Consider the following 57671-nt stretch of genomic DNA (forward strand, 5'->3'; position numbering starts at 1 on the left):
TAAGTAAACCGCGTGCTGATTAGGCTCAATACCGAAGATTGCTTCGTCTAACTGAACTTTTCTTCCGGTTTCTTTTCCTGATGTATTTAATACTACTAGTTCCATTTCTTGATAATTACATAAGAATTTTTAGCTCCCGGAACAGCACCTTTTACTACTAAAAGATTTTGTTCTTGATCAATTTTCAACACCTGAAGGTTTTGTACAGTTACCTGTTTACCTCCCATTCTACCAGCCATTCTAAGTCCTTTGAAAACTCTAGATGGGTCAGATCCTGCACCGATAGAACCTGGAGCTCTTAATCTGTTGTGCTGACCATGGGTAGCTTGCATTACACCTCCAAAGTTGTGTCTTTTAACAACCCCTTGGAAACCTTTACCTTTAGAAGTACCTGTTACGTCTACAAATTCTCCTTCTTGGAACATTGTAACCGTTACATCTTCTCCTACTTTCACTTCGTGTTCAAATTCATTTCTGAATTCTACGATTTTCGCTTTCGGCGTAGCACCAGCCTTTTTGAAATGACCTGCTAACGCTTTAGAAACGTTCTTCTCACTCTTGTCATCGAAACCTAGTTGCACGGCAGTATATCCGTCAACTTCTTCGGTTCTGACCTGTAAAACCGCACATGGACCAGCTTGAATAACTGTACAAGGAATGTTTTTTCCTTCTTCGTTAAACAAAGATGTCATGCCGACTTTTTTACCAATAATACCTGACATTATTATTTATATATACTTAAATTGTTTATAATTTCCCCTCTATTTTAGATGGTTTGAGTAATATCTACGTTTGAAATAGGCATACTTCTTCCCTAAAATGAGTGTGCAAATTTACGATTATTTTTTGAATTAGCAAGTGTAGATTTCAAAAATATTTAATTTTTAATGAGTTAGCATTATTTTTCTATTATTCTAAACTCTAAAAATGAAATAAGACTGGTGAATTTTTCGCCATACTGTGTAAAAACAAACCTCCCAAACTTTATAGCTTGGGAGGTTTTATCATAGCAAAGTGCAATTATCACACTTTAATTTCTACATCAACACCTGAAGGAAGTTCTAATTTCATTAGAGCATCTACCGTTTTAGAAGAAGAAGAATAGATATCCATCAATCTCTTGTGAGCAGAAAGTTGGAACTGTTCTCTTGCTTTCTTGTTTACGTGTGGTGATCTAAGTACTGTAAAAATTCTTTTGTTTGTAGGTAATGGGATTGGCCCATTAACCACAGCACCAGTAGCTTTTACAGTTTTTACGATTTTCTCAGCAGACTTATCTACTAGGTTGTAATCGTAAGACTTTAATTTTATTCTGATTCTTTGTGACATTTTCTAAATTTTTAAAGATTAACCTCTTGCTTTAGCAATTACGTCTTCTGCAATGTTTTGTGGAGCTGGTTCGTATTTCTCGAATTCCATAGAAGAAGTAGCTCTACCAGAAGATAGTGTTCTAAGCGAAGTAACATATCCAAACATTTCAGATAGTGGAACGAAAGCTTTGATAACTTTAGCGTTATTTCTATCATCCATACCGTTTACAGTACCTCTTCTTCTGTTAAGGTCTCCTACGATATCTCCCATATATTCTTCAGGTGTAACCACCTCAAGTTTCATAATCGGCTCCATAATCACCGCTTTAGCAGCTCTTCCAGATTCTTTGAATCCCATTTTAGCAGCTAATTCGAAAGACAATTGGTCAGAGTCAACTGCGTGGAAAGATCCGTCTTTAAGAGTTACTTTCATCGCTTCAACTTCGAAACCAGCCAAAGGACCATTTTTCATAGATTCTTTGAAACCTTTTTCTACTGAAGGGATAAATTCTCTTGGAATGTTACCACCTTTGATCTCGTTGATGAATTCTAGACCAGTCTTACCTTCGTCTGCAGGACCAATTTCGAATACGATATCAGCGAATTTACCTCTACCACCAGATTGTTTTTTGTAAACTTCTCTGTGGCTAGCAACTTTGGTAAGTGCTTCTTTGTATTCTACTTGTGGCTGACCTTGGTTAACCTCTACTTTAAATTCTCTTCTTAAACGGTCAACAATGATATCTAAGTGAAGCTCACCCATACCAGAAATAATTGTTTGACCAGAAGCTTCGTCAGTTTTAACTTGGAAAGTAGGATCCTCTTCTGCTAATTTAGCTAGAGCATTTCCTAATTTATCTTGATCTGCTTTAGTTTTAGGTTCTACAGCAATACCAATTACTGGATCTGGGAAAATCATAGATTCTAGAACGATTGGATTCTTTTCATCAGACAATGTATCACCAGTTTTAATATCTTTGAAACCTACAGCTGCACCAATATCACCTGCTTCGATATATTCTACAGGATTTTGCTTGTTAGCGTGCATCTGATAGATTCTAGAAATTCTTTCTTTGTTTCCAGATCTTGTATTTAGAACATAAGAACCTGCATCTAGTCTACCTGAATAAGCTCTGAAGAATGCTAATCTACCTACGAATGGGTCAGTAGCGATTTTGAAAGCTAATGCAGCGAAAGGTTCTTTTACGTCTGGTTTTCTTACGATATCAGCATCAGTTCTAGGGTCAGTTCCTTTAATATCATCCTTATCTAATGGAGAAGGAAGATATTTACAAACTGCATCTAGCATAAACTGTACTCCTTTGTTTTTGAAAGAAGAACCACAAGTCATAGGAATAATAGACAAATCGATAGTAGCAGCTCTAAGTGCAGCGTTGATTTCGTCTTCAGAAATTGAATCTGGGTCTTCGAAGAATTTCTCCATCAAAGTCTCGTCATAATCTGCAACAGCTTCTACTAGTTTTTCTCTATATTCTAAAACTTCGTCTTTCATATCATCAGGAATTGGAACTACTTCAAAAGTTGCACCTTGTCCTGCATCGTCCCAAACGATAGCTCTATTTTTAATTAAGTCAACTACTCCTTTGAAATCTTCTTCTGCTCCGATTGGCAATACGATTGGCACAGCGTTAGAACCTAACATTTCTTTAACTTGTTTTACCACGTTAAGGAAGTCAGCACCTTGTCTGTCCATTTTATTTACAAATCCCATTCTAGCAACTTTGTAGTTATCAGCCAATCTCCAGTTGGTTTCAGACTGAGGCTCTACACCGTCTACAGCAGAGAATAAGAATACAAGACCATCTAATACTCTCAAAGATCTATTTACTTCTACTGTGAAGTCAACGTGCCCTGGGGTATCGATGATATTGAAGTGATAAGGTTTAGTTTCTGGCAAAGCCTTTCCTTGATCGGTAGGGAAGTTCCAGCTACAAGTTGTTGCAGCAGATGTAATTGTAATACCTCTTTCTGCTTCTTGTTCCATCCAGTCCATTGTAGCAGCACCTTCGTGCACCTCTCCAATTTTGTGAGTTTTACCTGTATAGAAAAGAATACGTTCTGTAGTGGTAGTTTTACCGGCATCAATATGCGCAGCAATACCAATATTTCTTGTGTATTTAAGATCTCTACTCATTTCTTAATTAAAATTTAAAGTGAGAGAAAGCTTTGTTAGCTTCTGCCATTTTGTGAGTATCTGTTTTCTTCTTGTAAGCAGCACCTTCTTCTCTAGAAGCAGCGATAACTTCTGCAGCTAATTTCTGAGCCATAGATTTATCATTTCTAGCAGTAGCATACTTAATTAACCATTTCATAGCCATAGAAATTTTTCTATCAGCTCTGATTGGCATTGGGATTTGGAAGTTAGCACCCCCTACCCTTCTAGAACGCACTTCTACGTGAGGCATTACATTTGTAAGGGCATCCTTCCAAATTTCTAAAGAAGATTTTTCATTATCTCCTTTTTTAGCTTCTACGATATCTAGTGCATCATAGAAAATCTTAAATGCGATTGACTTTTTACCGTCAAACATTAAGTTATTTACAAATCTTGTTACCAATTGATCATTAAACTTTGGATCTGGTAACAACGGTCTTTTTTTTGCTTTTGTTTTTCTCATTGTTCTGTTCCTTAAAATTTAATGATTACTTTTTCTTACCTTTTGCAGGGGCTGCAGCAGCTTGGCCTGGTTTTGGTCTTTTGGCACCGTATTTAGAACGTCTTTGCGTTCTTCCGTTTACTCCGGCAGTGTCTAAAGCACCACGAACAATGTGATATCTAACTCCCGGTAAATCTTTTACTCTTCCGCCACGTACTAATACTATCGAGTGCTCTTGGAGGTTGTGTCCTTCTCCCGGGATGTAGGCGTTAACTTCTTTTCCGTTTGAAAGTCTTACTCTGGCAACTTTTCTAAGTGCTGAGTTAGGTTTCTTAGGAGTAGTTGTATATACTCTTGTACATACGCCTCTTCTTTGTGGACATGAATCCAAAGCAGCCGATTTGCTCTTCTTAGCAAGTGTGGCTCTTCCTTTTCTAACTAATTGTTGAATAGTAGGCATTTGATTGCTTTATATTATTTAATATTTTAGGGTGCAAAAGTATGAATATTTTTTGAACTGACAAAATAACTTCCACATAAATAATGTGTTAATTTTCATATAATTATCATTACAAAGTTTAGACTTTATAAAAATTAAAAAAAATCCACACTGAAGCACATTTTAAAATTAATTTTTAGCCTATATCATAGAAATAGTTAATTACAATTTTAAGACTACAATTATTTATACATATTTTTATTAAATTTGTTTCATAAATACTATATGATATGAGAAACTCAAGCATAATTGGACTTAAAGAAACTGACTGTAAAAAAATCGCAGAAAAATTAAATATTTTACTTTCGAATTATTCTGTTTTTTATCAAAATACAAGAGGTGCGCATTGGAATATTAAAGGGAATCAGTTTTTCACACTACACCCAAAATTTGAAGAATTATACAATGGGTTAGTTTTAAAAATAGATGAAATTGCTGAAAGAATTCTTACACTAGGCTCTTCTCCGTCTCACAATTACTCTGAATACCTCAAACTCTCTTCCATCAAAGAAAGCAAAGAAGTATCTGACGCTAATAAATGCGTAGAAGGAATATTAGCTTCTTTTAGAGTTCTTATAGACCTACAAAGAGAACTTTTAGACTTAACAGAAAAAGCCGGAGACGAAGGAACCAACTCACAAATGAGCGATTATATTACAGAACAAGAAAAAGAAGTATGGATGTACAATGCTTATTTAGCATAAAAACTCTTCTCTAAAAAAATAAAAGCACTTCAAAACGGAGTGCTTTTATTTTTTCATTTTTTATAGAAGTTTATAATATATTTGCAAAGTCTTTAAATACGAATCTTGAAAAAAATTATAATATTCTTACTCTTTAGTGTAATTATCAAAGCACAATGGAGCATTTCTACCTCTGAGAGAAATGCACTAATCACCATCTACCAACAATCTAATGGACCACAATGGAGCCAACATTGGGACTTAGAAAAAGACCCTTACTATTGGCATGGAGTAAAAATATCAAACGGAATAGTTACAGAACTAAAGCTAAATGGCAATCTACTAGAAGGCAATTTTCCTAGCGCCATTCTATCTCTCACTAATCTTAAAAAATTAGACCTGAGCTCTAACAAACTTTCAGGAAACATCCCAAACCTGAGCTCTTTAAACAGTTTGACCTATTTAAACATTAGCGACAATCATTTTACGGGTGACATTTGGAACAGCTTTTCGTCACTTACCAATTTAGAAGAACTATATGTTGGAAACAACAACGGAACTATTTCTAATACTGATTTTTCAGGATTTACTAACCTAAAACACCTCGACATTTCAAAACTAAACCTTACCGAAATACCGTCTAGTCTAGCTACACTTCAAAAACTCTCTTCACTGAACTTAAGCAATAATACTATTGCAAATTTTACCAACATTGCCTCATTAGCTCAGTTACAAGAAATAAACCTATCTGGAAACTCAATTACAAAAGTTCCTGATGAAATTAATAATTTTATCAATCTCAAAACTTTAGACCTTAGCAATAATAAGATTACACAATTCTCTGCACTGAATTCGTTACACAATATAGAATGGCTATCTTTAGAAAACAACAACCTAATTAGCATCCCCGCAGAAATCATCACGTTAGAAAAACTAACCCACCTTAACCTTAGCAGAAATAATATTTCTGGCGGCACTGGAACACTTTCTTCTTTGATTAATCTAGAACAACTTTGGCTCAATCACAATAAATTAAAAGGAAATATCCCAGCCAACATTCTCTCTATGCCCAAATTAATGTGTTTATCTCTACAAAGTAATGAATTAGAAGGAAATATCCCTAACAACCTTCCTGAAATATGTAATATTTCTAACAATAGATTTTCTAAGAACAACTTAGAAAACTATTTACAGTTATATCCAGAAAATACAGATTTTATATACTCGCCGCAGAGATATGACGAAGCCAAAACTGTAAAAGCTGCATTAAACTCTTCAACAAGTCTAGACCAAGCTCTTTCCTCATCTGACGGTTTCCAATTCTCTTGGCTGAAAACTCTTGACAAGAACACTTCTGTTAACTCAGAGAACTTTACCATAAACTCTGTGAAAGAAACAGATTATGATATATATACTTGCGAAGCTCTTTTTATAAAAAATGACACCTTATATAATATATACTTTACAAATTACAGAGAACCTATCACGTTAGAAAACACAGAAACTCTAGGTACTGACAATCCTGAAAATAAAATTTTGGTCATTTATCCCAACCCAACAAAGGATTATATAAATATAAAAAACAATAATTACCGAATAGAAACATTTAATTTATATGACCTTGGCGGAAGAATTTTAAAAACATTCTCCGGAAAAGAAACAAAGTTAGACCTTAGCAACCTACCTTCTTCTACTTATATTTTAAACATAAAGACAACTGAAGGACACCAAAATTTTAAAATTATAAAGAAATAAAATCGTTTTTTTTCATTATCTCCCCAATATAATACTTGCCAAAAGCAAGTATTTTTTTTGAGCCAATTTAACATTTTTCACATTTTTAGTTAATTTTTCACAAACACCCCTTATTTTTTCAATTAAAATTCAAAAAAAATTATTTTTTTTCAACAAAACCCCATTTTTATTTTGGGGTTTTATTTTTTTTTCTAATTTTGCATTAGAATTTAAAAGTTGAATTGATATGAGAAAATGGATTTTACTAGCTTCGCTAGTTGTATTAGGCTTATTATGCCTATTTTCGGGAACACTCTTTCCAGAAACCCCAATTGACGAAAAAAGCATCCCTGAATTTAGCAGTGCAGACATTGCATGGATGTTAGTATCCTCTGCTATGGTATTAATCATGACACCAGGTCTTGGTTTCTTTTACGGAGGTATGGTTAGAAAGAAAAATGTAATTAGCACAATCTTGCAAAGTTTTATTGCAATGGGAGTTATTACAGTGGCATGGGTAGTAATTGGATTTGGACTTGCATTTGGTGATTCAATAGGCGGAATCATTGGCAACCCTACTAAGTTTTTATTCTTTAGCAATGTTGGCACTAAAAGTGCGTGGTCATTAGCACCTACAATTCCATTAGTCCTATTTGCTGTATTTCAAATGAAATTTGCCATCATTACACCAGCACTTATTTCTGGTGCATTTGCAGAGAGAATTAGATTTTGGGGATATTTATTATTTATAATTTTATTCTCCTTATTTATTTATTCACCACTGGCTCATGCAGTATGGCACCCAGACGGAATTCTATTCAAATATGGCGTTTTAGACTTCGCTGGAGGCACTGTAGTACACATGAGTGCAGGTTGGGCAGCATTAGCTGGTGCTTTATTCCTTAAAAAAAGAACTGAAATAATTCATGACCCAAGTAGAATTTCTTATGTAATCTTAGGAACTGCTTTACTTTGGTTTGGTTGGTTCGGATTTAATGCTGGATCGGCAGTGAGTTCAAGTTCATTAGCTGTACAAGCTTTTGCCAACACAACAGTAGCATCTGCAGCTGCAGCAATTGGCTGGGGATTCATAGAAAAAATAAAAGGAAGAAAACTTTCTGCAATGGGCGTAAGCATTGGCGCAGTAGTTGGTCTAGTTGCCATAACACCAGCTGCAGGATATGTCACAGTGCCACATTCTATACTTATTGGTATTATTGCTGTTGTAGTAAGTAGTTTTGTAGTTGACCTTAGAGGAAGAACCAATATTGATGACACACTAGATGTATTCCCTTGTCATGGCGTAGGAGGTATGGTAGGCATGATATTAACTGGCGTTTTCGCTACCCCAACTATTAATGCTGCAGTTGTAGAACCAGGATTATTTTATGGAGGTACTAGTTTATTCATCAAACATATTGTGGCACTAGTTGGCGTTTCTGTTTTCGCTTTCTTTGGTTCTTACTTATTATTATACATCACAAACCTTATCACTCCATTGAGAGTAAATGAAGAATACGAAAAAGAAGGTTTAGATAAAACACAACACGGAGAGTCTTTATAATCTCTCTTCACAAAAAAATTATAAAAAACGTTTCACCCTTAAAACATACATTTATGAAAAACTTTAAATCAATAAATAAGCTAGCTTATTTAGCTACTACACTATGTGCATCTTTATTATTCGGACAAGAAGAAGGAAGTTGGCTAAAAGGCTTTAAACTAAGCGGTTCTGCAGACACTTTTTACAAATACGATTTCGCAAAAAGTGATTTCAACACAAAAACCAGCTTTACTCAACCTACCAATTCTTTTGAAATAGGAATGTTTACCTTAAAACTAAATCATCATTTAGGTAAATTCTCCACCACAGCAGATATAGGAATCGGAAACAGAGCAGAGCAATTCAATTACACCTCTAAAAATACTGGATTACTCATTAAGCAATTATTTGTAGATTATGCTGCCACAGATAAATTGACCATCAGCGCAGGTTCTTGGACTACCCATGTTGGTTATGAATTACTAGATGCGCCTGATAATGATATCTACAGTATGTCTTATGCTTTTTCCTATGGTCCATTCTTCCACACAGGTATTAAAGCAAATTATTTAATTGGAAAATTTAATGTAATGGCAGGTTTTGCAGACCCTACAGATTTAAAATCCGCATTTCAAGATGTAGTAGTTTATGACAACACGGGAAACCCAGTTAACAAAAGCTACAACAACAAGTTTTTCATTTGGCAAATTGGCTATAGCGGAGAAAAACTATCCGCTTTCTTAAACGGTCAGCAAGGTAGCAACAATCCTCTTAGCTCTAATATTTCTCAATTTGACTTAACTGCTTCTTACAAATTTACAGACAAATTTAAACTCGGTGTCAATGCAACTACTTTCGCATTGAGTGATGACAGCTCTTCTGTAGATACAAAACATTGGTCTTCTTTGGTAGGTTATTTAAAATATAGCGTTAGTGATTCTTTCGCTTTGAACTATAGAGCAGAATATTTAGACAACAAAGACAATACTCTTGCTCTTGGTGCAGTGAACGGAAACACAGTCTTTGCCAATACGTTTTCTGCAACATTTACAAACGGTGATTTCCAATTAAAACCAGAAATAAGACTAGAAAGTTCAAACGAAGATATTTATTTCAAAAAAGATGGAAGCGCAACCGGAAGCTCTGCAAATTTCTTAATCGCAGCCATGTATAGATTTTAACTTTAACCAGACAATTTTATAAAGAGCTCAAGTTTTTTAACTTGGGCTTTTTTGTTTTGTTTAAATTCTTAATTTTGTTGTGAACACTAAAAAACATTGGGATGAAAAATTTTATTTCTCTTTTAACATTCATTTTTTTCAACTCATTTACTCTTGCCCAAGATTCTAAAACTTTTGACAAAAAACTTGCAGATTCTCTAAACGCAGATGAAAGAGGAATGAAAACCTATATGCTCGTCATCCTAAAAACCGGACCAAAAGACAAGGAAATAACAGACAAAGAAAAAAGAAATGAACTCTTCAAAGGACATTTCTCTAATATGGAAACCATGGAAAAAGCTGGCAAATTAAAACTTGCAGGTCCTTTTGCCTCTAAAAACACTTTACAATACAGAGGCATATTCCTTTTAGATGTGAAAACTGAAGACGAAGCTAAAGCCCTTCTTCAGAACGACCCAACTGTAAAAAACGGAATTTTTGAATACGAAATTCTGCCTTGGTATGGTTCTGCTGCCATTCCTATGCATCTCAAATATCACAAAAAAATATCTAAAGAATAAAGAAACGCCATGAAAACCATAGAAGAAGTAATTTCAAATCTAGACCAAATTATAGACTGGAGCATTAAAAACCAAAACCCTGCAGGCTATTTCGCAACTACTTATAGAACGATGACCGCAGCAGTTTTACAAGGAATCAAGAAAAAGAAATTTCAAGATGCAGAGAGAATGACTAATCTTGATGTAACTTTTGCTAAAAGATATATCGATGCATTTGAAGCTTATCAAAAAAATGAAAAATGCACCAATGCTTGGTATCAAGCTTTTGAAGCTTGTAAAAACAATAACTTACTTATTATACAGCATATATTTTTAGGAATGAATGCTCATATTAATTTAGATTTGGGTATTTCCGCCGCATCAGTTGTCCCAAAAGGGAAAATCAACCCTTTAAAAGCAGATTTTTATAAAATAAACGATGTAATTTCGTCTATTAACCAGAATGTACAAAATGCATTAAATCAAGTTTGCTATCCCATTCATTTAATTGATAAAATTTCTAACGGAAAAGACAATGCGATATTAGATTTCGCTATTTCTAGAGCTAGAGATACTTCTTGGGCAAGTGCAGTTGCTCTTTCTAGCACTCCTAATTTTCTACAAGACACATTAATTAATTTAATAGATAATGCCGCTGCTAAAATCTCTACCCAAATAGTAAACCCAAGAATTTCTAATTCAAAACTGTTGAAAGAATTGAAATCTTTTGAAAGCAATGATGTCTCAAAAAACATAGAAACATTAGCTTCGGTAAAACTTTAATTATGAAAAAATACGAAACCTACGAAGAGTACTGCCTAGATTTTTCAGAAGAAATTCAAATAAAAATGGAAGATTTAAAAAATTTCATTCAAAAAATTTTACCCGAAACTACCCTCGAAATAAAATATGGAATTCCTACATTTGTACAAAAAGGAAAAAATATCATTCATTTCGGAGCGTTTAAAAATCACTTCGGTTTTTATCCCGGCGCTGAAACTATAGAAATTTTCGAAGAAAAACTTCAAAATTATAAAACTTCGAAGGGAGCTATTCAATTTCCTATCACTCAAGATTTTCCTTGGGATTTAATCCAAGAAATTACAGAATTTAGAAAAAATAAAACTTAAAAAAATAAATACTTTGACCAGACTCAACTCCATATTAGATAACGATTTTTACAAAATCACGATGCAAAACGCCGTTGTGAAATTGTTCCCAAAACAAATCGTAAAATACCAGTTCATCAACCGAGGAAAACACCATTTCCCCGAAGGTTTTGCAGAAGAACTTAGAGCTTCTGTAAATGCAATGGCAGAGCTAAAACTCACCAAAGATGAGAAAAAATTTATGGCAAAAACTTGTCCGTACATTGATTTGCCGTATTTGGATTTTTTAGAAGGCTATCGATATGACCCTTCAGAAGTAATCATTTCTCAAAACGGAAACGATGTAGAAGTTACGGTAGAAGGTCTCTGGTATAGAACCATACTTTGGGAAGTTCCACTCTTGGCATTGATTTCAGAATTGCATTACGAAATGAATCATTTAGAAAGAAACTCTAATGAAATTGTGATTGAAAACACCTTCGAGAAAGCCGAAAAACTGAACACTTTGGGTGTAACTTATGCAGAATTTGGAACCAGAAGAAGGCATTCTTACAAAGTACACGATTTGGTAATTGGTTCATTGGCAAAAAAAGAGAACACCAAATTTATTGGCTCTTCTAACGTACATTTTGCGATGAAATATGGCGTAAAACCAATAGGAACACACGCACACGAATGGTTTATGTTTCACGCTGCGGAATATGGTTTCAAAATGGCCAACAAAATTGCATTGGAACACTGGGTAGATGTTTATAGAGGAGATTTGGGAGTAGCCCTTTCAGATACTTTTACCACAGATGTTTTCTTTAATCAATTTGATAAAAAATTCACAAAATTATTTGATGGTGTTCGTCACGACAGCGGAGATCCATTAGAGTTTGCAGACAAAACCATTGCTCATTACGAAGAAAATGGCATCAACCCTTTGTACAAATACATCATTTTTTCTGATGGATTAAATTTGGAAAAAGTAGAAGAAATCACCAACTATTGTAGCGAAAAAATAGGAATTTCTTTTGGAATTGGCACTAATCTAACCAATGATGTTGGCTTAAAACCTATGAATATCGTGATGAAATTAATTGGGGTAAAATCTGACAACGGAGAATGGATACCAACCGTGAAGTTATCTGATGAAAAAGGAAAATACACCGGCGACCCGAAAATGATAGAATTGGCAAAAGAATTTTTGAGAATAAAAGAATAAAAGCCTTTATTAAAATCTGATTTGTAAATACAAAATCTTAAATCTAAAATTTATCAATATCTTTGTTGTATGGAAATTCTATACGTAATTCTTACATTTATTTTTGGAGCGGTTCTCGCATATTTTATCGTGAAATCTTCTTCTATTTCAAGGAAAATTTACGATGAGCTTCAACAAAATTTCATTAAGAAAGAAGCTGATTTAATAAACTCTGAAACTAAAATTTCAGAGATTTCAGACTCCTTAAAACTAGAAAAAGAAACCAACTTAGCTCAAACCGAAATTTTAAATCAACTCAAAACAGAATTGGCAAAAATTTCTGCTGAAAATATTGCTCAAAATCAAAAAATCACTGAGCAATCTGAGCTTAACTTAAAGCAAAACACCGAAATAAGAGATTTACAACACGAAAAAAACAATCTCATCGCTTTAAAATCTGAGCTTTCGGCACAAAACGAAAGCCTTCAAAAGTTGTTAGATTCACAAAAACAAGAAATTGTAAAAATTCAGGAAGAAGCAAAACTGCAATTCGAGAATTTGGCTAATAAAATTTTAGAAGAAAAAGCGGAAAAATTCACCACACTTAATCAAAATAATTTAAAAACAATTCTTGAGCCATTTCAAGAAAAAATTTCTGAACTCAAAAACCGTGTAAACGAGGCGTACGAAAAAGAAAACAAAGAACGCTTTTCTCTTGCAGAAAAAGTAAAAGAATTAGCAGAACTGAATCAACAAATTTCGGAGGATGCCAAAAAATTAACAAGAGCTTTGAAAGGTGAAAGCAAAACCCAAGGAAACTGGGGAGAAATGATTTTGGAAAGCATTTTAGAAAAATCTGGCTTGGTAAAAGGCAGAGAATATTTCTTGGAACACCAATTAACAGACGAAAACAATAAAGTCATTTTCTCTGAATTTTCTGGTAAAAAAATGAGACCAGATGCCGTTATAAAATATCCAGACGAAAGAAATGTGATTATAGATTCCAAAGTTTCACTTACTGCCTTTACAGAATTGGTAGACGAAACAGATTCTGAAGTTTACACCATGAAACTCAATCAACATCTTAGCTCTGTTAAAAACCACATTCAACAATTGTCTCAAAAAGCCTACGATGATTACGGAAAATCCCTTGATTTTGTAATGATGTTCATCCCAAGCGAACCAGCTTATATCGCGGCAATGCAGGCCGACCAAAATCTATGGAATTACGCTTATGAACGCAGAATTTTGTTGCTCAACCCAAGTAATCTTATTACTTCTCTCAAATTAATTGCAGACCTTTGGAAACGTGAATACCAAAGTAGAAATGCTATGGAGATTGCTGAACGTGGTGCAAAATTGTATGATAAATTTGTAGGTTTTGTAGAAAATTTAGAAAAAATTGGCAAAAATATTGACAATGCAAAAAGTTCTTATAATGATGCCTTCAAACAACTTTCTACCGGTAATGACAATTTAATTGTTCAAACTCAAAAATTAAAAGCTCTTGGAATAAAAAATAAAAAACAATTACCTAACGGTCTAAGTGAAGAACCAACAAGTCAATTAGATTTTTCTGAGGAATAATACTGCCATCAAGATCTCATGAATTAATTTAGAATTTTTTTCAAATATCACATGATTATAGAAAGCCTTCAAAACGAGAAAATAAAAAACCTCAATCGATTAATTACCGACAACCGTTTTCGTAAGAAATCTGGCGTTTTTGTAGTAGAAGGAAAGCAAGAAAACGAACGTGCTTTACAATTTGGATTCGAAGTTGTAGAATTCTATATCTGTGAGAATATTTTTAATAGCAATAGTCCTGAAGGAAAAATCCATTTCGTGTCTTCACAAGTCTATGAAAAACTAGCTTACAGAGGAAGTTCTGAAGGAATTATTGGGATTTACAAAACCAAAGAATTTAATTTAAGTGAATTTTTACCCAAAGAAAACACTTCAGTAATTGTAGTAGAATCCGTAGAAAAACCAGGAAATTTGGGGGCAATTCTTCGTAGTTGTGAAGCCTTTGGGATTGATGCGCTCATTGTAACAGATTCTAAGGTCGATTTTTACAACCCCAATGTTTTGAGAAGCAGTGTTGGATGTTTTTTCGGAATGAATGTTTTCTCTGCAACCAACGAAGAAACACTCACATTTTTACAAAAAAATAATTTCAAGATTTACACTACTTTTATGGATGAAACCGCTGAAAACATCCAGAAAAAAGATTTCAAAGAAAAGTCTGCTCTGTTTTTCGGAACAGAACATTCAGGATTAAGTGATTTTTGGCTTGGGAAAGGAGAAAACATTCTAATCCCAATGGCTGGAACAATAGATTCTCTCAACCTGAGCAATGCTGTGGCAATAGCGTGTTATGAAATCCTAAGACAAAAATTGGAAAAATAAAAAAGCCTTTCGCAATGCGAAAGACTTCATTTTTTTCAAAATAATCTTTCAATTATTTTTTAACCGCTTCTTCTACTTTAGCAGCACCTTCTTTTACAGCACCAGCAGCATCTTTTACTGCGTCTTTTGTAGCTTCTTTTACTTCCCCTGCTTTTTCTTCAACTTTAGCTGCGGCAGAATCTAACTTCACCCCTGCAGAATCAAGAGCTACATTTGCGGAATCTACGTTTGCACTTACTGCAGAATCAACAGTATTTGCTGCAACTTTAGTTTCAGATTTGTTACATGCTACTAATGCTAGAGCAGCTACAGCTGCTACAAATAATGATTTTTTCATAATAAATAAATTTAAATTGGTTGTTTAAAAAATTTTTTGTTCAATATTAACAAGACAAATGTAATTCCAAAAAAATTAAATTGTCTGAAAAACAATTGTAAAAGCATTTGTAAATCTAATCAATCTATCTAAAAAAATTTACAACGAAAACTAATCATCAAATTCAATTTTATAAAGTATTTTTGCAAGATTATAAAAACAAAAAAAGTCACTCGCTGAGCGAATGACTATTTTTTTCTAAATAATTGTAAAATTATTTTTTAACTTCTGTAGCAGCAGCTTCTACTTTAGTAGCAGCAGAATCAACTTTAGCAGCAGCAGAGTCAACAGTAGCAGCAGCAGAGTCAACAGTAGCAGCAGCAGAATCTACAGTAGCAGCAGCAGAATCAACAGCAGCAGCAGCTTCAGTAGTTTCAGATTTTTTACAAGCAACAACAGCAAGAGCAGCGATAGCAGCTACAAATAATGATTTTTTCATAATAAATAAAATTTTAAATTGTTATTAAATAAAGTTTTTGTTCACTTTTGATGGGACAAAGGTATGGCAGTAAGAAAATTTGTGTAAGAAAATTAATTGTAATATATTTGTAAAATAGTTTTACAAAAAAACATTACTGAAAATCAAACAATTAAATTTTTTTTGAAAAATTGACAGATTTAGATTTATTACACTTTGAGCAGTTAAAACTAGAAGTGCAGGCTGAATATTTAAAAAATCACCATCCATCTTCTGATGAAATATCAAAATGGAAAGGCATTGATATCATCTACTTTCAAGAGGATTTAAGAAGAAAAGCTAAAGGCAACATTAGCGAAAAGTCTTTCTATACTTACTTTAAAAACTCAAACACCTCAAAATTACCTAGAATTGACATGCTGAATTTATTGGCAATATATGCCGATTATCAATCTTGGTATGATTTTAAGAAAAATCATTTATTTGCCAATGAGTTTATTTCTGAGGCAGAAAAACCAACAGAGATAAGCATTGCTAATGAGGACTCCACAGCAATTGAAGATTCACTGGAAGAATTTGAAGAAGAAAAAACAGAAGAAATCATCCCTGAAAATTCTAATTTACAAAATAACACTCCTGAAAACCAAATAAATAACAATACAGAAGAGCTGCCAAACAAGAAAAAAAACAATACAGTTTTCGACTACTATTTTAGGTTTCAAGAGTATATTTGGTTAGGAATATCGGTTGTTTTACTTGCCATGGTTTTGGTATTAATTTTCTGGCAAAGAATTTTTGCGACAGAATATACTTTTACATTTATAGATGCTGATAGAAATACAAAAATTTTAGATAACATTGAAATCAAAATCCTTAAGGAAAACGAAACACCTATACAATATAATTTAGAAGATGGTAAGGATTTTGTATACCCTACTCAAAGCAAAAGCTTAAAAATGGTAGTTAACTCTCCTTTTTATAAAAAAGACACCATCAGAAGAACATTAGACCCAGCTAGAACTAAAGAAGTGATAGAATTAGAACCTGATGTGTATTCTCAAACACTATTCTATTATTCAACCAACGACATTAATAAAAAAAGAGAAGAACTCGATAAAATAATTAGTAATAATGCTTTAATATATCAAGTATATGACAATTATGGAGTTGAAACGCTGAATAAGCAAACCTATATAGGATTAGTGACAACCCCGACTACATCTTTGAAGAACTTTAAGATGATAGAAACCAAGGTGAGCCCAGAAACAAGAAAAATTGTATTAATTAAATTTAAAATCCAACAAGATGAGAATAAATAAAAACCTTATTTTTTGGTTTTTCACTTTAGCAATCGGTTTTCTTTCTTGCAAAAAGGAAGAAACAATAAGTGACTTAGAAAAATTAAGAAAAGCAACCAATAGTTCTATTGTAGATAGCGCACAAGCTATCGCTAGTATTACCCAACAAAAATTACAAGAACTTTATGATATATCTGCATTATATACATCTGGTAACAAAAATACAGCTCTAGATTCCCTTAATTACAAACAAATACAAGGTTATTTTTTAACCAATGACTCTACGAACGTAAATTCTTTATTACAAGAATTAGATAGCTTAAATGTAAGGTACGTAAAGATCAAAAATGTAGAAATATCTTCTAAAATTGAAGGTGAAGACACCCTAGATTTTGCAGATTATACCGTAGAATATAAAAACAATACTCAAAAAACTATAGCTGAGTTTAATAAAAAATCTGAATATAAACTCATTAAGAAACCTGTGAAATTCAAAAATGAATTTAAATTCTATTTTGTAAAAATAGATGTATCAGAGAAAGACAGTATTTCGTCTGGTGTAACCAAATAATCTAATTTCACATCATTTTCAGAAACATCATCTATAATATCAATCGGTGGAAAGTAATTTACGCCGATTTTTTTTGCATCAGCATTAATTGTTCTAAAAAATTCATCATAAAAACCTTTTCCGTAGCCAACTCTATTTCCATTGTTGTCACAATAAAGAAGTGGCGTGATTACATAATCGAAACTGTTTTCTTCATTTATGATGGATACTGGCTCCAAAATTCCCCATGCGTTTTCTTGTAAAATGGTCTCTGATGTATATTTTATTGAAATAATTTTATTTTCATGAATTTTAGGAAGAAAAACATTCACTTTACATTTCCAAAAATATTCAATTAAGGAATTGGTTTCAATTTCATTAAATTTTTTGATTGGCATAAAAACATGAATAGACTGATTTTCTGATAGATTAAATTGTAAAATGAAATTTTTTAAGATTTTTTGAGATAAAAAATTAACCTCATCTTCAGACAAGGTTTTTCTTTTTTCTAAATATTTTTGCCTTAATTCTTTTTTAAGCATTTTAAATTTCTTTTACAGAAATAATCTTTACAGGACAAGCTTTTGCCGCCTTATCACAAGGCTCAAATGCCTCTGGAATAGGAGTTTTAATTGTAAAAAAACCTTTTTTATCCGTAGATTTCAATAATACCGATTTTCCATCTTTTTTAGACATACGGAAGAATTCGGGTGCAAATTCTGCACAATAATTACACCCAATACATTTATCTCTTTGTAAAGTAACTATTACCATATTAAAAATTGAAATATTGAGAACTTATGTAGTGTGTAATACTCATCTCAAAATTCATTTAAGATTGAACAATTTTATACAACTTATCACTTGGGCGAACTCTGAAATCTGTCTTAAAGGTAATCACATCAGCTTTCGTAGCTTTTTCAGAGATCCCAATTCCATCTACCATCATTTCAGAAACTTCCATTTCTTGTGAACCCGTTGTGGGACCTTGAATTAAAACTTTATCACCAATTGTTAAATCATAAGCTTCAATCAAAAACTCTGCAATATTAGATTTTGGGTAAAAATGTCTTCCCTTGCCTATATAAATTTTCTTTTGTGTAGCATTAGAACCAGAGTTTGGAGACCATTCACCCAATTCTTGACCAAGGTAGTAACCACTCCAAAAACCTCTATTGTATACCGTTTCTAATTGTTTCATCCATTCTGCTACTTTTTCTTGATTAAAAGTCCCTTCAGCAATACTATCAATAGCTTCTCTATAACATTTAGTCACCGTTGCTACATATTCTGGAGCTCTACCTCTTCCTTCAATTTTAAGAACTTTCACTCCTGCATCTGTAATTTGATCTAGAAAACCGATGGTACATAGATCTTTAGGAGACATCATATATTCATTATCCAGTTCTATTTCAAAGCCTGATTCTTGGTCTATTACAGTATATTTTTTTCTGCAATTTTGCTTACATGCACCTCTATTGGCAGATGAATTATGAGAATGAAGGCTTAAGTAGCATTTTCCAGAAACAGCCATACAAAGCGCACCGTGCCCAAAAATTTCAATCTCAACTAAATTTCCTGATGGCCCTTTAATTTGTTCTTTTTCTATTTGTTGACAAATTTTCTTAATTTGGCTTATAGATAATTCTCTACTCATTACCATAGTATCAGCAAAAAGAGCATAGAATTTCACAGTCTCGATATTGGTAATATTAATTTGAGTAGAAATATGAACTTCCATACCAATTTGTCTAGCATAGGCAATCACAGCTTGGTCCATAGCAATAACTGCAGTAAGTTCTGCTGCTTTGGCTTTATCTAAAAGAGTTTTTATGATAGAAAGATCGTGATCATATATAATGGTGTTAAGTGTAAGATACGTTCTTACTCCTTTTTCTTTACATCTTCTTGAAATTTCTGGCAAATCATCAATCGTAAAATTCATCGATGCTCTAGCGCGCATGTTCAACTGTTCTACTCCGAAATATACAGAATCTGCACCGTTGTCTAATGCTGCCTGCAAAGATGTAAAATCTCCAGCTGGCGCCATTAATTCTATTCTACCACTTTTTGTCATTCTAAATTTTTTGAATTTTTTGCAAAGATAGTTTTTTTAGAATTATTCTAAAAAGCTAAGAAATAGATAGACTCTATATTCATTAATAGCGAATTTTCTTTTTACTAAGAAAATATAATATGTAAAAGAAAGCTATAATTGAAAGAAAAACTAGCATAATAAGAAAATGGTTATCAGTTTTTATAATTCAAAAATAAACATCTGCCAAAATGTCTGCAATACGTAGTTTGTATGATTAATAAATTTGAGTTTTATTTAAAAATAATATAAAACTCGTTAAACTTTGTTAAAACTGTAACACTAATAATTTAGTGAACACTAATTTTGCATTAAATTTGTTGTAGTAAAACTATTAAAATTAAGAAATTGAAATTATGAACAGTTTGAAAAAATTATTACCTTTTGCTGTTGTAGGTATCTTATCGGGAGCAACAACTTTTGGTGCTATCAAATACTTTGACAAAGATGGAGGAAACAATAGCGATTTTTCTTATTTCCAAGAAGCAAAAAACAATTCGCAATTTGCCGCATTGGGCGCAGCTAATGGAGAAGACTTTATAAAAGCTGCCAAAGTAACAGTTCCCACAGTGGTAACTATTAAAAATTATCAAAACAAAACTTCATCTAATAGAATGTCTGAGCAAGACCTATTTGATCAGTTTTTTGGTCCTTTTGGTAACCCTTTTGGGGACAATTCTCAGAGACAAAGACAGCAACAACCTCAACAAAATCAACCAGCCAGACCTTCTGGATTAGGTAGTGGCGTAATCATTTCACCAGATGGCTATATTATTTCTAACAATCACGTGGTAGCTGGCGCTAACAAGCTAGAAGTGGTACTTAGTAATAAAAAAAGCTATATTGCTACCCTAGTTGGCACTGACCCAAGTACTGATATTGCTCTTTTAAAAATTGAAGAAAATGGCTTGCCATATTTAAATTTTGCTAACTCAGATTTGGTAGAAGTTGGCCAATGGGTGCTAGCAGTAGGAAATCCTTTAGGATTAAATTCTACCGTAACTGCAGGTATTGTTTCTGCAAAAGGAAGAAGTATTGATTTACTGAGTAGAAATTCTAGAACCCCTATAGAAAGTTTCATTCAAACCGATGCTGCCATCAATCCTGGTAATTCTGGAGGAGCTCTAGTAAATACAAATGGTGATTTAATCGGTATAAACTCTGCAATATCTTCTAACACTGGATATTACGAAGGATACGGCTTTGCAGTGCCTGCAAACTTAGCTAAGAAAGTGGTTGAGGATATTAAAAAATTTGGTTTAGTTCAGAGAGGCTTCTTAGGAGTAGGCTCATTAGATTTATCAGATGAAGACCAAGTTGCAGTTTACAACAGTCAAAACAAAACCAATCTTAAATCAGGAAGCGGTATATACATTAGAGAAATTTCAGAAAATTCTGGTGCTGAAGATGCAGGACTTAAAAAAGGAGACATCATTACAAAAATTGACAATTCTAAGATAGATTCTTTTGCTGATTTATCTGCAGCCATTGGAAGCAAAAGACCTGGTGATAAAGTATCTGTAACCTATTTAAGAGATGGTAGACAGCAAACTGCTAATGTAACATTAAAAGACCAAAAAGGAAATACATCTTTCAGAAGTAAAGCTGACCTAACCGTTACAGAAAAAATAGGTGGAGAATTCCAAGAATTAAGCGATAGATTTAAAATAGATTACGGATTAAACAGTGGCGTAATTGCAAGAAATATAGTAGATGGTGGTGAGCTTGCTAAAATCGGAATATACGATAACTACATTATTACTGAAATCAATGGAAAACCAGTAAACACACAAAAAGATGTAGAAAGAATCCTTAATAATTACAAGGGAAATGTACAAATTAAGTTTTTAGACGAATACGGCAGAAACTATTCCAAAGGTTTCAAAATGCCTTAAAACATAACAATCACTTTAATAAAATGCCTTCCAGATTTTGATTTCGGAAGGCATTTTTTTATTTATTTGGTTGGTAAATGTTGTTTTTTTCTTTCGTAAATAATCTCTACTACTTTGCCTCCAATCCATGAAAAAGGGAAATAAATAATAAAAATTAAAATTTTGTAAAAAGTAGGATGGTAAGGAAAAATAATAATGTCTAGCATGGCTATGAAAAGCATCATAAAGCCAATTAAAATAGCATAAGCTACCTTTGCATATTTGACAACTATAGCAGTTACAATTCCTCCTACTGTAGCTCCGATACCAGATGAAAAAAGCAAAGTCCAGAAAAAGCCTGAATCTCCCTTTACACTATACAAGACTTTTTCCCAATGCTCAAAAGGTGACAATCCGTTATAGCTTTCACTCCAAGATGAATCTATTCTTACACCAAGAGAAATAATGACTGCTGCTACACCCAGTCCCATTAAAACGCCTAATGTATTTCTTATAAAATTCATTTAGAATTGGTGTGCAATCATTGATATTTCTACACTTACATTCTTAGGAAGGCAAGACACTTGTACGGTTTCTCTAGCTGGATAATTATTAGCATCTAGATACGAGGCATACACTTCGTTCATTGCCGCAAAATCGTCCATACTTTTTAAGAAAATAGTTGCTTTTACTACATTAGAAAAAGACATACCAGCCTCTTCTAAAATAGCCTTTAAGTTTTTCATAACCTGATGTGTTTCTTTTTCGATTCCATCTTCTAAATTACCAGATATCGGATCAATAGGAATTTGCCCAGAAATATACAAAACTCCATTAATAAAGTTAGCCTGAGAATAAGGGCCAATAGCTGCAGGCGCATTGCTGGTAGAAATTATTTTCTTGCTCATTTTCTTCTTTTATTTCTAAATTAATTTCATCTACTAGAAATGTAATATAAGATTTCGCAAATATATATTTTTTATGTTAATCTAAAAAGTGGTAGTAGAAGATGGTGTAAAACTTCTTTCTTTGTACTTCACTGCATCTTTTAGGATATTTGCTTTAATACTGATAAAAAAGTCATAGACTTTGTACTGCCCAAAAGGAACCCAATTAAAACTAAAAGTGAAACTTCTCTGGTCTCTATTGAAGCCTAACCTAGTATAAGCTAACTTTTTCGAAACAAAATCATAATTGGTATTACCAGAAAGACTCCAATATGGTGTTAATTTCAAGGTACTATCTACACCTACTGATGCTATTTGCGTTCCAAATTTTGTAGCATTTCTAGAGTAACCATAGTTCACATTCAGGTTGAGAGTCCATGGTTGTTGAAATCTGGCATAATTGTCATCATCAAAACTATAGACTTCATTTCTAATTTCTCCTTTTGTTTTATATTTTTTTGAAAGGTCTTCTTTTTTGCAAAAAATCTCTTGACTTAAAGGAACTGAGAATCCTAAAGTAAAATTCTGAACACTAAAATGTCCGAAATTTTCTACTCTAGTCCCTACATTTTCTCCTGGCGCAAAAATAATTTGGTATGGGTCTATCGTCATACTAGAATTCACGCTTACTTTGTTTTGAAAGAATGAAGTTTGTGTACTAACATTGATTACAGACCATTTGAATTTTTCTGCAGCAAAGTTATACCCTCCAGAAATGTTAAGCGTTTCAAAAATTTTAATCTTTTTAACTCCAGTAGAATCAGATTTGCTCCTCACTTTCATTTCTAGGTTATTGCTAATATTAAAACCTATTGATTGTTGCAAACCTTGACTAGGACTACCAAACATTCCTCCATCAAAAATAGAATACGAGGTAAGAATCCCTCTTTCGTTGTAGTAATTTTTATAATATCCAAAACTACTTTTCCCGAAATCTGGGCTATAATTAAAACTTATGCTCGGCGTAACCATGTGTCTTATCGCTTGGATTTTAGAATTATTTCCAAATTTTAACATGCCATACAACACGGTTTGCAAACTAGCTGAAGCAGAGTAGGTAGAGTACCCCGAAATATTTTTATTTTGAATTGTCTCTACTTGATTATTGATAGGGTTATAATTTCTAGTAATGGTTTTGGTCGTAAAAACATTGTCTACATTTCCTGAAAGAGAAAAGGTAAAATATTTTGCAACAGTAGTATTTGTACTTAATGAGATATTATTCTTTGCGCCAGTTTGCATATTATCCCACATGGTTTTGGTAAACAAATCATCATTTTTAACTCCAGAAACATAGTTGCTAAATTGCAAACCTGTGTTGACATTAATATTCTCTAGAAGCCCAGTTCTTACACCGGTTTTAGGTTTAAATAAGTAAAACTGATTAATTGCTACATTTAACTGTGGCAATCTAATATCGGTAAGCCCTGTATTAAAGTTTTGAGAATAACTGCCCGTTCCAGTAATGGTAATCGGTAAATTCAGAAATCTTTTGGTAATACTTACTGTAGAGTTTTGTTGCGCATTGAGCACATTCTGATTAAAAATATTATTATTGTTGACCGTATTATTATAGAATTTATTACTCGTGATATTTACCGAAGCACTAAATGTGAAAAAAGGATTAGCTTTGGAATCCTGAGTATGTGTCCACGCAATACTATACAAACTACTTTTACTGTAATTATCTAGACCTTTAATTCCTCTTATGGTGTTGCCCATTTCAGCTCTGAAAGAGCCATTGTATCGGTATTTTTTTCTGTAATTAACCTCTGGTCTTATATTCCAACTTCCTTTGGTATAATAGTCTAAATAGGCTTTAAGGTCAAAATGTTCACCTAAGGGCTGATACCACCCCAAACCATTGAGGAAAAAGCCTACTTCTTGTCTTTCTCCGAAACTAGGGATTAGAATTCCCGCCATTCTTTTCTCTGTCATTGGCAAAATTGCAAAAGGCAAAATAAGCGGCGTAGGCACTTGCTCTATATACATTTGTATAGGGCCAGTAATGAGCTTAGAATTGTCTTTGTTTTTTACCAATTTGATATCTGGAGCCAGAAGATAATAATCTGCTATAGTGTCTTTTTTCTTTAGAAAATACTCATCTGTAGTATATTTACCTCTTTTTAAAAAGAAGACAGAATCACTTACTTTTTTAGTTTTTTCTGCTACAATTACACCTTCACTTTCCTCAGTTCTTGCATTATACGCAATTGCTTGTTTGGTTTTATAATTATAATTAAAGTCATTATATTCATACTTTTTGCCACCTTGCGTAGCTATAGCTGGTTCTATAACTTTTCCTAAAGAATCTATCTTTCCTCTGGCATAAATCATTCCTTTATCCCAATCTATTTGTATATAATCTGCATTAATCTTCATATCTTGGTATGAGACTTCTGCATTGGTATTAAGGTAAGTCATTTTTTTCTGAACATCACTACGCTCTCTGTCTGCTTTTGAGCGAACAACGTCATCCAATTCTTCTTTTTCAATTTTCACCGTATCGTTTTTTACAACAGTTACGGTTTTATCACTATTTTTCTTAGAATCTTCTAGCTTATTTTGTGCTAAAAAATTGTTAAAAATTAGGATAATTAAAATTTGTAGGGTATTTTTGAAAATGTTTTTAAACAAGGTTTCTATTAAATTAGGCCTCAAAATTAATAATTTTTGAAAAATGAAACTACAACATCTTCTAATTAATATAACTTTAACAGTATTTTTATTACTTTCTGCTCATTTTAATGCTCAAAAAAAGTTTACAGTAGTACTAGATGCTGGCCACGGAGGCAAAGACATAGGAGCAACAAGAAAATACTCTGATCTTGGCACCGTTATGGAAAAAGATGTTACGCTAGCCATTATTCTAAAATTAGGAAAACTCCTTGAAAAAAATAAAGACTTTAAAGTAATATATACAAGAAAAATAGATGAATTCCCCTCTTTGCTAGACAGAACCAACCTTGCTAATAGAAATCATGCAGATTTATTCATTTCTGTACACGTAAATTCTTCTAAAACATCAAGCACATCTGCCCAAGGAACAGAAACTTTTGTACAGGGTCCAGCCCAGAACAAAACCAATCTTGAAATTGCAAAAGCAGAAAATGATGTAATTTTTCTAGATGCAAAAGACAAGGAAGTATTTGCTTCTTATGACCCAGATTCTCCAGAATCTCTAATTGCACTAAAAATCCAACAAAGTAAATACCTAGAAGCTAGTTTATACATAGGAAATTACGTAGAAGACAATCTTGTAAAAAACGGTAAAAGACCATCTAGAGGTGTAAAACAACAAAACTTGCACGTTCTGAGAATGAATGCAATGCCCTCAATCCTAATAGAAACAGGTTTTGTAAACAATTATGAAGACGCCTCTTATATCACCTCTGAAGATGGGCAAAATGAAATTGCAGGATCAATTTATGATGCAATTGTCACTTACAAAAAAAAGATGGAAAGGAATCAAAAAAAAGAAGAAGAAAAACCTAAAGAGCTTCCTCTGAAAAATGATTTTAGAGTACTATTAATGAGCACTCCTAACAAATATATAGAAAACGACCCTGCCCTTAAAGGTCTTAAATATATACTTACAATTAAAGAAAATGGACTTTACAAATATTACTATAGTGTAACAAATTTTGCTTCTATTAAAGATGCCAATCTGAAAACAGCCAAAGATGCTGGCTTTAGAAATGCAACAGCTATTAGCTTTATCCCTAACCAAAAAATGAACACAGGATATTATAGAATAGAAGTATATACTGGAAAAGAAAAACTTCCTAAGTCATCTCCTATTCTAAAAACACTAGAAAATGTAGAAAGAGAAAAAGCAGATGGCACTTTTTATTATACTTATGGCAATGTAAGTTCTCTAGAAGCGGCTATAAAACTTCAAAAAGAATTAGAAGACAAAGGAATTAACAATACTGTTATTGAAAAAGTTTATAAATAGCACCAAAAAAAGTTTGTAATTTAAAAAAAAGTTTATACTTTTGCACCCTGAAAAAAATCACTGGCCTATTCGTCTAGTGGTTAGGACTCAAGATTTTCATTCTTGCAACAGGGGTTCGATTCCCCTATAGGCTACAAAAAATAAAAAAAGTAAAAAATAATTTTGCAAATTAAAAAAAAGTTTTTATCTTTGCACCCAAGTTTTTAGAAAGTTATGGCAAATCATAAATCAGCACTTAAAAGAATCAGACAATCTGAAAAAAGAAGATTGAGAAACAGATACTATCACAAAACTGCTAGAACAGCTGTGAAAGTACTTAGAAATGAAGAGAACAAAGCAGCTGCTACTGAGCAATTGCCTAAAGTAATCTCTTTATTAGACAAATTAGTAAAGAAAAACATTATTCACAAGAATAAGGCTGCTAACTTAAAAAGCAAGTTAACTAAGCACGTTAACAAGTTAGCGTAAGAATAATATTTGGCCCGTTCGTCTATCGGTTAGGACTCAAGATTTTCATTCTTGCAAGAGGGGTTCGATTCCCCTACGGGCTACAAAACCTTCGGATTATTCCGAAGGTTTTTTGTTTTTTCTTATCTTTGATACATAATTACAAATATAAAAATGAAAATATTAATCATCAATGGGCCTAATCTCAATTTATTAGGAACTCGTGAACCTGAAATTTATGGCAACACCAGCATGCAAGATGTCTTAGATCAATTAAAAGCTCAGTTCTCTGAACATGAATTGATGTATTATCAATCTAACTATGAGGGTGGTATAATAGATAGAATTCAAAATGATGATTACGACGCATTGGTGATTAATCCTGGCGCTTTTACACACTACTCTTTCGCGATTGCTGACGCGCTTAAAAACCTTAAAAAAAGAAAAATAGAGGTGCACATCAGTAATATCTATCAACGTGAAGAATTCAGGCAGAAATCAGTGACTGCGGCTTATACAAATGCTGTACTTTCTGGTTTCGGAATAGAAGGATATAGATTGGCCGTATTGAGTTTATAACTCTCTAAAAATATAAAATGTGAAAATCCTTTCATTATTTAGAATATTGAAAGGATTTTTTATATGTATCTTTTTTTTGTAAAAAACTCTTCTTTGCGCTCCGGCGTAGGTGGAGCTCTCCCGAAATGCTTTGGCAGTAGCCTTGGCTTTGGGAAGCGGGAACCGAAGACGGAAATAGCGCCCAAATAAAAATTTAAACGTTTTTATGTTATTTACATTAAAGAAATGTAAGTTCAAAAAAAATCCTCAACTTACGCTAAGGATTTTTTGGTTGTTTTGAATTGGATAAAAATTAGATTTGTGGACCTGCCGCTACTAATCTTTTACCTTCTTCTGTATCTGTATATTGCTCAAAGTTCGCAATGTATTTAGCAGCTAAAGATTTTGCTTTTTCTTCCCATTCTGCTGGGCTTGCATAGGTATCTCTAGGGTCTAAAATTCCTTCAGAAACTTTTGGTAATGAAGTAGGAATTTCTAAATTCATTACAGGAACTACTGTTTTAGGAGCGTTATCAATAGAACCATCTATGATTGCATCTATGATTGCTCTAGTGTCTTTAAGAGAAATTCTCTTACCTGTACCATTCCAACCGGTGTTTACTAAATATGCTTTAGCACCATGTTCTTTCATTTTACCGATTAATGTTTTAGAATACATTGTAGGGTGTAATGTAAGGAACGCCTCGCCAAATGCTGGAGAGAAAGATGGTGTAGGTTCTGTAATACCTCTCTCTGTACCTGCTAATTTAGAAGTGTAACCACAAAGGAAGTGGTATTGTGCTTGGTCATCATTCAACACAGAAACTGGAGGCAATACTCCGAATGCGTCTGCTGATAAATAAACGATTTTTTTAGCGTGACCTGCTTTAGAAGGAAGTACAATTTTGTTGATATGATAAATTGGGTAAGAAACTCTAGTATTTTCTGTAATAGAACCATCTTTGTAGTCTATCTCACCATATTCATTTACCACTACGTTTTCTAATAAAGCATCTCTTTTGATAGCTCTGAAGATGTCTGGTTCTTTTTCTTCTGTTAAATCAATTACTTTTGCATAGCAACCTCCTTCGTAGTTGAAAACTCCATTATCATCCCAACCGTGCTCATCATCACCAATTAGATATCTTTTTGGGTCTGCAGAAAGTGTAGTTTTACCAGTACCAGAAAGTCCGAAGAATAATGCTACATCACCAGCTTCTCCTACGTTTGCAGAGCAGTGCATAGAAGCCATTCCTTTAAGTGGTAAATAGTAGTTCATCATCGCAAACATACCTTTTTTCATTTCACCACCGTACCAAGTACCACCAATGATTTGAATTTTTTCAGTAAGGTTAAACATAACAAAGTTTTCAGAATTCAAACCTTGTTTTTCCCATTCTGGGTTAGTCGTTTTAGAACCGTTCATTACTACGAAATCTGGTTCACCGAAGTTCTCTAATTCGTGGATAGATGGTCTAATAAACATATTAGTCACGAAATGTGCTTGCCAAGCAACTTCCATCACAAATCTTACTTTAAGTCTTGTATCTGGATTAGTACCACAAAAAGCATCTACAACATATAGTCTTTTAGAAGTAGATAATTGTTCCAAAACTAGAGTTTTACAGCTCGCAAAAATTTCTGGTGTTGTTGGGAAATTTACTTTTCCATCCCAACAAATAGTGTCTTTAGTAACATCATCTAATACTATATATCTATCTTTAGGAGATCTTCCTGTAAATATACCCGTTTTAACCGCAACTGCACCAGATTCAGTAACCGCACCTTTTTCAAAACCTTTGTTTTTAGCAGACATTTCTGCCTGAAAAAGCTCTTCATAACTTGGATTGTACACTACTTCATGATAACCTGTGATTCCTAAATCATGTAGCTCTTGGATAATTTTTAAATTTTTCATAGTAAAAAAAATTTTATTAATGATTCTTATTTTTTTGCTTTACAAAATTACGCAATGTATGCTGTTTTAGCGATTTATAGGCAATGATATAAATCACTAATTCAATATTTCACAACACACTGTAAATCAATCAATTAAATCTTTCCACTCAAAAATATTGTGAAAATTCTTGGTTAAAAAATAGTTTTTATAATCCCCAAATTTTGAAGCTAAAACGAAATCGCCTCCCCACGCACCTAAACTTTTTACAAAACTAGGACAGTCTTCAAAGTATTTTTGTTTTACAGTTTCTACTTGTAAAAAATGGCTCAAATTCTCCTCGTGTAGGGTCATTAAGTCTGAAAATTCATTTAATTTTTCACAGTTTAAAACTTGTTTTGTAATTTCTGAAAACTGATTTTTTAAAGATATAGATTTTTCTCGAGACCTAAAAGCGTTTATTCCCTCTCTGCTATTTTGCTTTTGATTCAAATGAATCAATATAAGCTCGTCGGCAAATTTTGGTTGAAAGGTAATCTTTTCTATATATCTAGGATTATTTTGGTAAAGGATTGCAGATTTCTCTTGAGCTACAGCTATATCATATCCACTCCCTCCCAATGAAATTTCATTGAGCAAATAAGCATCAATCCCTGCAAAAACGGCTAGATTATTCATTAAAGTAGAGCTGCTCCCAAGTCCGAAATTTCCGGGAAACTGAAGATTGGTTTTTATTCTGTAAGTAGAATTACTTTGTAACCTTTGGTCTGATAAATTTTGAACATTTTGTAAAACCTGAAGAATAAACTGAGCATTATCTGGCAAATTAGTCTCTATAATTGTCCAACTATCATAATCAATAATGGCATGAAGCCAAGATATATTTTCGTGTAAAGCTTCCCAAAAAATAAGCGATTTATTATCTTCTATTTCTTCCCAATAAAAATCTTGTCCTAACTTAGTAGGAACTGCCAAAGCCAATGCTCCATCTAAGACAAAGTATTCTGAGGTAATTAATAATTTTCCGGGAGAGAAGACGTGATTTTCCAAAACTCTAATTTTTAACAAAAATAAAAAAAGTCACAACAAATTGTGACTTTATCCTTATATAGCAGAAGAAATTGTAACTTCTGAATTTATTTTCTTAATGAGGCCTTGCAAGGTCTTACCAGGACCAACTTCTACGAAGCTTGTTGCTCCATCTTTTATCATATTCTGTACAGACTGCGTCCACTTAACAGGTCCTGTAAGCTGTGCAATTAGATTTTTTTTAATCTCATCAGGATTAGAGATTGCAGTTGTAGTAATGTTTTGATAAACTGGCAAAGTCGCTTTTCTAAATTTTGCCTTTTCTATCGCTGCTGCTAATCTTTCCTGAGCGGGTTGCATCAAAGGAGAATGGAAAGCTCCGTTTACAGGGAGAATCAAGGCTCTTTTTGCACCAGCCGCTTTCAAGGCTTCACAAGCTTTTTCTACAGCGATTGTTTCACCTGAAATCACCAATTGCCCAGGGCAGTTGTAATTTGCAGGAACCACTATACCTTCAATAGAAGCACAAATTTGTTCTACTTTTTCGTCTTCTAAGCCCAAAATAGCTGCCATAGAAGAAGGGTTAATATCACAAGCTTCTTGCATTGCCTGCGCTCTTTCTGAAACTAATTTTAAACCATCTTCGAAAGATAAAACTCCATTGGCTACCAAAGCAGAGAATTCTCCTAAAGAGTGGCCAGCTACCATCTGAGCTCCTGTACCATCTATTGCTTTTACCGCAGCAACAGAATGTATAAAAATTGCTGGCTGAGTAACTTTTGTTTTTTTCAAATCTTCATCTGATCCTTCAAACATTATTTTTAGAATATCAAATCCTAAAATGTCATTACTGAAATCCATTAAATCTTTGATATCTTTTCTACTGTCGTATAATTCTTTGCCCATTCCTACGAACTGAGAACCTTGACCAGGAAATACAAGTGCTTTCATACAATTAATTGTGTTTTTTTGCAGGAACCTTTTGTTCCTAATTTAAGATATTTATTATTAGTTTTTTATGGAATAAGTCTTACCACTCTACAGCCCGTATTTACATAAGCACCTTCTTTGCTTTTCACATATTCGAATTTTGTGGCCAACTGAGTTTGAGTTTTACTCATCTGTTTGAAAAGTTCACCTTTGCTATTTTCTCTACTCAAAATATCGTTTACTACATCAAAACCAATAATAGCATATTTAGAAGGTGTTTTACAATATAATTTTTTATAAGTTGCTAGAATTTCTTTTTCAAAAGATCCATCTGTATTTATTTTTCTATCCATCAGATAAACCAAATTGGCTTTTCTAAGGCTTTCCTCTTCTTTATCAAAAACACTGTGATAATACATACTGAATGCTTTAACCCCAGTTGTTTCAGAAGATAGAGACATCATTCTTTGTGCAAATTCATTCCCTAGATTTTCTTCTTTAGACGCTAATATGGCCATTACTGGAGCACTTTGTCCGGTCATCATGTTCGTGTCTAGTTGAATTTCTGCCGCAGAGTTTACAATAATGATATTAGAATTTTTTAATTGCTTTTTTATATTATTCTTAATATAGTTTGCATTTTGGCTATCGTTATCCGCTACTATATATATTTTTTGATCAGAATATGCCTGCAAAACTTCTTTTACAATTCTATCTGCAAAAACCTCTTCGTCTGTTTCTGTAATCACTAAATTATTAAAATTTCTCAACTCTGGCGAGTTTGCAAAAGGCGCAACAACTGGTATTTTTTTAGATTTTACATAATCTAAAACATCCAATACATTAGATTTAAAAAATGGACCAATAATTAAATCTGTATTCTCTTGATTAATCTGACTTAATGAATTTCTAAAAGAACTTTCGCTACCTGCATCTACTACTTTAATTTCTAATTTTTGCCCTGAACTAGCATTTCTTTCTATGGCCAATTTAGCGCCAGTTAAAAAATCAGTTGCCATACTTCTGTACTTAGAATCACTAGCTTCAAAACCAAAAGGCAACATCAAAATTACGTTGAGCGCTCCTTCATTTTTCTTAACATAAGCAGATTCTAATTTTTTAACTTTTAATACCATTCCTGTTTTTAGACCATCTGTAACTCTCGGATTCATTGCAATTAATTGGTCTAAAGTTATCCCGAATTTATTCAAAATTCCGAAAACAGTATCTCCATCTTGTACAGTGTAGGTTTGATATTCATCTTCTTGAGAGACTGATGCTTGCTTAGCCGGTTTGTTATCATCTTGCAAAGCAACCGTCTCTTTAACTGATGAATTAGAATTTACAGATTTTTTTACTTTGATTACAGCTCCCGGTTGAAGACCCTTCTCCTCTAAACCTGGATTCATCTCAAACAAATCTTTCTGAGAAATCCCAAAATTCTTGGTAATTTTATAGTAATTATCTTTAGGTTGAATAACGTATGAACTATCATCAACATTAGATTTTTCTGTAGAAGCATCTACTTTCGGAGTGTCTGCTATAGGAGCTGGAATGGTAACCGCAAAGTTTCTATTGAATGCATTTTTGTCTGCATATTTTTTCACATTTTCTGCTGGTAATGTCACTTCATCCCCGATTTTCAGATGTGAATCTAATTCTGGATTCAATTTTCTAAGGTCAGCTTCTGCAATATGATATTGCTTGGTAATTCCGTAAATCGTTTGCTTCGGTTGCAAAACTATTTTAGTTACATTACCAGATAGAGAAACTGAAGGCTTTTCAGTAGTTTTAGGTTTTTCCTCTGCTCTTTTACTTACAACAAGAACATCACCTATATTAAGTTTACCATCTTTAACCTTTGGGTTTAACCTATAAAGTTCATCTATAGATATTCCGTATTTTTTTGATATACTGTATGGATTTTCCTTAGCTACTACGGTATGAGTCTTCTGTGCGAAAACCATCAAAACAGATAATAAAAAAGTAAATATCAGAAGTTTTTTCATCATTTTTAAATAAAGTACAAAAATACTGCTTTCTGTTTAATTTTGCATTAAAATTAACACCGAATTATCAACATCCATTTCTTGGTAACAATTTTCAAGCCATTGTGAACCATTTTCAGCAAAAAAATTGCTAAAATTAATTACTCTTTCTTGCCAATTTCCAGATGGATGAATTTCATAATATAAAGTCTGTAAATAGTTGATATGGTCAGATTGTTTTATTTTTTCGGCTCTTAGAAGGCGTTTTCTCATTCTTTGGAAACTTTTCAACTGCCTTGTTTCTTCAGCTTCTACTAAATTTCTAAAAGTTTTATCCGTAATTGCCGCTTTTTCTTTCAACTCATCAAACTGATTTTTTAGAAGCAATTCTCTTTCGTCAATTAAAAGTTTCAGCGCTGAATTTTGCAACAACTTTTCATTTAATTTGGCTTGAAAATCTCCGAAAAAACACTCCATGTCCATTCCTGATTTTTCTATTTTTTTCAAAGTTTTATCTTTCAAAAAAAGCATAGAATTCCTAGGAATAAGAATAGGAAACGGCAGTTTAAAATGCTCAAAAACATCGGGCATTTCTAGCCAATACATAATTTCTGCGTTTCCGCCAATATACGCCACATTTGGCAAGACTTTTTCCTGAAAAACGGGTCTTAACAAAGCATTGGGAGACACTTTAGACCAATCTTTAGAAATTTCATCAAACGAAATTTCGTTATTTTTATCTACAATTTCAAAATTATCCTCTTTAGCCGAAATTCTATCTCTGGTTTCACTTAAATAAAACAGATTAATTTCCCTAGGATTTACCTGAACTTTGCCATATTTCTCTGTTAAAAATTTAATGTTTTTTTGAGAAAAATGATACGTAACTTGATTTTTGAGTTCGTCTGAAAAAATATCCGCCATTTGATTTTTTAGTGCAGCATCATCTCCATCAATCATCAATAAGCCATATTCAGCAAAAAGTTCTTGAACCAAATTTCTAGTTGCTTCGGTAAGCGTTTTCCCCTTTTGATAAGATTTTTTCATCAAAAGAATAAGTTGTGTCCCAAAAACATCGTCCTTAAATTCTTTTTCAAATTCGTCAATAAATGAAATATCTTCTATGACAATTCTGCCAACAGCACCACCAGATTGACCTTTGATTTGGTAAATATTTTGTTCGGTTTTAAAATGGTTAATTTCTTCGAAATCGTGATCTTCTGTTGCCATCCAAAATACAGGAACAAAATTTTTATCTGAATTTTGATTGAGAAAATCTGCCGTTTTAATGGTTTGCAAAATTTTATAAACAAAAAAAGCAGGGCCAGAAAATAGATTCAACTGATGACCTGTAACTATTGTAAAAGTGTTTTCCTGAGAAAGTAAATTGATGTTATCTACCTGTTTTTGAGATAATTTCAATTCTTTCAATTGTTGGCTAAAAACTTCAACCAAAATGTTTCTTTGGTCTAGAGAAAAAGATTTTGATTTTTCTTCTGCTTTAGAAAAAACATTAGACAAAGAAAATTGATAAGATGCAAACTGTGGAATTTCTAGATTCAGAAAATCCTTAATCAATTGAGGAATACTTCCAATATTTTGAAATGGAATTTTAGATTTCAACATCAGGCAAAATTAATGAAATATATACCAAACGACTCCCAAATTTAATCGAAAATCATAAATAGGATAATTAGGCGCTGTAAATGATTTGTTTTTCATAAACGTAGTATTAAAATGCTGCGCTTCTGCAAAAATCATCATCGTTTTTACTTTTAAATTGAAATAAGCATCTGCAATGGGCTGTCCACCAATAGAAGTTCCGCTATTAGAAAGCACAAACTCATTAAGCACCGGGAAATAATCTCTAGATTTGAATTTGCTAAAATAGTACACTTTAATTCCAGTTTGGATTTCTGCAGCATTTTTAAACGCCTTTGATTGATAAAAAACATTTAATCTTCCCACAAAATTAGGCATCGGCAAGAGTTCTTTTTGTGACAATACACTCTGGAAAAGCAATTTGGTGTTGAATTTTAGTTTCCAGTATTTCAAAGTTGCTTCACCACCAATCTGAGAAACATTTACGGTTTCTGAACTTTGCTCCGGAAGAAAATCTGTACCGAAATATGCAAAATTATCAATCCTGAAATAATTGGCAAAAACAGAACTTTCGAACCATTTTAAATTGACTTTGCCCCCAATTTCAGTAATGTTTTGGTTCTTCGCATTGCTAAAATTGTAATTAAAATCTTGATAAAAAGAAGGATTCATCAAATAATTAAAACTAGGAATGGCCGACTGAAAATTGACATGCGCGTCTAAAACATAGTCTTTAATAGGCTCTAATTTCAATAAATTCTCTGACCTAAGATAGTTCCCAAAAGATTTTCCATTAGAATATTCTAAGAAAGATTTTACATCTACTTTGTCCCAAAGCTTTATTTCTAAATTTCCTACTGCTCCTAGTCTGTTTTCTTTATTTTCAGTAGGAATTACTACACCAACAGCAGCAGGAAGTGCTCTATCTGTACCCAAATTAATCAATTGATGTCTAAAGCCTGCATCTAATTTGAATGTTTTTTTATCAAAAACCAAACTTACGGTATTGCTTAGATTTTTAGAAAATTTATAGGTATAAGTATCAAATTTACTCACATAAGGACTTGAATAAAAACTTTCTGCAGAAGATTGCAAAAATCGATATTTATTGGTCTGTTGAAATAGAGTGTGCCTCAACTTGAAAGGATACTTTTCTGAATTAACAAATTGAAACTCTTGAGAAAAATAATATCTTCTGCTAGAAAACCTAGAGTCTGAAGAATTAAGATTTACGGATAAGTTTTGTCTGTTATTAAATCTACTGTCATCTCCTAAAAACAGACTTACATCTTCTATCCCAGCACTTTCTTCATTATTTACATTTTGATGAATGTAGTGGGTATAAAATTGATATCTATTATTTTTAGAATTAAAACGAGAAGAGAATGTGACATGATTAGAAGAAGCCAAACTTCTGCGATACAATCCCTCTGAGCGAAGCCCCATATACTCTACTGCAAAATTGAAATTTTTTCCTACATTTTGAGTATATGTTGTAGTAAGTGCAGCGCCTTGTTTCATGGCATTATGATACACAAAAGAAGTAGTAGGTGTTTTTACATCATAGTACTTCACATCATCTATCCCTACAATAAAATGTGATTTATTGGTGGGCAGCAATGCTAAATTTTGTTCTTTATTGACCGAAAAAACCAAATCTTGAAATCCAGAACCTATGTTAGCAAATTGAATTTTCCCAAAATTGTCTCTATTATTAAATTGAGAAAATTGGTATGATTTATCTGTAGTAAAAACAGTATCGAAAGGTTTTTTCTCTGAAAACTGAGTGTAGTGCAAATAGTCTGTAAATTTTGGTTTAAATATTTTAACAGAATCTCTACCACCTTTATCTACTACTAAGGTGTCTGATTGGGATGTTTTATTCACCCTTTCATTTTTTATTATTTGCGCACCTGCAAAATTTACCGATAAAAATATGATTAAAAAAATATATCTCATTATGAAATTTTGAACTACAAAAGTAAAAAAGATAAATAATTAATACTAAATAAATATTTTATTTCATCAAGAATTTTATACTTTTATAAAATAAATTTAAAAAATGAAAAAAATTGTTTTATTAGTAATGATTATTCCAAATTTTTATTTTTCGCAAATAAAAACGGAGCTGGAGGTATTTGGCAATTCTAGAGGGAGTGTTTTTGACGCGAGTAATCAATTATTTAAATCTTATAACGGAATAGACGGTTCTCCATATATTGATGAATTTTTCCACCCAATAACCATAGAAGGGTATAGTAAAAACCTGCCATCTGTAAGATATAATGCATATGAGGATGAAATGGAATTTAAAGTAAATAATGACATACAGTTTGTTACCAAACAAAATAATCTTAGGATGAAATTTGTAGATAACAGAATCATATATTTTTTAACAAAATATCAGTATGACAACAAAGACATTAATGGATATCTTGTAGAATTAATTGGAAATGGGAAATACAAATTATACAAAAAAGAAAAAATACAAGTGGTAGAATATAATAACAATACTACTAATACTTATTTAAAGGGGAAAAACCCATACTTTGAAAGAGAGAAAGATGTATATTTAATAAATGACAATGGAGTTTATAAAAAAGTTCCTAAAAATACTAAAGATTTAATCTATCTCCTAAACCTTTCTAATGATGAAAGTAAAATTCTAGAATTTGCGAAGCAAAAGAAGATCAATCTTAAAAATGAAAACGACCAAATACAAATAATAAATTTTATTAATGGTCTGTAATAAAAAACGCCTCAGATTGAGGCGTTTTCTATTGTAATATTCTTTGTGAAAATATTAATTGTCATAACCAGGATTAGAAACTACTAGCGTACCTGCTAAATCAGTTTCTGCTCTAGGAATAGGGAAAGCAAGCTTGTTGATATCAACGCTAGCTGGTTTAAATGAAGTATCACCCCATCTTAATAAATCCCATTGTCTGAATCCCTCTCCTAACAATTCTTTCTTTCTTTCAAGTTTTATTTGTGCAAGACTTACAGAAGTAATTGCTGCTAATTGTTGAGCAACAGTCTGAGTACTGGTATCTGAAAGTCTATTTGCTAAAATTAATTTATAATAAGTAAGTGCTTTTGTTGCATCCCCCCCATTTAATTCTGCTTCAGCTCCATTCAATAACACTTCTTCATATCTCACCATTTTAATATTATCAGCTCCAACTGTATTAGTATATTTACCATAAGTTACTCCTTGGCCATTTGTATAGGATAAATAGTGTGCTGTAGCAGAAGCTCTTGTGATTAATGTTCTTCTAATATCAGCAGGATCATACATTGAATATACTGTGGTAAAAGGCACCAAATTTGCATATCCATTATAACTCATAATATATGCATAAGATGATGTAGATAATGAAGAGTCTGTACCTACTTCTAATTCAAAAATTGAATTAGATGCAGCTCCTCTTAAAGTATATCTAAATGATTCTTGGTATAAATCTTTTGGTATAACAGAATATTTTCCAATTACATCTGCAGATAAAGATCTAACCTTTGCATAATCTCCTTTATAAAGATAGAATCTTGCCATTAAAACTTTTAAAGCACTTATAGAAAGTTCTGTCTTATTAGATGGAGCATCTATTGCAGAATTAGCAGTCATTATAGTTAGAGCTGTATTAAAATCTGACTCAATTTGTGCTTCAGTCTCTGCAATTGTACTTCTCGCTTGCTTTGCTTTTGGATCATATTTTAAAGGCAAAACAACTCCAAGTGTACCACCTGTGTATTTTTGTCCAAACAATCTGAGTAAATCAAAAAATCCCTGAGCTCTAAGAGCATATGCTTGACCTTGATAATATTTAGCTGCTGGTAAATCAGAAGCAACAATAGGAGATAAATTAGTATTGATAACAATGTTCATCTTAGCAACAAGAGTATAAATTTGATTATAGGTTCCTGAAGCATAAGAATCACTTGAAGTCATAGAGTAGTCTTGAACTGTTGTAAAATATCCAGATGCTTTATTACTATACATTTCATCTGATCTTACTTCACCGAATGCTGTAAAATCTCTACCATAATAGGTAGAAGATCTCATAGATGAATATCCTCCTCTTACAAATGATTTAATTTCTGAAAGTGTTGTTAGGTCAGATTGAATAACATCTTGTCTAAATTCTCTTTCTACAAAATCATTGCTGCATGAGTTACTAACCATGATTAATCCGAAGGCTAGCAATGCAATTTTATATATTTTATTTCTCTTATTCATTTTCTTAATTTTTTAGAAGTTTAAACTAAACCCGAATAAATATGATTTAAGTATAGGCAACCCAAGATTAGATGCACCTGCAATATTCACCTCTGGGTCAAATTTAAGTTTTTTATCAAACAAGTATGTATATGCATTATTTGCCATAACATAAACTTGTACACTATTCAATCCTGATCCTTTTAAGAAATCACCATTAAATGTGTAAGAAAACTTGGCATTACTTAACCTGATATAATCTCCATCATATAAGAATCTAGTAGAAGCTCTGTTAGATAAAGTTGTATTACCATACATTGGTTTTGGATTTGAAGCTCCTGTATTCGTTGGTGTCCAGTAGTCTCCAAAAACCTCTCCATAACCTGGATAATTAACTGTATATTGCCCATCAGAATAAGTATAAAGAGCCCAATCATCATAGATTTTAGATCCAAATCCGTATGCAAATTGAAGATCCAAAGCAAACCCTTTATAAGATATAGATGTATTAGCACCACCGTAAACTTTGTTTAACATAGATCCTTGCACCGCTTGTTGGGCAGTATTATAATTACTTGTAGTTGCACCATCTACTCCATTTATATACCATAAAGGAGCTCCTGTTGCAGCATCTACCCCAGCCCATTTACGCAAATACCAAGTTCTAACACCTTCGCCCACTCTTAGAGTAGTAGTACTTCCATTCACATTTCCGCCATATAACTCAGTAATTTCGTTATCCAAAGTAGATAGGTTAAATCCTAATGTCCAACGAATATCATCTCTATTTCCTTTTAAAATTACTGTATTTATTGCAAATTCATATCCTTTATTTACGAGTGACCCAATATTATCAGGATATGAGACTAGACCTTGTGAAGTTTGTAATGGTAAATTATAGATTAAATCTTTGGTTTTCTTGTTAAAATACTCAGCACTTAATGTAATTCTATCATTAAATAGACCGATATCAATACCCACATTAAAAGGATTAACTGTTTCCCATCTTAAGTTAGGATTCATTACACCTGAATAAGTTGCTGCTGCATAATCATTATAATTGGTATTGTAATTATATAATGCATATGGATTAGCACTAACCTGATTTCCTAATTTACCATAAGATGATCTTAGCTTAAACATTGAAATCGCGTTTATATTTTTAACAAAATTTAATCTTGCTAAATCTAAACCAACCCCAACTGACCAGAAGTTACCAGCCTTATTTTCTGGCATAAACTGAGACAATACATCTCTTCTGTATGAAGCATCTAACAATACTAATTTATCATAATCATAGTGACCAGTTGCAGCATATCCGTATCTAGAAGAAACACCTGAGGAACCTGCATAACCGAAAGGAACTACAAAATTTGATAATGTTTGTAGCGTTGGGGTACCAACAGTTATACCAGTTGCAGATAAAAATCTATTATCTGTTTTATATGCTTCTTGAATTAATGAAGCCCCAAAATTATGAAGTCCTAATTTGTAATTATAATCTAAAATATTTTGAACATTGAAATTGAAATATCTATTATTAGATGTTCTTTGGTAACCTCCATAGTTTCTTCCATCCCCATGAATCGGATTCCAATATCTATCCTCTTCTATTTGAATATATTCTGGAGAAAAAACAAATTTATATGTTAAATTTTTTAGAATTTTATATTCTAATCCTAAATTAGCATAAGTTCTGAATGTTCCTGCATTACTATAATTCATATCAGTCACGGCACCTGGATTAAACATTCCATTTGACAGTCTTCCTGTCGAAGCAATCCAATACCAAGAACCATCTGGATTCTTTGTAGGATCTGTTGGTCTGTTAAAATATTGAGCTAATATAGGATTCGCAAATGCTCCACCCTCACTTAGAGTGCTTAGTTTGGAATATGAAAATTGTATATCAGTAGTTAGCTTAAATTTATCTGTAGCCTGATAAGCAATCTTATTAGTGAATGCTAATCTATTAAAATATGAATTTCTTACTATACTTTCTTGATTAAAGTAGTTAGCCGATGTATAATAAGTCATTCTATCATTTCCACCAGACATGCTAAAATCTGCATTTTGCTGATAACCTAACTTTTGTACAGTTTTTGCCCAATCACTATCAATATCTTTATTAACCCCTAAAGCTGTTGCGAAAGTATCACCTGTATAAGATGTAGCATATCTATTATTATATGCATCTGCTAAATAAGTTAGCCAATCTGCAGTTTTAAATCTTTCATGTTGCTTAACCGCTTTATCATTAAAACCATAATTAAATGAAAAATTAAATCTAGGCTTTCCCTTTTTACCTGATTTAGTATTGATAACAACAACCCCAGCTCCTGCATCCGCACCATAAACAGCGGTAGAAACAGCATCTTTAAGAATAGTTACACTTTCTACATCATCTGGATTTAAGTTAGCCAAAATATTAGCAGTTGTATTAGCAGTTGTTAAATCTCCATTCGCAATCCTAACCCCGTCCAAAATATAAATTGGTGATACAACTCCATTAATAGAAGAAATACCTCTAACCCTTACACTAGCCATTCCTCCTGGCTGACCTGACGAATTCCCCGTCATAACACCAGTTACTCTACCTTGTAACATTTTATCAATAGATGCAACAGGAACATCTTGAATTGCATCAGATTTAAGACTAGAAACCGCACCCGTTACTTCTTTAACCGATTTCTTTTGTCCAAAACCAACAATTACAACCTCATCAATTGACTTCTCATCCTTTACGGAATCTTTTTTCTGTGCCATAACAGTTGCTCCTCCCATAAAGAAAAGTACACCTGCAGTTAGCGCTTTAATTTTTACATTCATATTAACAAAATTTAATACATTGATAGGCAAAAATGTTAATAAATTTTAACATAAACAAATTAATTTCTTCCAAATTTCGTCTTAAATCTCTTAAATTTTTTAACAAAAACGAAAAAAAACACAAAATTGATAAAACAAGCCCTACAATTTACAATTACATAAAAATAAGCCGGCAAAAAATCATTTATTTTTAACAAATAATAAAACAAACGTTTGTTATTTAGAATTGATATAAATTAAAAAAGCAAGCTAATCCAAAAGAATTAGCTTGCTTTTATTGTTCTATAAATTATCCTTTCTTACCAGCCTGGGTTTTGCTGTGCTGCTAAAGTTGGATTCGCACTTGTCTCTAAAGTTGGTAACGGCCAAACAAATCTATAATCTGAATATGCTAAAGAAGCAACATCACCTGTTTTGAAAACATAAGGAATTCCAATTTTATAATCAGCAGCAACTGGATTAGCTCCATTTTTGTACTTCTGAGGAACTCCACTTATAGGCGCTACGTCATCATGCTGAAGTCTGTGAATTGTATTCCATCTTAAACCCTCTGCTAGGAACTCAACTCTTCTTTCTAAAAGTATTGCCTTTACTGCATCAGTTTTATTGGCAAAAGCACTATACTGCTCTGTTGCAGGATTTGCTAAAGACCTATTTCTAACCGCATTTAAATCCGCAAGATAACTAGCATCGCTTAATCTAGCCTTAGCTTCTGCTCTATTTAATAGAACTTCAGCATATCTTAATAAAGGTGATGCATCTGATAAAGTAGAAGTATCTTTATATTTATTAGTAAATAAAACTCCTGACACACTTAAAACCATAGATGCCCCTCTTCTTTTATCAGTAGCTAACCAACTTCCCTCATTCCAAATTACAGGACTAATTGCGATTAAACGTCTTCCATTATATTGAGAAGCTAAGGCTCCATTAACTCCAGGATTATTTGTAGCAGAATTTTCCAGAGAAAATATACTTTCAGTATTACCATAATTATTCGAAAATGGAGTATTAGGATCAGAAGACAACGCATATTTTCCATTTAATTTATCTGCTTCTGTTATAACCTTCTGATAATCACCCTTACTCAAATACACCCTTGTTTTAAGCGCAATTGCAGCTTCTTTAGACGCATAAACTATCGCATTTTTGGCAGATTTTGTAGTCTTAGAAAACATATAACTTTCTGCAGTATCTAAATCTGAAATCAACTGAGTGTAGTTTTCTGCAACTGTACCTCTCCCTAATGTAGCATTTTCTTCAATTGTTGCTACAGAATTACTTGGTTTTAACCTATACGGAACACCTGGATGAGTTGCTCCAGAAGTATATTTATAGGGTCTAGCAAAAAAATTCAATAATTCATAATGACTAAACGCTCTAAAAAACAAAGCTTGCCCAATGTAATCTTTTCCTTCAGCTTCCGAAATCGTTCCTTTTGCTATTGCTTTTGTAATACCGTCTATAACAAGATTAGCTCTATTTACCAGTCTATATGTATCAATCCAATAGTAAACAGTATTCAAAGCCCCTGAAGGATCCCAAGTATTAGTGTAAGTTATTGCATAGAAAGAAGCTGTATTTACCATATCCTCTCCTCTCATGTCATTTTGTTCAAAATAAGCTGCTCCAAACGGATACCCTCTAGCTGCTCCATTATATTGACCAACTTGAGCTGCCTGATACATTCCATTTACTGATAAAATAATATTTTCCCTTGTATCAAAAGCTACGTTTTCGCTAATTTGATTATATGGCTCTAAATTTATTACATTTTCTTCCGTACAAGAATTTAGTAAAAGAGTAACGAAGAACAAACCTATAAATACTCCTTTTATTTTTTTAATTTTTATTAATTTCATCTTTATAAATTTTAAAACGTTGCGTTAATACCTATTGAAAAAGTCATTTGCCTAGGAATTGAATTATAGTCCATTCCTTGATTTTCCATTTCCGGATCGATTCCTTTGTACTTTGTAAACATTATTGCATTTTGTAATACTGTATAAACTCTAAATTTGCTAAGTCCTATTTTTTCTATTAACGACTTTTCTAGAGAATAACCTAAAGTAATATTGTCTATTTTAATAAAATCTCCTTTTTCTACAAACCTTGAGTTGGCTACTCCCTCTAAATTAATAAAATTACCTTTAGTTCCATATAATCTAGGAGTCAAACCATCACCTGGGTTAGTTACGCTTTGCCATCTTCCAAGTATTTCTGTTCCGTTATTATAAAAATCTTGATTCAATAAATCTCTTCTCGTAACATTAAATATTTTATTACCTCCACTAAATCTTGCCATTACACCAAAATCAAAACTTTTGTAATTAAGGGTAGTGTTTAATGCTCCATAATATGTAGGCAAAGTATTTCCTAAAATCTGCTTATCCGCATCACTCAAAGAAGATTGAGCTCCTAACACAGTTGGATTTGATGGATCAAACAAATAATATGTACTATTAGCTATGTTTCCTTGAACTAAAGTACCATTAGCTTTGTAGTATACTGGATTTCCGTTAGCCATATTTACACCCCAATATTTATATCCATACAATGACCTTAAGGACTCTCCTTCTCTTGTCAAGTAAGCAGTTTGTCCGTTCAAAGAACCAATAATATCTTTGCCGTCAACTAGGGTTAAAACTTTGTTATCAATCAAAGTCAAATTACCACTAATATTCCAAGTAAAAACATCATTTTTAACGATATCAGCACCTAATGAAAATTCAAAACCTTTGTTTTCCATCGATCCAATATTTTTATTAATTGAATTCCCTGGAACCCCTAAAGAAGGAGATAATGGAACCGCAAGAATTAATCCATCATTCTTGTTAATAAAATAATCAGCACTTAAAGTGATTCTATTGTTTAGGAAACCAAAATCAGCTCCTATATTCTTTTTGACATTTGTCTCCCACTTTAATTGATCGTTCCCTGCTTGCGAATACCCAATTCCTGTATAATCAGCATATTTAAAACTACTATATAAACCAAGATATGGATAGTTTCCTATATCCGTATTACCAACTTTACCATAAGATGCTCTAAGTTTTAAATCTGATAAAATTTTATTTCCTTTTAAGAAATTTTCATTAGACACCGTCCAACCTAAAGATAATCCTGGGAAATTCCCCCATTTATTTGCCGTTGGTAATGAAGACAGACCGTCTCTTCTTATAGTTCCTTGTACAAAATATTTGTTGGCAAAATTATAACTTAATCTGGCAGCATATGATATTAAACCATTTTCAGAGTTTGCTCCACCAGAAAATTGTGTAGTATAAGATCCAGATATCAAACCTACTTCACCAAAAAAATCACTTGATAAACCTTGTCCTTGACCAAAGAAATAGTTACTTTTTTGTTTTTGATATTCATTTACGAGTACCAAATTAAAGTTATGATTTTCACCAAAGCTCTTTTTTAAATCTAAAATATTTTGAACATTCCAACGATCTAAATTTAAATAATTATTATCTATATACCCCCCTCTTGAAAAACCATCTCCATGAACTCTATTCCAATATAAAAACCCAGTTGTTACAGATCTATCTTTACTTACTTGTAATTTGTAACTAAGCCAATCTGTTACTTTTACATCAGCTGCAATACTACCAATAAATCTTGTTAAATCAGATTGGTATTTATTATTATTTACTATATATGCTATATTGGTCAAATTACTTGTAATTGGAATAATATTATCCCATTGACCAACATAACTAGCAGTACCAGCGGTATATATATTATATCCAGTTGGTGTTCTAGAGTCATAAATAGGAGTATTTGGCAGTTGTCTTATTGCACTAAACATGGCACCTGATATTGAATTAACTCCATTGTTTAATCCTTTATATTGTGTCTCAGAGTACGAAAGATTAGAAGATAGCTTTAACCAATTTGTTACCTTTTGATCAGCATTCATTCTTACAGAGATTCTTTCCATTCCATTAGGCTTAATCACACCTTCTTGATTAGTATAACCAAAAGAAGCATAATAACTACCATTACCTAATCCCCCTGTCATAGATAGAAAATGATCTGACTGTACTCCAGTTCTCAAAACCGCATCCTGCCAATCAGTATTAAATGCATTCCCTTTAGCCCAAACAGAATTGACTGCTGAAGCCTTTTCATTTGCTATTGTTAAAAAATCTGTTGTTTGTAATAAATCAAATTTCTTTACAACTGATGCAATACTGAACTGATTATTATATGAAACCGAGAACCTTCCTGATTTCCCCTTTTTAGTAGTAATTAAAATAACACCATTAGCAGCTCTTGAACCATAAATTGCTGTAGCAGCTCCATCTTTTAAAACGGTCATTGTCTCAATATCAGATGGATTTATATCTCCTAATGCATTTGCTGCTGTATTTCCACCTCCCGTATCACCTGAAAAGATAGGAACCCCATCTACTACATACAAGGGACTGGTACCAGATGAAATAGAGTTAATCCCTCTAATTCTAATTCTTGGAGCCGCACCAATTTCACCTGAACTAGTGGTTACTTGAACCCCAGAAGAACGCCCAGCTAACTGCGCTTCAAAAGTTGGAGTATTCAAATTTGCAATTGCTTCACCTTTTACAGTTGAAACAGAAGATGTTACATTAGATTTTTTTTGTGTTCCGTAGCCAACTACTACAACTTCTTCAATTTCTTTTTCGCCCTTTTCTTTGGTTTGTTGTGCCATAACTGTTACTCCCCCCAAGAAAAAAAGGGCACCAACCGTTAGCGATTTAATTTTTACATTCATATTAACTAATTTTAATACATTTTTGTCAAAAATGTTAATTAATTTTAACATGAACAAATAAATTTTATCTATTATCCTTATTTATTTTCTAGAAACTCTTTTTAGTCAAATGTTATAAAAATTAATTTATCAATGAAAAACGAAATAATTTAAAATTAAGAAAAAATTAAACAGCCAAAATCATTAAAATTCGAACACATCAACAATTGTCTTTTTTTTATTTAGAATTAATGTAAATTACATCGGGTTGCAAATTACGATTATAGACAAAAAAAATCGACTTTTTTAGAGTCGATTTTCAAATTCTATTATTTAGAATAATTTATTTCAGTTTTTTCTTAACTGCTATTTCTTCGTAAACTTCTAAAATATCTCCTACTTCTATGTCATTATAACCTTTGATGTTCAATCCACATTCATAACCTTTGGTTACTTCTTTTACATCGTCTTTGAAACGTTTTAATGATTCTAGTTCACCGTCATATTTCACAATTCCGTCTCTTAGCAGTCTTATTTTAGAATTTCTAGTTACTTTTCCAGTTAATACCATACAACCTGCAATAGTCCCCACTTTAGAAATTTTGAATGTTTCTCTGATTTCTACGTTACCTATTACTTGTTCTTTGATTTCTGGTGAAAGCATACCTTCCATCGCTTCTTTTACCTCATCTATTGCAGCATAGATTACAGAATATGTTCTGATTTCTATTTCTTCTCTATCTGCTAATTCTTTTGCATTAGCCCCAGCTCTTACGTTGAAACCAATCATAATAGCATCTGATGCTGCTGCCAATAGAACATCTGATTCGGTAATCTGACCTACACCTTTATGAATAATATTGATGCTGATTTCTTCGGTTGACAATCTTTGTAATTGATCTGATAATGCTTCTACTGAACCATCTACGTCACCTTTTAAGATAATATTCAATTCTTTGAAATCACCCAATGCAATTCTTCTTCCTAATTCGTCTAGGGTAAGGTGCTTTTTGGTTCTGATGGTTTGCTCTCTTTGCAATTGTTCACGTTTATTGGCGATAGATTTTGCTTCTCTTTCGTCTTCATAAACTTTAAACTTATCACCAGCAGTAGGCGCTCCGTCTAGTCCTAGTACTGTCACTGGAATAGAAGGTCCTGCTTCTTTAAGCTGTCTTCCTCTTTCATCTAGCATGGCTTTCACTTTACCGTGATTTTTACCGGCTAAAAGATAATCTCCTACTTTCAAAGTTCCACCTTGTACCAAAATGGTAGAAACATAACCTCTACCTTTGTCTAGAGAAGCTTCTATTACCACACCATTAGCTGTTTTATTTGGGTTGGCTTTCAGTTCAAGCATTTCAGCTTGTAAAAGCACTTTTTCTAATAACAAGTCTACATTATTACCAAATTTTGCAGAAATTTCTTGAGACTGTACACTACCTCCCCATTCCTCAACTAGGATATTCATACCTGAAAGTTGTTGACGAATGTTGTCTGGGTTAGCATTAGGCTTATCTACTTTATTGATGGCAATAATCATAGGTACACCTGCCGCTTGGGCGTGAGCAATAGCTTCTTTGGTTTGAGGCATCACATCATCATCCGCAGCTACTACAATAATTACAATATCTGTAACCTGAGCACCTCTGGCTCTCATCGCAGTAAAGGCTTCGTGACCTGGTGTATCTAAGAAAGTAATTCTTTGACCACCTTCTAATTTCACATTATAAGCACCAATGTGCTGTGTAATACCACCACTTTCACCTGCAATTACGTTGGTTTTTCTCACATAATCCAGCAATGATGTTTTACCATGGTCTACGTGCCCCATCACCGTAACTATTGGTGCTCTTGGTAATAAATCTTCTTCAGAATCTACTACTTCTTCCGTAGCTTCAGATTCTAAATCTGCATCTGCAAATTCAATTTTATATCCGAATTCATCAGCCACCAAAGTCAGAGTATCAGCCTCTAAACGTTGGTTCATGGTCACCATTACTCCTAACGAGAAACAAGCAGAAATTACTTCTGTAGCACTCACATCCATTAGAGAAGCCAATTCAGAAACGGTAATAAATTCGGTTACCCTTAGTGTTCTGTCTGCTGCCTCTAGTTCTTGTTGTAGCTCATCTTGCTCTCTACGGAAAGTTCTTTTTTCTTTTCTATATTTAGCCCCTTTAGACTTACCACCTTTATTGGTAAGTTTTTCTAAAGTTTCTTTAATTTGATTTTTGATTTGCTCATCAGTAAGCTCTACTGGCATTACTTTTTCTCTAGCACCTCTTCCTTTCTGATTTTTACCACCTCTAGAACCTCCTTGGTTACCTTGACCACCTTGACCTTGTGGGCGGTTATTGTTGAATGGTTTTTTATCTCCACCTGCACCACCACCTTGTTGGTTAGGTCTATTTCCTCCTGCATTATTTCCTTGCTGTTGGGTTTGCCCTTGTCCTGGTTGAGCTGGCCCATTATTGATTCTCTTTCTTTGTTTTTTCTTAGACTTATCAGATGGTTTTGAAGGTCTATTTTGAAATTGAGAAAGGTCTATTTTTTCGGTAGAAATAATTTTTGGACCGTCTAGTTTTTGATAAACCGTTTCTATTTTTTCGGGAGTATCAAATTCTACTTTGGTAATTTCCTTTGGCTCTTCTTTTTTTACCACAGATTGTGGTTGAGGTTTCGGAGCTTCTGGTTTTTGTTCTTTTTTGAATTCAGGCTTTGGAGTTTCTTTTTTAGGTTCTTCCTGTTTTTTAGGAGCTTGAGTTTTTGCTTTAGGCTCTAGCTGAGAAAGATCTATTTTATCTAAAACTTTGAATTCTTGTTTTTCAACTTCTGGAGTTGCTGCTACTTCTTGTTTAGGCTCTTGCTTCGGTTCAGGAGTTGGCTCTGTCGGCACTTCCTTCACTTCTTCTTTAGGCGCTGGCTTATTAGCATCCAAGTCTATTTTACCCAGCACTTTGGTTTCGTTTACGCTAGGCGCTTTGGCTCTTATGACCTCAGGTGTTTTTTTGTCTTCTAGTTCTAGTTTTTCTTCAGGAACTTTAGAAATCACCACCTCATGAGAAGCTTTACGTTGTTCACCATCTTTGGCGAACTCAGCTTCTAATGCAGAATATGCCGCTTCTTCTAATTGAGCGTTAGGATTAGTCTCCACTTCGAAGCCTCTGGATTGTAAAAACTCTACCAATCTAGACATCGAAATATTGAATTCCTTTACCGCTTTGTTTAATCTAATTTTTGGCATTCTATTTTGTTATTTTCTTATTGGGCTTTGTACCTTGTTAATTTTAATTGTTAATCTTTAGCTGCTAAAATACATGAGATATTAATCTTCAAATTCTTCGCTAAGGATTTTCTTTACCTCTTCGATGGTTTCTTCCTCTAGGTCTGTCATGTTTACCAATGCTTCGGTGTCTTTATCTAAAACACTTTTCGCGGTTTCTAGACCTACTTTTTTGAACTCATCAATAATCCAACTTTCTATTTCATCATTAAATTCATCAAGCTCTACGTCATCATCAGCTTGTTTTTCTCTGTAAACGTCTATATCATAACCAGATAACCAAGAAGCTAGCCTGATATTTTGACCTTGTTTACCAATTACTTTAGAAATCTCTTCCACAGGTGTATATACCAATGCGTAGTTGTCTCCTTCATTGATTTCAACTTTATTGATGGTAACATTGCCTAAAGCTCTTCTCACTAAAATTTCTGAGTTTTTAGACCACTGAATAACGTCTATATTTTCGTTTTTCAATTCTCTTACCACACCGTGAATTCTAGACCCCTTCACGCCCACACAAGCACCTACTGGGTCTATTCTGTCATCATAAGCATCTACTGCTATCTTCGCTTTTTCACCAGGAATTCTCACTACTTTTTTCAAGATGATGGTGCCGTCTTGAATTTCTGGAATTTCTAGTTCTAATAATTTTTCTAAAAATTTAGGCGCTGTTCTAGAAACAAAAATCTGAGGTTTAGACCCTTTGAAATCTACGGTTTCTATTACTGCTCTTACGTTATCTCCTTTTCTGAAGAAATCAGAAGGGATTTGATTTTCTTTTGGTAAGATGTACTCATTGCCTTCATCATCTAGCAAAATAACATGTTTGTGACGTATGTGATGTACCTCACCTACTGCCAACTCACCAATTCTGTCTTTGAACTGCTCATACAACATCGCATTGTTATGCTCTTGCAATTTGGTTGCCAAAATCTGTTTTAGGGTAAGAATACTTCTTCTACCTAACTGTGCTACAGGAATTTCCTGTGTATATTCTTCGCCCACTTCAAAAGTAGGGTCTATTTTCTTAGCTTCAGAAATTTCTATTTCTAAGTCATCATCTTCAGACATTTCGTCTTCTACGATTCTTTTGTTCAAAAATATCTGAAAGTCACCTTTATCAGGGTTTACAATCACGTCGAAATGGTCATCAGAATCGTATCTTTTTCTCAAAAGAGTCTTCAACGAGTCTTCAATAATCGCCATTAAATCAATCTTGCTGATTCCTTTTTCGTCTTTAAAATCTCCAAAGGATTCAATCAACGCTATATTGTCCATCTTATATTATTTTTAAGGTATAAAGTTTAAACTGAGTTAAACTAAAATTTTATTATTATCAATGCTTTTTTAATATCTGTATAAGGAATTTCTCTTTCTTCTACTACATCTTCTTTTCCTTTGCCTATCAATTTTGGTCTTCTGTATCTAAGGGTAAGGGTTACTTTTTCTTCATCTACTGCGGTAATTTCGCCTTCTACTTTTTCATCATTGTTCAGAAGAAGGTCTACTTCTCTGCCCAAATTCTTTTTGTATTGACGGGGGAACTTTAAAGGTTCGCTCAATCCTGGGCTCATTACTTGTAGAGAGAAATCGTGCTCTTCTCTGTCTAGGTTAAACTCTATGGCTCTGCTGGCATCTAGGCAATCTTGAAGTGTAAGACTCTCATCACCATCTAGAATCACCGTGATATCAGAAGAGGCAGATATTTTTAACTCTACCAAATACAAGTCTTGTCTTGTTTCCAAGAACTCATGAACCAGTTGCTCTACCTTTGTTCTAAAATCCATAATACACTATTTCTGAATATGACCAAAGCCACATTCGTTAAAACCTGGCTACGAAAAAAGGCTTTCTTCCGAAGGCCCTTTCATTTCTTATCCGTTAATCTGGTGCAAATATACTACTTATTTTGTATCTGTGCAAATTATAGGGTTCTATGAGCGCAGAATAGGGTAAAATAGAAGTTGCATTTTTCATGCACTATCCATACACTATCCATACACTATCCATACATTATCTATGCCTTTGGTATGGCTTTGATGGGAAGGGGGTGAAGTGGGGAGTAGAGAGTTGGAAGATGATTGATGTTAGATGATTGATGAATGATGGATGATGGATGATGGATGGATTTTAAATTTTAATCAAATTAGATTGAGGTATTGATAAAAAAAAGTATAAAGTGATAAAAACGTGATTTTTTTCAAAAATAAGTTATATTAATTTGATTAACTTTGCAGTAAATCTTAAAATTTAGAAAATTGAATATATCTATTGTAGGTACAGGCTATGTAGGCTTAGTTACCGGAACCACTTTAGCGGAATTAGGGAACACTGTATTCTGTGTAGACATCGATGAGAATAAAGTAGAAAGAATGAAGCAGGGCATTGTTCCTATCTATGAACCAGGCCTTGAGGAGATGTTCTTAAGAAACATTCAAGCTAAAAGATTATTTTTCACCACAGATATCAAAGAAGCCCTAGACCAATCAGACGTTATTTACCTAGCCCTACCTACTCCACCAGGAGGAGACGGCAGTGCAGATTTGTCTTTTGTATTGAGTGTAGCCAACCAAATTGGTGAGATGATCACCAGCTACAAAGTGATAGTGAATAAATCTACGGTACCTGTAGGCACGGCTGACAAAGTAAGAGCCGTGATTTCTTCTAAAACAGACATCCCATTTGATGTGGTTTCTAACCCAGAATTTTTGAGAGAAGGTTTTGCGGTAAAAGATTCTATGAACCCTTCTAGAGTGGTGGTAGGTTCTTCTTCTGAGAAAGCCAAAGAAATCATGGCCAAAATCTACCAACCCTTTACCAATACAGGAGTTCCTATCATCTTTATGGATGAAAAATCTTCGGAACTTACTAAATACGCAGCGAATTCATTTTTAGCGGTAAAGATTACTTTTATGAATGAAATTGCCAATTACTGTGAAAAAGTAGGAGCAGATGTAGACAAAGTAAGACTTGGGATGGGCAGTGATGATAGAATTGGTCACCGATTCTTATTCCCAGGGATAGGATACGGAGGAAGTTGTTTCCCGAAAGATGTAAAAGCATTGATAAAATCTGGACACGATGAAGACTTCACATTCAAAATTCTAGAAGCTACTGAAGAGGTCAACAAAAAACAAAAAGTAATCTTGGTAGATGAAATCGAGAAATATTTCGGTACGCTAAAAGGTAAAAAAATAGCCATGTGGGGATTGGCCTTCAAAGCCAATACCGATGACATCAGAGAAGCATCATCTCTAGACAACATTGAAATTTTATTAGAAAAAGGAGCGCAGATTGTTGCCTATGACGCGATTGCTGAAGACAATGTAAAGAAAATCGTTGGCGACAAAATTGCCTACGCTCCAGATATGTATACTGCTCTAGAGGGCGCAGATTGTTTGCTTATCGCTACAGAATGGAGTGAATTTAAAAATCCTAATTTTGAATTGATGGCAGAAAAACTCAACAACAAAGTCATCTTCGATGGTAGAAATATGTTTTCTATGGAACAAGTAGAAGATACAGGATTCTATTATAAGTCAATTGGTAGAAAAACGATTGGTTGATTGATTTGTTAAAACGTTAAATTGTTAGAGGGTTAAAAAGCTAATTGATATTAAATCATGGGTAAAAAAATAAACGCTCAAAAAGATTTGAAAGTATATCAAGAATCTTTACTCCTTGTAATTCCTTCAACTATTAACTTCACTTTTTAAAAACAAAGACCTTAAAAATAGAATTTACTTTAACAAAAAATGCTTTAAAAACTCATTTCATCTTTAAAAGATAAAAACAAAACATTTTAATTTTATCGCATTATAACTTTCTAAGAAAAAATGAAGAACATTATCATCACCGGAGGAGCGGGTTTTATTGGTTCACACGTGGTGCGTGAATTTGTAAACAATTTACCACAAACCAATATCATCAACCTTGACGCCCTCACCTACGCTGGGAATTTAGAAAATTTAAAAGATATAGAGCACCTTTCTAACTATTTTTTTGAAAAGGCAGACATCACCAAGCCTGAAGAACTGCGCAAGGTTTTTGAAAAATACCAACCAGATGCCATCGTGCATTTGGCAGCAGAATCTCATGTAGACCGCAGCATCACTGACCCTAATGCATTCATCAACACCAATGTGATGGGAACGGCAAACCTGCTGAATTTGGCTAAAGAATTTTGGACATTAAACCCAGACCACCAGCATGGTAATTTCCCCGATGAGCCTAGAACCAACCTTTTCTATCACGTTTCTACCGATGAAGTGTATGGTGCGTTAGGTGAGACAGGCTTCTTCACCGAAGAAACTTCTTATGACCCGAAGTCTCCCTACTCTGCTAGCAAAGCTGCCAGTGACCATTTGGTAAGAGCCTACGGAAACACCTATGGTTTGCCGTTTGTTATTTCTAACTGCTCTAACAATTACGGCCCTAATCACTTTCCAGAAAAGTTGATTCCGCTGTGTATTCATAATATTATCAATGAAAAACCACTTCCTATCTATGGAGATGGCAAATACACCAGAGATTGGCTGTTTGTAATCGACCACGCCAAAGCCATTTTCCAGATTTTCCATGAATCTAAAACCGGGAAAACCTACAATATTGGGGGCTGGAATGAGTGGCAAAATATCGATTTGATTAAAGAGCTCATTAAACAGATGGACGCAAAACTCGGAAGGCCAGAAGGGTATTCAGAAAAATTGATTACCTTCGTTAAGGACAGACCGGGTCATGATAAAAGATATGCCATAGATGCTACCAAGTTGAATGAAGAACTGGGCTGGAAACCTAGTGTAACCTTTGAAGAAGGATTGGCAAAAACGATTGATTGGTTCTTGGAAAATGAGCAATGGCTGGAGAATGTAACGAGTGGGAGCTATCAGGAGTATTATGCTTCGCAATATACAAATGACTCTAATTAAACTCGAATTTCTCTAATTGTGGAAGATAAAATTATATACAAAAACGAAAGTTTAAGATTATCGGACTATGTATGAATATTCATTCCATCATGGGATTTGGCTTTTTGGAAGCGGTTTATGCAGAAGTTTTAGAAAAAGAATTTATTAAAAACTGTTCTTTTGTCTTGAAACAAAAGAACCAAAAATTCAAGACTGGAAACTCCAGCTAAAATTTCAAATAATTTCCTAAAATTTCCAAAACTCGGGCGGAAAGAAGTTTTTATCTATTTAAGATATTTTTTGCCGCCACTCAAACAGTGGAAATTTCTTAACGGAAACTATTTAAAATTTCTTAACGCTTACGTTTCCTAGGTCATAACTATTTTAACAATAAGAAACTATACATGCTCAATAGCCTAACAAAACAAAAAAACTCAAAATGAAGGGAATTATACTTGCCGGAGGTTCTGGCACCAGATTGTATCCATTGACCATAGCGGTAAGCAAGCAACTGATGCCTGTTTATGACAAACCTATGATTTATTATCCGCTTTCTGTATTGCTTTTAGCGGGAATTAGAGAGATATTAATTATCACAACTCCGCAAGACCAAGAAAGTTTTAAAAAGTTATTGGGAGATGGTTCTTCTATTGGTTGTAGATTTGAGTATAAGGTACAACCTAGTCCAGACGGATTGGCGCAAGCCTTTATTTTGGGAGAAGAATTCATTGGCGATGATTCTGTAGCCTTGGTATTGGGAGACAATATTTTCTATGGCAGTGGTTTGCCTCAATTGTTAGCAAGTAAAACCGATGTACAAGGTGGTTGTGTATTTGCTTATCAAGTTTCAGACCCCGAAAGATATGGCGTGGTAGAATTCGATGACAATTACAAAGCGATTTCAATAGAAGAGAAACCTGCACTTCCCAAGTCTAACTATGCAGTACCTGGTTTGTATTTTTATGACAATACAGTGGTAGAAATTGCCAAAAACCTAAAACCCTCACCCAGAGGTGAATTAGAGATTACTGATGTCAACAAAGTCTATTTAGAACAAGGGCAACTAGAAGTCGGGGTAATGTCTAGAGGAACGGCATGGCTAGATACAGGCACATTTGATTCTCTGCACGAAGCCTCAGAATTTGTAAAAGTTTTAGAAAAAAGACAAGGTTTCAAGATTTCATGTATCGAAGAAATTGCCTATAAAAAAGGATTTATCGATAAAGCTCAGCTTTTAATTGCCGCTGAGAAATATGGTAAAAGTGGGTATGGAGCGTATTTGAAAAAATTAGCATAAGCTATATCCATTAAAAAAGCTTTTAAAATGATGGCTTTAGGCTCTGATTTGAAAGATTTTTGATATTTTTGTCTATTCATCGATAATATAGAAAATTATAAAAACACGAATGAAACATAAAAACGAAGAATGGACCAACGTTATCAGCTCAGACCACTCTCTATTTAAGCTCAACTTAAAAGAGGTCTGGGACTATAAGGACTTGGTTTATATGTTTGTGAAGAGAGATTTTGTCTCTAGTTTTAAGCAAACCATCTTAGGGCCGTTGTGGTTCTTTATCAATCCTATACTTACAACTATTGTTTTCACCTTAGTTTTTGGTGGGATTGCCAATCTACCTACAGATGGCATACCTCCTATTCTATTTTACTTGGCAGGCAATACCCTTTGGGGATATTTCAGCACAACGATGATGAGCGTTTCTAATGTTTTTACGGGTAACGCTAATGTTTTTGGCAAAGTCTATTTCCCTAGGTTGGTATCGCCAATTGCTACAATAATCTCTAGTTTTATGAGATTAGGGATACAGCTATTGCTATTTTTTATGGTATTGAGCTTTTTTCTTTACAAAGGCGTGGTACATCCTAATCTATGGGCATTGCTATCTCCTATTCTTATTATATTCCTAGCTTTATTTTCTCTAGGATTAGGCATGATTTTTTCTTCGCTCACCACCAAATATAGAGACCTTGCTCTACTGCTCAATTTTGGAGTGAGTTTATACATGTGGTTTACCCCCGTTATATTACCCACCTCTTTGGTAAAACAAAAACTAGGCAGTTATGGCTTTTTAGCAGACCTCAATCCGCTAACCCCAATTTTTGAGTGTTTCAAATATGGATTTATTGGTTCTGGAGATTTTGACATGATTAGATTGCTAATTAGCTTTCTATTTATCATTGCAATTTTGTTATTAGGAATCATCATTTTTAACAAATCTGAAAAGTCATTTATTGACACTGTATAACGATGAGTAATATTGTAATAAAAGCGGAGAACATCTCTAAGCAATACCGTCTTGGTCAAGTAGGCACAGGAACTATAGCCCATGACCTGAACCGTTTTTGGCACCAGATACGAGGCAAAGAAGACCCCTATCTAAAAATAGGAGAAGCCAATGATAGAAGTACCAAAGGTAGTTCTGATTATGTATGGTCATTGCAAGATATTAATTTCGAAATAGAGCAAGGCGATGCTGTAGGCATTATTGGGAGAAATGGTGCGGGTAAATCTACCCTGCTTAAGTTGCTAAGCCGAGTAACCAAACCCACCACTGGCAAAATCTACACCCAAGGCAGAATAGCCTCTTTGCTAGAAGTAGGCACGGGTTTTCACCCAGAGATGACGGGTAGAGAAAACATCTACCTGAATGGTGCTATTCTAGGGATGACGCGCAAGGAAATCACAAGAAAATTTGATGAAATTGTAGATTTCTCAGGGGTAGAAAGGTATATAGACACCCCTGTAAAGCGATATTCTAGTGGTATGTATGTTCGTTTGGCCTTTGCCGTTGCCGCCCACTTAGAATCTGAAATTTTGATAGTAGATGAGGTATTGGCGGTAGGAGATGCCGAATTTCAGAAAAAATGCCTAGGCAAAATGGGCGATGTAAGTAAGGGC

At 33.3% G+C, this 57671-nt stretch carries 50 protein-coding genes and 2 tRNA genes (2 of these 52 running past the window's edge); 25 read left to right on the plus strand and 27 right to left on the minus strand.

Annotated elements, in window-relative coordinates; genetic code table 11:
* The 6 genes from rplD to rpsL all read right to left on the minus strand — a co-directional run.
* Positions 1–105 carry the beginning of a 50S ribosomal protein L4 gene (gene rplD, locus IEW40_RS04755; RefSeq protein ID WP_188616941.1) on the minus strand. 525 nt of this gene lie to the left of the window's left edge, so only the first 105 of its 630 coding nucleotides appear in the window; its start codon is at positions 103–105; the stop codon falls past the left edge of the window.
* Positions 96–722 (minus strand): 50S ribosomal protein L3, encoded by a 627-nt coding sequence (gene rplC / locus IEW40_RS04760; RefSeq protein ID WP_188616942.1) that lies wholly within the window; start codon positions 720–722, stop codon positions 96–98. Before rplC ends, rplD begins: the two co-directional genes overlap by 10 nt.
* 301 nt (positions 723–1023) lie before the next feature.
* Entirely contained in the window at positions 1024–1329 is a 306-nt protein-coding gene (rpsJ, locus tag IEW40_RS04765) for a 30S ribosomal protein S10 (protein WP_002661363.1), read from the minus strand.
* An 18-nt stretch (positions 1330–1347) separates the two neighbouring features.
* The gene (gene fusA / locus IEW40_RS04770) at positions 1348–3465 is read right to left on the minus strand and encodes an elongation factor G (RefSeq protein ID WP_188616943.1); all 2118 of its coding nucleotides are present in this window, start codon (positions 3463–3465) and stop codon (positions 1348–1350) included.
* Between the two features lie 7 nt (positions 3466–3472).
* Entirely contained in the window at positions 3473–3949 is a 477-nt protein-coding gene (gene rpsG, locus IEW40_RS04775; RefSeq protein ID WP_188616944.1) for a 30S ribosomal protein S7, read from the minus strand.
* A gap of 25 nt (positions 3950–3974) precedes the next feature.
* Positions 3975–4388 (minus strand): 30S ribosomal protein S12, encoded by a 414-nt coding sequence (gene rpsL / locus IEW40_RS04780; RefSeq protein WP_002983146.1) that lies wholly within the window; start codon positions 4386–4388, stop codon positions 3975–3977.
* 269 nt (positions 4389–4657) lie between these two features.
* On the opposite strand from rpsL, the gene IEW40_RS04785 reads away from it, so the two are divergent.
* From IEW40_RS04785 to IEW40_RS04830, 10 genes are all read left to right on the plus strand, one after another.
* The gene (locus IEW40_RS04785) at positions 4658–5131 is read left to right on the plus strand and encodes a Dps family protein (RefSeq protein ID WP_188616945.1); all 474 of its coding nucleotides are present in this window, start codon (positions 4658–4660) and stop codon (positions 5129–5131) included.
* Between the two features lie 105 nt (positions 5132–5236).
* Positions 5237–6865 (plus strand): leucine-rich repeat domain-containing protein, encoded by a 1629-nt coding sequence (locus IEW40_RS04790; protein WP_188616946.1) that lies wholly within the window; start codon positions 5237–5239, stop codon positions 6863–6865.
* A 226-nt stretch (positions 6866–7091) separates the two neighbouring features.
* Complete coding sequence (locus IEW40_RS04795) at positions 7092–8408, plus strand: ammonium transporter (RefSeq protein ID WP_188616947.1); 1317 nt, start codon at positions 7092–7094, stop codon at positions 8406–8408.
* A 53-nt stretch (positions 8409–8461) separates the two neighbouring features.
* Positions 8462–9568 carry an outer membrane beta-barrel protein gene (locus IEW40_RS04800; RefSeq protein ID WP_188616948.1) on the plus strand — a complete coding sequence of 369 codons (1107 nt, stop codon included), beginning with the start codon at positions 8462–8464 and terminating at the stop codon, positions 9566–9568.
* 101 nt (positions 9569–9669) lie between these two features.
* Positions 9670–10128 carry a YciI family protein gene (locus IEW40_RS04805; RefSeq protein WP_188616949.1) on the plus strand — a complete coding sequence of 153 codons (459 nt, stop codon included), beginning with the start codon at positions 9670–9672 and terminating at the stop codon, positions 10126–10128.
* 9 nt (positions 10129–10137) lie between these two features.
* On the plus strand, positions 10138–10890 hold the full coding sequence (locus IEW40_RS04810; protein WP_188616950.1) for a DUF5995 family protein: 753 nt from the start codon (positions 10138–10140) through the stop codon (positions 10888–10890).
* Between the two features lie 2 nt (positions 10891–10892).
* Positions 10893–11237 (plus strand): iron chaperone, encoded by a 345-nt coding sequence (locus IEW40_RS04815; protein ID WP_188616951.1) that lies wholly within the window; start codon positions 10893–10895, stop codon positions 11235–11237.
* Between the two features lie 13 nt (positions 11238–11250).
* Positions 11251–12423, plus strand: a complete 1173-nt coding sequence (gene pncB, locus IEW40_RS04820; protein WP_373283771.1) for a nicotinate phosphoribosyltransferase — start codon at positions 11251–11253, stop codon at positions 12421–12423.
* A 69-nt stretch (positions 12424–12492) separates the two neighbouring features.
* The gene (locus tag IEW40_RS04825; protein WP_188616952.1) at positions 12493–13989 is read left to right on the plus strand and encodes a DNA recombination protein RmuC; all 1497 of its coding nucleotides are present in this window, start codon (positions 12493–12495) and stop codon (positions 13987–13989) included.
* A 51-nt stretch (positions 13990–14040) separates the two neighbouring features.
* Positions 14041–14811, plus strand: a complete 771-nt coding sequence (locus tag IEW40_RS04830; protein ID WP_188616953.1) for a TrmH family RNA methyltransferase — start codon at positions 14041–14043, stop codon at positions 14809–14811.
* A gap of 52 nt (positions 14812–14863) precedes the next feature.
* Here the strand turns inward: IEW40_RS04830 and IEW40_RS04835 are convergent, their stop codons facing one another.
* Together IEW40_RS04835 and IEW40_RS04840 are read right to left on the minus strand one after the other, a co-directional pair.
* The gene (locus tag IEW40_RS04835) at positions 14864–15148 is read right to left on the minus strand and encodes a hypothetical protein (protein ID WP_188616954.1); all 285 of its coding nucleotides are present in this window, start codon (positions 15146–15148) and stop codon (positions 14864–14866) included.
* Between the two features lie 253 nt (positions 15149–15401).
* Complete coding sequence (locus IEW40_RS04840; protein ID WP_188616955.1) at positions 15402–15626, minus strand: hypothetical protein; 225 nt, start codon at positions 15624–15626, stop codon at positions 15402–15404.
* A gap of 170 nt (positions 15627–15796) precedes the next feature.
* Here IEW40_RS04840 and IEW40_RS04845 point away from each other — a divergent pair, with 170 nt between their 5' ends.
* The gene (locus IEW40_RS04845; protein WP_188616956.1) at positions 15797–16924 is read left to right on the plus strand and encodes a hypothetical protein; all 1128 of its coding nucleotides are present in this window, start codon (positions 15797–15799) and stop codon (positions 16922–16924) included.
* On the plus strand, positions 16911–17474 hold the full coding sequence (locus tag IEW40_RS04850) for a hypothetical protein (RefSeq protein WP_188616957.1): 564 nt from the start codon (positions 16911–16913) through the stop codon (positions 17472–17474). Before IEW40_RS04845 ends, IEW40_RS04850 begins: the two co-directional genes overlap by 14 nt.
* On the opposite strand, the gene IEW40_RS04855 is transcribed toward IEW40_RS04850, so the two are convergent.
* From IEW40_RS04855 to IEW40_RS04865, 3 genes are read right to left on the minus strand one after another with little or no spacing between them, the layout of a single operon-like run.
* On the minus strand, positions 17414–17995 hold the full coding sequence (locus tag IEW40_RS04855; RefSeq protein ID WP_188616958.1) for a 5-formyltetrahydrofolate cyclo-ligase: 582 nt from the start codon (positions 17993–17995) through the stop codon (positions 17414–17416). The two genes, IEW40_RS04850 and IEW40_RS04855, sit on opposite strands and share 61 nt — an antisense overlap.
* Position 17996: 1 nt before the next feature.
* Positions 17997–18227 carry a ferredoxin gene (locus IEW40_RS04860; RefSeq protein ID WP_188616959.1) on the minus strand — a complete coding sequence of 77 codons (231 nt, stop codon included), beginning with the start codon at positions 18225–18227 and terminating at the stop codon, positions 17997–17999.
* A gap of 58 nt (positions 18228–18285) precedes the next feature.
* A complete protein-coding gene (locus IEW40_RS04865; protein ID WP_188616960.1) occupies positions 18286–19530 on the minus strand; it encodes a peptidase U32 family protein in 1245 nt (414 codons plus the stop codon).
* Between the two features lie 371 nt (positions 19531–19901).
* On the opposite strand from IEW40_RS04865, the gene IEW40_RS04870 reads away from it, so the two are divergent.
* Positions 19902–21443 carry a trypsin-like peptidase domain-containing protein gene (locus IEW40_RS04870; RefSeq protein WP_188617483.1) on the plus strand — a complete coding sequence of 514 codons (1542 nt, stop codon included), beginning with the start codon at positions 19902–19904 and terminating at the stop codon, positions 21441–21443.
* 62 nt (positions 21444–21505) lie between these two features.
* On the opposite strand, the gene IEW40_RS04875 is transcribed toward IEW40_RS04870, so the two are convergent.
* From IEW40_RS04875 to IEW40_RS04885, 3 genes are all read right to left on the minus strand, one after another.
* Positions 21506–21946 carry a hypothetical protein gene (locus IEW40_RS04875; RefSeq protein ID WP_188616961.1) on the minus strand — a complete coding sequence of 147 codons (441 nt, stop codon included), beginning with the start codon at positions 21944–21946 and terminating at the stop codon, positions 21506–21508.
* Complete coding sequence (locus tag IEW40_RS04880; RefSeq protein WP_188616962.1) at positions 21947–22330, minus strand: RidA family protein; 384 nt, start codon at positions 22328–22330, stop codon at positions 21947–21949.
* Between the two features lie 81 nt (positions 22331–22411).
* Positions 22412–25030, minus strand: coding sequence for a putative LPS assembly protein LptD (locus IEW40_RS04885; RefSeq protein WP_188616963.1), 2619 nt, complete (start codon positions 25028–25030; stop codon positions 22412–22414).
* A gap of 19 nt (positions 25031–25049) precedes the next feature.
* Here IEW40_RS04885 and IEW40_RS04890 point away from each other — a divergent pair, with 19 nt between their 5' ends.
* The 5 genes from IEW40_RS04890 (at position 25050) to IEW40_RS04910 (ending at position 27353) form a co-directional block, all read left to right on the plus strand.
* Complete coding sequence (locus IEW40_RS04890; RefSeq protein ID WP_188616964.1) at positions 25050–26327, plus strand: N-acetylmuramoyl-L-alanine amidase family protein; 1278 nt, start codon at positions 25050–25052, stop codon at positions 26325–26327.
* Between the two features lie 62 nt (positions 26328–26389).
* Positions 26390–26461, plus strand: a tRNA-Glu gene (locus IEW40_RS04895).
* A gap of 79 nt (positions 26462–26540) precedes the next feature.
* Positions 26541–26795, plus strand: a complete 255-nt coding sequence (gene rpsT, locus IEW40_RS04900) for a 30S ribosomal protein S20 (RefSeq protein WP_188616965.1) — start codon at positions 26541–26543, stop codon at positions 26793–26795.
* Positions 26796–26806: 11 nt separating this feature from the next.
* Positions 26807–26878 (plus strand) — tRNA-Glu (locus tag IEW40_RS04905).
* Positions 26879–26948: 70 nt separating this feature from the next.
* Positions 26949–27353: a type II 3-dehydroquinate dehydratase gene (locus IEW40_RS04910; protein WP_188616966.1), complete on the plus strand. Its 405-nt coding sequence runs from the start codon at positions 26949–26951 to the stop codon at positions 27351–27353.
* Positions 27354–27645: 292 nt separating this feature from the next.
* On the opposite strand, the gene pckA is transcribed toward IEW40_RS04910, so the two are convergent.
* The 6 genes from pckA to IEW40_RS04940 form a co-directional block, all read right to left on the minus strand.
* Positions 27646–29250: a phosphoenolpyruvate carboxykinase (ATP) gene (gene pckA, locus IEW40_RS04915; protein WP_188616967.1), complete on the minus strand. Its 1605-nt coding sequence runs from the start codon at positions 29248–29250 to the stop codon at positions 27646–27648.
* Between the two features lie 126 nt (positions 29251–29376).
* Entirely contained in the window at positions 29377–30279 is a 903-nt protein-coding gene (locus IEW40_RS04920; protein WP_188616968.1) for a GYDIA family GHMP kinase, read from the minus strand.
* A gap of 54 nt (positions 30280–30333) precedes the next feature.
* Positions 30334–31209, minus strand: coding sequence for an ACP S-malonyltransferase (gene fabD / locus IEW40_RS04925; protein WP_188616969.1), 876 nt, complete (start codon positions 31207–31209; stop codon positions 30334–30336).
* A gap of 65 nt (positions 31210–31274) precedes the next feature.
* Positions 31275–33197, minus strand: a complete 1923-nt coding sequence (locus IEW40_RS04930; protein WP_188617484.1) for a LysM peptidoglycan-binding domain-containing protein — start codon at positions 33195–33197, stop codon at positions 31275–31277.
* Positions 33198–33233: 36 nt separating this feature from the next.
* The gene (gene bshC / locus IEW40_RS04935; protein WP_229663381.1) at positions 33234–34802 is read right to left on the minus strand and encodes a bacillithiol biosynthesis cysteine-adding enzyme BshC; all 1569 of its coding nucleotides are present in this window, start codon (positions 34800–34802) and stop codon (positions 33234–33236) included.
* A gap of 9 nt (positions 34803–34811) precedes the next feature.
* Positions 34812–36665, minus strand: coding sequence for a putative porin (locus IEW40_RS04940; RefSeq protein ID WP_308421282.1), 1854 nt, complete (start codon positions 36663–36665; stop codon positions 34812–34814).
* A gap of 175 nt (positions 36666–36840) precedes the next feature.
* On the opposite strand from IEW40_RS04940, the gene IEW40_RS04945 reads away from it, so the two are divergent.
* Positions 36841–37527: a hypothetical protein gene (locus tag IEW40_RS04945; protein ID WP_188616971.1), complete on the plus strand. Its 687-nt coding sequence runs from the start codon at positions 36841–36843 to the stop codon at positions 37525–37527.
* 54 nt (positions 37528–37581) lie between these two features.
* On the opposite strand, the gene IEW40_RS04950 is transcribed toward IEW40_RS04945, so the two are convergent.
* The 7 genes from IEW40_RS04950 to rimP form a co-directional block, all read right to left on the minus strand.
* Positions 37582–39015, minus strand: coding sequence for a RagB/SusD family nutrient uptake outer membrane protein (locus IEW40_RS04950; RefSeq protein ID WP_188616972.1), 1434 nt, complete (start codon positions 39013–39015; stop codon positions 37582–37584).
* Between the two features lie 12 nt (positions 39016–39027).
* On the minus strand, positions 39028–41823 hold the full coding sequence (locus IEW40_RS04955) for a SusC/RagA family TonB-linked outer membrane protein (RefSeq protein ID WP_188616973.1): 2796 nt from the start codon (positions 41821–41823) through the stop codon (positions 39028–39030).
* A gap of 299 nt (positions 41824–42122) precedes the next feature.
* Entirely contained in the window at positions 42123–43640 is a 1518-nt protein-coding gene (locus tag IEW40_RS04960; protein WP_229663382.1) for a RagB/SusD family nutrient uptake outer membrane protein, read from the minus strand.
* 56 nt (positions 43641–43696) lie between these two features.
* Complete coding sequence (locus tag IEW40_RS04965) at positions 43697–46636, minus strand: SusC/RagA family TonB-linked outer membrane protein (RefSeq protein WP_229663383.1); 2940 nt, start codon at positions 46634–46636, stop codon at positions 43697–43699.
* Positions 46637–46907: 271 nt separating this feature from the next.
* Positions 46908–49808, minus strand: coding sequence for a translation initiation factor IF-2 (gene infB, locus IEW40_RS04970; protein ID WP_188616975.1), 2901 nt, complete (start codon positions 49806–49808; stop codon positions 46908–46910).
* 81 nt (positions 49809–49889) lie between these two features.
* Positions 49890–51125: a transcription termination factor NusA gene (gene nusA, locus IEW40_RS04975; RefSeq protein WP_188616976.1), complete on the minus strand. Its 1236-nt coding sequence runs from the start codon at positions 51123–51125 to the stop codon at positions 49890–49892.
* 41 nt (positions 51126–51166) lie between these two features.
* Positions 51167–51634 carry a ribosome assembly cofactor RimP gene (gene rimP / locus IEW40_RS04980; protein ID WP_188616977.1) on the minus strand — a complete coding sequence of 156 codons (468 nt, stop codon included), beginning with the start codon at positions 51632–51634 and terminating at the stop codon, positions 51167–51169.
* Between the two features lie 471 nt (positions 51635–52105).
* Between rimP and IEW40_RS04985 the strand changes: the two genes are divergently transcribed.
* From IEW40_RS04985 to IEW40_RS05010, 6 genes are all read left to right on the plus strand, one after another.
* Positions 52106–53413: a UDP-glucose dehydrogenase family protein gene (locus IEW40_RS04985; RefSeq protein WP_188616978.1), complete on the plus strand. Its 1308-nt coding sequence runs from the start codon at positions 52106–52108 to the stop codon at positions 53411–53413.
* A 270-nt stretch (positions 53414–53683) separates the two neighbouring features.
* Entirely contained in the window at positions 53684–54775 is a 1092-nt protein-coding gene (gene rfbB, locus IEW40_RS04990) for a dTDP-glucose 4,6-dehydratase (protein ID WP_188616979.1), read from the plus strand.
* A 59-nt stretch (positions 54776–54834) separates the two neighbouring features.
* Entirely contained in the window at positions 54835–54984 is a 150-nt protein-coding gene (locus tag IEW40_RS14260) for a GxxExxY protein (RefSeq protein WP_373283779.1), read from the plus strand.
* A 209-nt stretch (positions 54985–55193) separates the two neighbouring features.
* Positions 55194–56051 (plus strand): glucose-1-phosphate thymidylyltransferase RfbA, encoded by an 858-nt coding sequence (gene rfbA / locus IEW40_RS05000; RefSeq protein ID WP_188616981.1) that lies wholly within the window; start codon positions 55194–55196, stop codon positions 56049–56051.
* A gap of 109 nt (positions 56052–56160) precedes the next feature.
* Positions 56161–57018, plus strand: coding sequence for an ABC transporter permease (locus IEW40_RS05005; protein ID WP_188616982.1), 858 nt, complete (start codon positions 56161–56163; stop codon positions 57016–57018).
* 2 nt (positions 57019–57020) lie between these two features.
* Positions 57021–57671 carry the 5' portion of an ABC transporter ATP-binding protein gene (locus IEW40_RS05010; RefSeq protein ID WP_188616983.1) on the plus strand. Its footprint extends 633 nt past the window's final position, so the window shows 651 of its 1284 coding nt (coding positions 1–651); its start codon is at positions 57021–57023; the stop codon falls past the right edge of the window.

Source organism: Cloacibacterium rupense, assembly GCF_014645495.1.
GTDB classification, from domain to species: Bacteria; Bacteroidota; Bacteroidia; order Flavobacteriales; family Weeksellaceae; genus Cloacibacterium; species Cloacibacterium rupense.

What these genes read in the sequence shown, in the direction of transcription:
- rpsJ (WP_002661363.1), bottom strand. Translation starts at nt 1,329, where the DNA reads ATGTCACAAAGAATCAGAATAAAATTAAAGTCTTACGATTACAACCTA.
- rpsT (WP_188616965.1), top strand. Translation starts at nt 26,541, where the DNA reads ATGGCAAATCATAAATCAGCACTTAAAAGAATCAGACAATCTGAAAAA.
- IEW40_RS04880 (WP_188616962.1), bottom strand. Translation starts at nt 22,330, where the DNA reads ATGAGCAAGAAAATAATTTCTACCAGCAATGCGCCTGCAGCTATTGGC.
- IEW40_RS04910 (WP_188616966.1), top strand. Translation starts at nt 26,949, where the DNA reads ATGAAAATATTAATCATCAATGGGCCTAATCTCAATTTATTAGGAACT.
- infB (WP_188616975.1), bottom strand. Translation starts at nt 49,808, where the DNA reads ATGCCAAAAATTAGATTAAACAAAGCGGTAAAGGAATTCAATATTTCG.
- rplC (WP_188616942.1), bottom strand. Translation starts at nt 722, where the DNA reads ATGTCAGGTATTATTGGTAAAAAAGTCGGCATGACATCTTTGTTTAAC.
- IEW40_RS04800 (WP_188616948.1), top strand. Translation starts at nt 8,462, where the DNA reads ATGAAAAACTTTAAATCAATAAATAAGCTAGCTTATTTAGCTACTACA.
- IEW40_RS04825 (WP_188616952.1), top strand. Translation starts at nt 12,493, where the DNA reads ATGGAAATTCTATACGTAATTCTTACATTTATTTTTGGAGCGGTTCTC.
- IEW40_RS04855 (WP_188616958.1), bottom strand. Translation starts at nt 17,995, where the DNA reads ATGCTTAAAAAAGAATTAAGGCAAAAATATTTAGAAAAAAGAAAAACC.
- IEW40_RS05005 (WP_188616982.1), top strand. Translation starts at nt 56,161, where the DNA reads ATGAAACATAAAAACGAAGAATGGACCAACGTTATCAGCTCAGACCAC.
- rfbA (WP_188616981.1), top strand. Translation starts at nt 55,194, where the DNA reads ATGAAGGGAATTATACTTGCCGGAGGTTCTGGCACCAGATTGTATCCA.
- IEW40_RS04835 (WP_188616954.1), bottom strand. Translation starts at nt 15,148, where the DNA reads ATGAAAAAATCATTATTTGTAGCAGCTGTAGCTGCTCTAGCATTAGTA.
- IEW40_RS04860 (WP_188616959.1), bottom strand. Translation starts at nt 18,227, where the DNA reads ATGGTAATAGTTACTTTACAAAGAGATAAATGTATTGGGTGTAATTAT.
- IEW40_RS04955 (WP_188616973.1), bottom strand. Translation starts at nt 41,823, where the DNA reads ATGAATGTAAAAATTAAAGCGCTAACTGCAGGTGTACTTTTCTTTATG.
- nusA (WP_188616976.1), bottom strand. Translation starts at nt 51,125, where the DNA reads ATGGACAATATAGCGTTGATTGAATCCTTTGGAGATTTTAAAGACGAA.
- IEW40_RS04930 (WP_188617484.1), bottom strand. Translation starts at nt 33,197, where the DNA reads ATGAAAAAACTTCTGATATTTACTTTTTTATTATCTGTTTTGATGGTT.
- fabD (WP_188616969.1), bottom strand. Translation starts at nt 31,209, where the DNA reads ATGAAAGCACTTGTATTTCCTGGTCAAGGTTCTCAGTTCGTAGGAATG.
- IEW40_RS04945 (WP_188616971.1), top strand. Translation starts at nt 36,841, where the DNA reads ATGAAAAAAATTGTTTTATTAGTAATGATTATTCCAAATTTTTATTTT.
- IEW40_RS04840 (WP_188616955.1), bottom strand. Translation starts at nt 15,626, where the DNA reads ATGAAAAAATCATTATTTGTAGCTGCTATCGCTGCTCTTGCTGTTGTT.
- rpsG (WP_188616944.1), bottom strand. Translation starts at nt 3,949, where the DNA reads ATGAGAAAAACAAAAGCAAAAAAAAGACCGTTGTTACCAGATCCAAAG.
- bshC (WP_229663381.1), bottom strand. Translation starts at nt 34,802, where the DNA reads ATGTTGAAATCTAAAATTCCATTTCAAAATATTGGAAGTATTCCTCAA.
- fusA (WP_188616943.1), bottom strand. Translation starts at nt 3,465, where the DNA reads ATGAGTAGAGATCTTAAATACACAAGAAATATTGGTATTGCTGCGCAT.
- IEW40_RS04795 (WP_188616947.1), top strand. Translation starts at nt 7,092, where the DNA reads ATGAGAAAATGGATTTTACTAGCTTCGCTAGTTGTATTAGGCTTATTA.
- IEW40_RS04875 (WP_188616961.1), bottom strand. Translation starts at nt 21,946, where the DNA reads ATGAATTTTATAAGAAATACATTAGGCGTTTTAATGGGACTGGGTGTA.
- IEW40_RS04805 (WP_188616949.1), top strand. Translation starts at nt 9,670, where the DNA reads ATGAAAAATTTTATTTCTCTTTTAACATTCATTTTTTTCAACTCATTT.
- IEW40_RS04850 (WP_188616957.1), top strand. Translation starts at nt 16,911, where the DNA reads ATGAGAATAAATAAAAACCTTATTTTTTGGTTTTTCACTTTAGCAATC.
- IEW40_RS04810 (WP_188616950.1), top strand. Translation starts at nt 10,138, where the DNA reads ATGAAAACCATAGAAGAAGTAATTTCAAATCTAGACCAAATTATAGAC.
- IEW40_RS04890 (WP_188616964.1), top strand. Translation starts at nt 25,050, where the DNA reads ATGAAACTACAACATCTTCTAATTAATATAACTTTAACAGTATTTTTA.
- IEW40_RS04815 (WP_188616951.1), top strand. Translation starts at nt 10,893, where the DNA reads ATGAAAAAATACGAAACCTACGAAGAGTACTGCCTAGATTTTTCAGAA.
- IEW40_RS04830 (WP_188616953.1), top strand. Translation starts at nt 14,041, where the DNA reads ATGATTATAGAAAGCCTTCAAAACGAGAAAATAAAAAACCTCAATCGA.
- rimP (WP_188616977.1), bottom strand. Translation starts at nt 51,634, where the DNA reads ATGGATTTTAGAACAAAGGTAGAGCAACTGGTTCATGAGTTCTTGGAA.
- pckA (WP_188616967.1), bottom strand. Translation starts at nt 29,250, where the DNA reads ATGAAAAATTTAAAAATTATCCAAGAGCTACATGATTTAGGAATCACA.
- IEW40_RS04965 (WP_229663383.1), bottom strand. Translation starts at nt 46,636, where the DNA reads ATGTTAAAATTAATTAACATTTTTGACAAAAATGTATTAAAATTAGTT.
- IEW40_RS04950 (WP_188616972.1), bottom strand. Translation starts at nt 39,015, where the DNA reads ATGAATAAGAGAAATAAAATATATAAAATTGCATTGCTAGCCTTCGGA.
- rpsL (WP_002983146.1), bottom strand. Translation starts at nt 4,388, where the DNA reads ATGCCTACTATTCAACAATTAGTTAGAAAAGGAAGAGCCACACTTGCT.
- IEW40_RS04785 (WP_188616945.1), top strand. Translation starts at nt 4,658, where the DNA reads ATGAGAAACTCAAGCATAATTGGACTTAAAGAAACTGACTGTAAAAAA.
- rfbB (WP_188616979.1), top strand. Translation starts at nt 53,684, where the DNA reads ATGAAGAACATTATCATCACCGGAGGAGCGGGTTTTATTGGTTCACAC.
- IEW40_RS04865 (WP_188616960.1), bottom strand. Translation starts at nt 19,530, where the DNA reads ATGACAAAAAGTGGTAGAATAGAATTAATGGCGCCAGCTGGAGATTTT.